Consider the following 56893-nt stretch of genomic DNA (forward strand, 5'->3'; position numbering starts at 1 on the left):
AGAGTTTCTCGGCGAGCTGTTCTTGGGAGAGCCCCATCGCCTCGCGCCTCGTCTTGATCTGGTTGCTGATGTCCATCGTCACCTCCCGGTCGTGAAGGAGCGTCCCGCGAACACGCCGGGTGCGCTATCGAATCTGTTGTACATCATATGCGGCAAGGCTTGCCGGGCGCTGCAAAAACTGTTTTGCACGGGGTTTACCTGCATGATTGTTGCTGCGATGGCTTAGCGATGTTATCGAGCAGTCATCCAAGTGTACAGGCCCATGGCGGCGTAGCCGATTGCGGTATAGGCAACCCCATGGAACGCAAGGTCCTGGCTGCCCTCGACCTTGAGGGGAAACAGGACCGCGGGTCCGATTCCGAGCGCCGCGGGTACCCAGAAGAGCGTCCTCGCGGAGTTTGCGGCGAGCAGGCCGAGGGCGATCGCAGTTACGGGGAGCACGAGGTAGATCAGCGCCATCATGGCGATCATACCGGCATCGGATGGGACGAAGCTCACCAGGAGGGCGGGGATTGCCCAGCAGGCGCCAACGATTGCGATCAATGCGATGAGGGACGCGCGTACGGTGACGTTCATGGGGCACCTCCTAACGGGAATCGCCCCCATTCTGGCATACATCTTCAGAATGGGGGCTAAGGGGGATACCATTTCGGGGAACGGGCGCGTACCGCGCTTTTAACTCAGCATCTTGGCGAGCATGCCGATGCCGGCGCCCACCAGTCCGCCGGCGATGGCGCCGATGATGATCTGCGCCGCGTTGCGCGTGCCCTTGACCCAAGGGTCCATCTCGCGCTCACGGCGCCCCTCGAGCGTGTCGCGATCGACCTGCTCGCCGCGGCTAAACGCCAACACCTCGCGGTACGTGACGAGGTCGTGCTGCTTCTTCATGCGTTCCATATACACGAACGCCACGAGCATCACGACGAGCGCCACGGCGGCAAACGCCGCGGTGGGCGCGATGTGCATGCCCCAGCCCCATTCGAACTGGAACGCCGCCCACGCGCTCAGCACCAAAAACACGACCGCGCTCACGACCGTGATTGTGGAGAGGGCGTTGTACTTCTTGACCGCTTCGTTCATTACCTGTGCCATGGTTTCCACATCTCCTTTGATGAGGGAGTCCACGGTCACCCCGAACACGTTGGAAAGCAGCAGCAGGCTCTGGACATCCGGATACGTACGGCCGCACTCCCAGTTGCTGATGGTCTGGCGCGACACGTAGATGCGCTCCGCCAGATCGTCTTGGGACAGTCCGAGCTCCGTGCGATGCTCCTTGATGTGCGAGCCCAGCTCCATGCGTTTGCTCCCTAGAGGGTCGGGGTGACCCCTGTCGAGAGCCACCATGTCATTGACGCGAGCATCGTACCATCAAAGGTCTTTATATTTGACCCCCACGGGGCAAAATCGAGCTGTCAAAAGGCTTTATATACGACATCTAGCTGGGAAAAGAACGGTCCCCAAAGGCGGATGCCTCCGGGGACCGGTTGGTGCGTATAGAGGGGGCGAGCTTGCTTTGGGTTGGTGTTGGCCCCGCCGCTCGTCTCGACTTTGGAGCGGCGGGGCTCAGCTCTGCCTCGACCGCGGCGCGGGGCGCGGCTTTGTCCCGACGTCGGCAGCGGCCGAGCCCTGTCTTCCCAGCTTAGCCCTCCTCGCCTTTGGGCGCGTCCTTGGACGAGGGCTCTTTCTTCGGCAGCCTTCCCGCGCGTTTGAGGGCGTCTCGCAAGATCCATTCCACCTGACCGTTGGCGCTGCGCATCTCATCGTCCGCCCAGCGTTGGACGGCCTCCCAGATAGCGGGGTCTATACGGAGTGGATACTGCTTGCGTGCCATGACGTGCCTTCTTGTCGAATGTGCAATTCTGCACCCGTCCCCAAATTACTCATTGGTGTTGGGGTTAGTACAGCGAGCCTGCGTTGAGCACCGGGTGCGCCTCGGATTCACCGCAGAGCACCACCATGAGGTTGCTGGCCATCTGCGCCTTGCGCTCGTCGTCGAGCTCGATGGTGCCGCCGGCAGCCATCTCCTTCACGGCCATGTCGACCATGGAGACCGCGCCCTCGACGATCTTCTTGCGTGCGGCGATGACGGCCTCCGCCTGCTGGCGGCGCAGCATCGCCTGGGCGATCTCGGGGGAGTAGGCAAGATGGGTGAGGCGGGCGTCGTCGACCTCCACGCCGGCGGGCGCCAGGCGCATCGCGAGCTCGCGGCGCAGGGCTTCGGAGACCTCTTCCACATTGGCGCGCAGCGTGATGGCGCCGGCGGCATCGGACTCGTCCTCCAGGTGGTCGTAGGCGTACACGCTCGCCACGTGGCGCAGCGCCGTCTCGGCCTGCATGGCGACATAGCTCTGGTAGTCGTCGACGTCGAAGAGCGCCTTGGCGGTATCGGCGACGTGCCACACCACGACGGTTGCGATCTCGATGGGGTTGCCCATTTTGTCGTTGACCTTCAGGCGCTCGCCATTCAGGGTGCGCACGCGGGTGGAGATAGTGGTGGGGTTGCCCTTGGCGGCCTTCTGCGCCGCGGCCTTGGCGGCCTTGGAATCGCTCATCTCGAGCTCGATCATCTCGCCGATCCCGGCCGATCCGCCCATGCTCTTGCTAAAGAACGGGTTGGCCCAGAAGAGGCCCTCGTCGCGGACGGTGCCCACGTACTTGCCGAACAGGATGCACACGCGCGCCTGGCCGGGCTGCAGCGAGAAGAATCCGTTGAGTGGGATGAACCACAGGCAAAACGCGAGGATGCTGAGGCCGAGCCCCCATCCGTATACTGCGGGCGCGTCGACGCCGTCGGGCGTGCTCGCGAGCCCGATGGTGCTCCAGATAAAGAGGCCGATGATGGCGATGAGCGCCACCGCCACGGCGACGAGCATGCCGTAGCCCGACTTGGCCTTGAGTTGCTTTTCCACGCTCATTGTGAGTTCCTTTCACGACTGCGCCGGCGTTTGCGTGACGTCCCCGGCGCCGCGCTCCAGATTGCGATGGGGAGGAGGCGAGTCCCCGAGCAGTCCGTGCGACTGCTGATTGCATTGTGATATCACATTGAAACCATGTCATGAACGACAATCGCCGTTTGCCGATTGACTCCCATCGCCTCGGGGAACTCCCCACCACTCTGGTAGTTTCTTCCATTCAGTTCACGCGACCTGACGGGAGCCCCCATGAGCGAGCCGCTCGAATCGTTTCTGCGCGTCGGAATGATTGTGTTCGTCTTCGGCCCGCTGGTTGCGTGGGCCGCTCGCCGCGGCGCGCGCGAGCGCCGCGAGGCGACAGACGTCCTCGAGCGCTTCACGGTGCGCATGCCCGCGGGTGGTATGGGCACTGCCGGGGAACGGGCCTGCCTGTCGCTCCTCGCGCCCCTACATCACGCCCGCAGGCCAGCGGTACCGGGTGAGGTCGACTCGGCCGTCGTCGAGAAATTCGACACCCTCGGCTTCGAGCAGCTCACGTTGCGCCTCAGGTCCGCCAAAGGCGAAGCCCGCAGCGAGGCGGCCGTCGGCAAACACGATGCGATGGCAGGGGATGACGCCCGGTTGAGGGTTGACGTGCAGGGCATATCCCACGTAACGGGCTCGCCTGGGCTCGCCGACGAGCTTGGCGATCTGCCCGTAGGTGGCGACCATGCCCGCGGGAACCTGTGCGACCATCTCGTAGACGCTCCCGAAGAAGCCCTCGCGGTTCCTATCAGCCATCACAAACCTTTCAGTGCGCGGGTATCGGCGCGCCCGCGAGCAGCGGACGCGCTACGCCTCCAAGAACCTCTCGACAAGCTCCTCAAACGCGCCGTCCATGCCCGTGGTCTCGAGCACGGCGTCGCAGTGGGGGCGCACGTCGTCGGTGACGTACTTCTTGAGCGCGCCTGCGCCGCCCATGCCGATCTCCTCGGCGATCTCGACCTCGGAGCGGCCGGTGCAGATGGCGGCGGTGGAGAGCAGGCCGGACACACCGGGACGGGCTTCGGGGTCGAACGTGATCATGCGCTCGCCGTCGGTCTGGCTCTTCTTGATGCGCTTGGCCGTCTCCTCGGCGGTCATGGAGATGTTGATGGCGTTGCCGTAGGACTTGCTCATCTTGCGCCCGTCAAGGCCGGGCAGCAGCGGCGTATCGGACAGCAGCGCGTCGACCTCGGGGAACACCTTGCCGTAGCGGTTGTTGAACTTGCGTGCGATGGTGCGGGTGAGCTCGATGTGCAGCAGCTGGTCGCGCCCGACCGGCACGACGTTGCCCTTGCAGAACAAGATGTCGCACGCCTGGTGCACGGGGTAGGTGAGCAAAAGGCCGGTGACCTCATGGCCGCTGGCCTCCATCTCGGCCTTGACGATGGGGTTGCGCTGCAGCAAGGCCTCGGAGACGAGCGACAAGAACGGCAGCATGAGCTGGTTTGCCGCGGGCACGGCGGAGTGCGTGTAGATCATCGTCTTGTCGGGGTCCAGGCCGCAGGCCAGGTAGTCGATGACCATGTTGTAGACGTTGTCCTAGATGTTGTCGGTGCTGTCGCGGTCGGTGATGACCTGGTAGTCGGCGATGAGCACGTTGGTGTGGACGCCCATGTCCTGCAGCTCGACACGGCTCTTGAGCGTGCCGAAGTAGTGGCCGAGGTGCAGGCGGCCGGTGGGGCGGTCGCCGGTGAGCATGGTGTACTTCTCGGGGTGCTGCGGCAGGTCGGCGCGGATCTGGTTGCTGCGCTCGAGGCTGACCTCATAGCTGAGCTCGTTGGGCATGCTGTCTCCTTTTGGGTTGAGTGCCTGGCCGGCATTGTCGGTCTTGGTTGAAGATGAAGCTACCAGAGAAACGGCGTCTCTTGCCGGAATCAACGATGGTTTTCGCCGTGTCGTCCCGCAGGGTCGTTTCCCTTCTTGGGAAGGAGCCCCTCGATATGCTCGAGCCGCTCCTCATGGGCCACGTGCGCCGCGCGTTCCTCGGCGGCGAAAGCGGGGTCTTCGGGCGTGACGGTCTCATCTCGCTGTCGACTCCGGTACCACCGCGACGGCGCTCCTGAGCCTGCTCGTCGACAAGCCGGTGACTATCTACACCGCCAACGGCTATGCATGTCGGTTTACGGGCGAGCTTGCTGCTAAGGTGGTGGTAATTGGCGGCGACTTCAACCCCGTTACCTGCTCGCTCACCGGTCCTATGGTTGAGAGCGCGCTGCGCGAGCTGTACGTTGACCGGGCGTTTATAGGTGTCAACGCGGTGGACGAGGACCGCGGCATCATGACGCCAGGTTATCCCGAGGCTATCAAAAAACGTATCGTGATGCAGAATTCCCAAGCGAGTTACGTACTCGCCGATAGCTCCAAGTTCCACGTGTTTTCAAATGTAAAGGTGTGCGACCTGGAGGGCTTTACTGTTATTTCCGACAAGCGCGACGCCAAAATCGGCGAACGCGTCAAAATGATCACGGCCTAGGACACTGGGGCATCGCATCTTGCCCTCAAGCCGTTGCCCACGTAATGAAGCGTGGGGCAAATGTGCGCCCCATTCCTGATTTGGGGACTAGCTTAGTTCGTCGGCTATTTGGTGCTCGTAGAAGGCTTCTACTACGGCGTTGAAGTTGCGGGCGAAGTCTTCCATGGATCCGCGCCAGGTGGCTCGGCTCGGTTTTCCCTGGCCCACGTAGGCGGTCTGGATGCCGCAGTCGGGGCTGGGGAAGTCACGCTTGGGATCGTTGCCCACCATGAGGACCTCGTGCGGCTCGAGTCCCATCACCTGCAACTGCTCCAGGTAATACGTGGCATCGGGCTTGCAGCGGGTGGCGTTTCCCATGTGCGTCACGAGTTCAAAGGGGACGTCGCTCAGCTCGCCCCAGCCCATGCGACACTCGATGGCACCCTGGGGAAAGCTAGGATTGGTGAAGAGTGCACAGCGCAGCCCTGCGTCCTGTACTGCCTGGAGCGCGGCGTGCGCGCCGGGCATTGCCTTCGCGTTGATCATGTCGTCGTTTTTGAACGGCAAAATCTCGCGCTCGTAGTAGGTAAACGCCTCGTTGATGAGGGGGTCCGAGAGGCAAATGCCGCATCTGCGCTCGACCTCGGTCTGATAAAACCCAAGATTGGTTCGGTTGTCCGTGCCGCTTCGGCGGTTGGCGTTGAGGTCGACCAGGATGGTGCCGAGGCGCGCCATCGTGCCACCGCGGCTGCGGCGCCCGATATCCGCGAGCATCGACGAGACATCCTTAAAATAGCGAAGGATGAACGCGTTGAGGTTGATGCTAAGAAGCGTCTCGTCCATATCGAAAACGACTGCTTTGAGCACGCGGGCACCTTTCTCGAAAAATCGTTCCAGAATCGTTGGCTCCGGATACTTTACCCCAAAGCCGTATGCCTAACTGCCTATCGTCAACTTATGGAGACGGTCGTCCATAAGATTGCGAAAAAGTCTCCACACGAGTAAAAAATCGCAGTTCACGCTTGAAATCGAAATGATTTCCCCGTAACCTATACGAACGTGATTGCATAAGCGTCACATTAGTATCTGTCGGCTCCCGAGTGTTCCTAAACGTTGTGTGCTTGTCGCACCCTTCTGTAGGTCCTAGCAATCGGGGCCCCGTAGTTCGAAAGGGGTCCACCTTTGAGTGAGATTCAGAACTCGTCCATTTTCTCTCTTGACGATGTCAATGAGGAGGAGATGAACAACCTCATCGACGGTACGATTACCGACTTTGATGAGGGCGATCTCGTTAACGGCACTGTCGTTAAGATCGAGCATGACGAGGTGCTCGTTGACATCGGATTCAAGTCCGAGGGCGTTATCCCGGTCCGCGAGCTGTCCATCCGCAAGGACGCTAACCCTGCAGACATCGTTGCACTCGGTGATCCCATCGAGGCTCTGGTTCTCCAGAAGGAGGACAAGGACGGTCGTCTGGTCCTGTCCAAGAAGCGTGCCGAGTACGAGCGTGCTTGGAACCGCATCGAGGAGAAGTTCAACTCCGGCGAGAACGTCGAGGGCGAGGTTATCGAGGTTGTCAAGGGCGGCCTGATCCTCGACATCGGCCTGCGTGGCTTCCTGCCCGCCTCCCTCGTCGACCTCCGTCGTGTCAAGGACCTCACCTCCTACATGGGCACCCGCATCGAGGCCCGCGTCATCGAGATGGACCGCAACCGCAACAACGTCGTCCTCTCCCGTCGCGTCGTGCTCGAGGAGTCCCGTAAGGCCGAGCGCTCCGAGATCCTGTCCAAGCTCAAGTCTGGCATGCGTCTCCAGGGCACTGTTTCCTCCATCGTCGACTTCGGCGCCTTCGTCGACCTCGGCGGTATCGACGGCCTCATCCACATCTCCGAGCTTTCCTGGAACCACGTCAACCATCCTTCCGAGGTTGTCAAGGTCGGCCAGGAGGTCGAGGTCGAGGTTCTCGACGTCGATCTCAACCGCGAGCGCATTTCCCTGGGTCTCAAGCAGACCACCGAGGATCCGTGGCGCGCACTGGTCAAGAAGTACCCCGTCGGCGCTATCGTCGAGGGCACTGTGACCAAGCTTGTCCCGTTCGGCGCTTTCGTCGACCTGGGCGAGGGCATCGAGGGCCTGGTGCACATCTCCGAGATGGCCAACAAGCACGTCGATCAGCCTTCTCAGGTCACCCACGTGGGCGACAAGGTTCAGGTCAAGGTCATGGAGATCGACCTCGACCGTCGTCGTATCTCCCTGTCCATGAAGTCCGCTGCTGAGACTCTGGGCGTCGAGATCGAGGTCACCCCGCTGCCTTCCGAGAAGAAGGACGAGGAGACCGACGCCGAGTAAATCGGTTTGACGATCACTTGTTTTAAGGGATCCGTCCGCAATGGACGGGTCCCTTTTTGCATTTGCTGCTGAGGTACGCGATGCTGCCCGTGCGCAATGCTGTCCGGTCTGTCTGCTTGCTATTGGGTTGTCGGTGCATGAAAAAATGCCGACATCCCGCCTCGGGGAGGAGGCGGGAACGCACCGAGTAGACGGAGGGGTGCGGAGCGCGGTCGTGTCTCGACTGACGACGTTGCCCATCGACAGGACCATTGTAGCGCATGGCGGTTCTTGGTTTATCGTGTCGAGCGTTTGCGTTGTGCCATTGCCTGCGGCAACGGTGTGTTACACTCTTGCACTGCTGAGTGGGCCAGACGGTCGCGCGATGTGCTGCTTGCAGCACGCGTGAGGAAAGTCCGGGCTCCAGAGGGCGGGATGCCGGCTAACGGCCGGGCGGAGTGATCCGACGGAAAGCGCCGCAGAAAAGAAGACTCCCACCTGCGCCGCAAGGCGTAAAGGGAAAAGCTGAAACGGTGGTGTAAGAGACCACCAGCGTCGTGGTAACACGGCGGCTTGGCAAGCCCCATCCGGAGCAAGCGCGAATAGGAACGCTATGGGCCGGCCCGGTCCGCGTTCGGGTAGCGTGCGTGGAACTGCACGGTAACGTGCAGACAAGATAAATGACCGTTCACGACAGAACCCGGCTTATCGGCCCACTCAGCACTTTGTTGACGCTGCGAACCCGTCAGCGCGGCAATCTGCCTTTCAAGCCTTCGGGCATGACCATAAGGTCAATGCCCTTGTCTTTCAAGGCACCTTGCTCGCGCTGACGGGTTCTCGCTGTTGGTGACGGTATCATTGGCGTTTCCGTTCTTGTTGGCGAGGTCAACGGTGCTGTCTTTGCCGTATTATTGAGGCTGTTTGTTGCTGCGCTTTATTTTGTTGAGGGGCTTTGTTGGACAGCTATTTTACTCTGCAATCGAATATTGAGGTTTCGGGCGAATTTGTGGACCGCAAGAGCCGGTTTATTGCCCAGCTGGTCCATATTGAGTCCGAGGATGAGGCGAATGCCTTTATCGAGACCGTTCGCAAACGTCATTACGACGCTCGACACAATGTTCCCGCGTGGATTTTGGTCGATGGACGCGAGCGTCAAAGCGATGACGGTGAGCCGAGCCGCACGAGCGGTATGCCGACGCTCGAGGTGTTGCGCGGCGCGGGGCTCAAAAATGTTTGCTGCGTAGTGACGCGCTATTTTGGTGGCACGCTGTTGGGGCCTGGTGGCTTGGTACGCGCCTATACCGCGGCGACGCAAGCGGCGGTGGCCGCGGCTCGGGAGGCCGGGCAGATCGTCGAGATGACGAGCGTCGTGCCTGTTGACGTGCATGTGGCCTATCCGCAGTATGAGCAGGTGCTTCGCTTGGCGCAGGATTCGGGTGCCAAGGTTTCGGATACCGATTACGCGGATGCCGTGACACTTCACTTGGTGTTTAAGGCGGGGGAGCAGGAGTCTTTTTGCGCCAGGATGCGCGAGCTTATGGCGGGGCGTGAGGAGATTGAGGTCGGCGCTCCCGAATTTGCCGAGTTCTAACGGCGACGGCCGGCGTGCTTTTGGATTGATTCCAAGCGCGCCGGCCGTCGATTTATGTTGCCGCCGTTTACTCGGCGAGCTGCTTTAGTACATCACAGGCGATTTCGACGGCATCGTCGATGCAACCGGGACAGCTGCGGAGCGGACCCTTGTCCGATCCGATGCCCTTGAGCGTGCCGCAGACGGTCGTCGTGTTCTTCTCGCCAAAGCGCTTGGCAATCTCGCGCGACAGCTTGTAGGTCTGGCCCTTGGTCTTCGGGTTTTCCATGCCATCGCTCATTACAAAGCCCATGATGGCCACGGCGCCCGAGATGGCGCCGCAGGTCTCGGTCATACCGCCCATGCCGGCGCCAAAGCCCTCGGTGAGGGTAAAGGCGACCTGGGGGTCGAGCCCGACAGCGGGCGCGAGCGTGCAGGCGACGGCCTGGGCGCAGTTAAAGCCACGGGCGTGGTATTCGGCAGCCTGAGCCTGACAGGCGGTGATGTCGAGCTGGGCCGTATCGATTTGCTTCATCGTTGTCTCCTTGGTTACGGTGTACCCGCCTATGGTACCCGTGACGGGGCATGTAATCATCGAGAGCTTCATGTATGCCTCGTTTTTATCTATCGAGCAAATGCCCAAGGCTTGAGATAAATACCTCTGATCAATTTGTCCCGTAACCTACCTTGGGGATGGGTTGAGAGGGGTGCAGGGTAGCGGTATCGTGAACCGAATAAAATGTAACCCAGGCAAGGGAGCTAGATATGAGCGAGCAGACCATCGGAACTACATGTGTTCAGGGCGGCTATCACCCGGGAGATGCGGAGCCGCGCCAGGTGCCCATCTACCAGTCCACCACGTGGAAGTACGACACGTCCGAGCACATGGGTAAGCTGTTTGACCTAGAGGAGTCGGGCTACTTCTACAGCCGTTTGCAGAACCCCACGTGCGATCTCGTTGCCGCCAAGATCTGCGAGATGGAGGGCGGCACCGCTGCGATGCTCACGAGCTCGGGCATGGCTGCGAATTTTCTCGCGATCTTTAACGTGGTCGGTGCCGGCGATCATGTGGTCGCGAGCTCTGCCATTTACGGCGGTACGTATAACCTGCTCGCCCACACCATGGGCCGCATGGGCGTGACCTGCACGTTCGTTGCCCCCGACTGCACCGACGAGGAGCTCGAGGCGGCATTTGAGCCCAATACCAAGCTCGTCTTTGGCGAGACGATCGCCAACCCCGCCCTCGCCGTGCTCGATATTGAGCGCTTTGCCAAGGCCGCACATGACCACGGCGTGCCGCTGATGGTCGACAACACCTTCCCGACGCCCGTGATGTGCCGTCCCTTTGAGTGGGGCGCCGACATCGTTACGCACTCTACCAGCAAGTACATGGATGGACATGCTGCCTACCTGGGCGGCGTGATCGTCGACCACGGCCAGTTTGACTGGATGGCCCATGCAGACAAGTTCCCGGGTCTCACCACGCCCGACGAGAGCTACCACGGCGTGACGTATGCCGAGAAGTTCGGTCGCGAGGGTGCCTTCATTACCAAGGCAACCGCTCAGCTCATGCGCGACCTCGGCCCCATGCAGAACCCGCAGGCGGCGTTCTTCCTGAACAGCTCGCTCGAGAGCCTGCACGTGCGTATGCCGCGCCACTGTGAGAACGGCCTGGCGGTCGCCAAGTTCCTGCAGAGCCACCCCAAGGTGCGCTTTGTGAGCTATCCGGGCCTGGAGGGCGACAAGTACTACGACATGGCGCAGAAGTACATGCCCAACGGCACCTGCGGTGTCGTGAGCTTTGGCTTTAACGGTGGTCGTGCGGCGGCCGAGACCTTTATGAAGAGCCTTAAGCTCGCCCAGATTGCCACACACGTGGCCGATGCGCGCACCTGCTGCCTGCACCCGGCAAACGCCACCCATCGCCAGATGAACGACGAGGAGCTCATCGCCTGCGGCATCTCCGCCGACATGGTGCGCCTGTCGTGCGGCCTTGAGGACACGGCCGATCTGATTGCCGACATTGAGCAGGCGCTCGAGCAGTGCTAGGCTAGCGTGTGTGCGAGGCGTGGGACGGCTTTTCGGCTGACGACGTCCTCATAGTTCCGATTCCGTAGGCGGGACCCCGATCGTGACCGTTTGTAGGCGATTGGGGTCCCGTTTTTGAGTTGCACGATAGAAAGGATATACATGGAGAAAACTGCCGAGCAGCTGCGCCGCGAACACATTGCCCTGGAGGGCGACACCCACGGTAAGAATAAATGGGCGATTCTGTTCACCGTGCTCGCCATGACCTTTATGGCGTGTCTGGATGCGAGCATCGTGACGGTGGCGCTCCCAGTGATGCAAAAGGAGCTGGGGGTGGGTCTCGACCGCATTCAGCTCGTGAGCTCGGCGTATCTGCTCGCGACGTGTGTCGCCATGCTGCCGTTTGGTCGCTTGGGCGATGTGCGCGGCAAGGTGAATGTGTTCCAGCTTGGTGTGATCGTCTTTACGGGTGGCTCGCTGCTTTGCGGGCTTTCGGCTTCGCTCGAGGTGCTTATCTTGGCGCGTTTCGTGCAGGGCATTGGCTGTGCCGCCGCGATGGCCAACAATATGGGCATCATCACCGAGTCGTTTCCGGCGCGTGAGCGCGGTCGTGCCATGGGCATTCTGGCGACCTTTGTGGCTCTTGGCATGATGTGCGGCCCCGTGCTCGGCGGCGTGCTGGTGGCGAGCTTTCCCTGGGAGAGCATCTTCCTTATCAATCTGCCCATTGGCGTAATCTCGTTTATCGTGGGACTCTATACGCTGCCGCATGTGAAGCCGGAGGCTGGCGAACGCCCTATGCCGTTGACAGAGGCGGCGCGTCGCTGCTTTGCGAGCTCGGCTTTCACGATTAACCTGGCTTGCATGCTTATCGTGTTCGTGGGTATCGGTGCCTCCGAGTTTGTGCTGCCGTTCTACTTTCAGGATGCCCACGGCTTTAGCTCCGATATCTCCGGCCTGTTGTTTTTGGCGATGCCGGTCGTGAATGCCTTTGTGGGCCCGCTTTCGGGCTCGGTGTCCGACCGTGTTGGTTGTGAAGCGCCCACAGCCGTTGGCCTGGGCGTGTACGTGTGCGGTCTCTTTGCGGTGAGCACGCTTGACGAGCACTCTTCCATCTTGATGATTGTGTGCTGTGTCGCGTTTATGTCGTGCGGCACGTCGATCTTCCAGAGTCCCAATAATTCGCTGTATATGGGTTCGGCTCCGCGTGAGGCGCTTGGCTTTGCGGGCAGCTTGAGCAGCTTGGCGCGCTATGCGGGCATAGCGCTGGGTATTACGGCGGCGTCGCGCATCCTGTATGGACAGACGAGCGCGGCGATGGGCAAGACGGTCACGAGCTATGTGGCGGGTCGTCCGGACGTGTTCCTCTTTGGCTTCCGTTTGGTATTCTACGTGCTGATGGCCGTTGCTACCGTGGGCTTTGCGCTCACATTGGTACGTTTGGTGAGGACGCGCACCCGGCATTAGCGTGTTGGGAGGCTGTCTGCCACGAATCGGGCCTATCTACTGGTCTTGCAGCTTTATGGTGCGATGCGGCTTGTGGGACGGGCGGGGGTCGGTCCGTGGTAGACTATCGAACAACGTTTATTAATCGCGCGGTATCGTTGCCGCGAGAAGGGGTTGCGCCATGCAGGAGCTTGAGGATCGTATTCGCCATGACGGCATCGTAAAGGCCGGTAACGTCCTTAAGGTTGATGCCTTCCTCAACCACCAGTGCGACGTTGAGCTGTTCGACCATATGGGCGCCGAGTGGGCCCGTCTGTTCGAGGGTGTCGAGATCAACAAGATCCTGACGATCGAGGCTTCGGGCATTGGCATGGCTTGCATTGCGGCCCAGCATTTTGGCGGCGTGCCGGTGGTCTTTGCCAAGAAGGCACAGTCCATCAACCTCGACGGCGAGCAGTATGCCACGACCATCTACTCCTTTACCAAGCAGAAGGAGTACCCGGTTATCGTTGGTAAGCGCTTCCTGTCCGAGGGCGACAAGGTCCTGATTATCGACGACTTCCTGGCCAACGGCTGCGCGCTCGAGGGTCTTATCAAGATCTGTGAGGCTGCGGGTGCCGAGGTATCTGGTATTGGCATTGCGGTGGAGAAGGGCTTCCAAGGCGGTGGCGATAAGCTCCGCAAGCGCGGCTTCCGCGTTGAGAGCCTGGCCCGTATCGCCGATATGGACTGCGAGAACGGCGAGATCACCTTCGCCTAAGCGCGCAACACAAGCGATTGGTATGCGATGTGACAAAGGGACTGTCCCTTTGTCACATTTTTTGTATGAGGGGAGGTGTTGATATGGATGAGAACAAGATGGGATGGAGCGAGTATGCACGCTATGCCGAGATGTCGGTCGAGGAGTTGGCACGCGATTGCGAAGTGCAGGTGTTTCGCGCGACGGGTCCGGGCGGACAGGGCGTGAACACGACGGACTCGGCGGTACGCATGAAGCATGGGCCCACGGGGATTGTCGTGACGGCGCGCGAGAGCCGCAGTCAGTTTCAGAATCGTAGCTGCTGTCTGCGTAAGCTGCGCGCTGAGCTTGAGCGTCGTGGCCGTCCGCCGCGTCGACGCGTAAAGACCAAGGTGCCCCAGCGCTCTCGCCAGCGCAGGCTCAATGATAAGCACTTCAACGCCATTAAAAAGGCCAACCGTCGCAAACCGGGCAGCGACGAATGATCTCCTCATAAGTTGCGGTGAAATAGGGACTGTTTTACGGCTTTAGCTGCATAAACAGTCCCTATTTCACCGCAACTTAGGGATGGCTAGTGGGTGGGGCGCCAGACGTGGAGGGCTCCGCCGAGGACGTCGACCTCGATGCGCGAGGCGACGATGGGCTCGCCGTCGGCCTGGATGGGGTAGTCGGGCTCCTCGAACGTGAGCTCGGCATGACGGCAACGACGCATGCGAACCGGCGGCAGCTTGGTATGATGGCCGTCCTTGGCCGAAAGAAACATAGGCAGGGCGACCGCACGGGGGACGGGGCCGCAGGCGTAGCAGACGTCGAGCATGCCGTCGCAGGGGTCGGCTTCGGGGCAGATGCGATAGCCCGAGCCATAGGTGGGCCCCAGCTGGATGGCCATAATAATCGCCTGCACGCGCTCTGCGGGCGCACCGTCAAAGCTGACCGTCATGGGATAGTTGCGGTAGCGCAGGCCAAACTGCTCAAGTCCCGATAGAGTGTAGAGCGGAGCGCCGGCGAGCCCCGTCTTTTTTCGCAGCTCGGTGGTGCCCAGGCCGATGGCGGCATCGATGCCGACCGAAAGCGTCTGGTCGTAGTACTCGACGGTCGCCTCGCCGCTACCGCTTGCGGGGTTCCATGAGCGAATGCGTCCGATATCCTGACGCTGCAGCTCGCAGGTGAGCAGCGCGCCAAAATCTTTGCCGGAGAAATCGTCGATACCGAGCGTTTGGGCAAAATCGTTGCCGGAGCCTACGGGCAGGACGGCAAGGGCGGGACGGACCGCCTCATCCTGCGTCATGAGTCCATTGACGACCTCGTGGATCACGCCGTCGCCGCCGAGTGCGATAACCGTGCGGTAGCCCTGGGCCCGTGCGGCAAGTTCCTTGGCATGTCCCATGCGCTCGGTCAGCACCAGGTCAAACTGGGATGAGCGCGTGGTCATGTCCAAAAAGCGCTGCAGGCGCTTGGCAACTTCGCGCGCCGCACCCGACTGGGCGGCGGGGTTGGCGATGATGAGCGTGCGACCAAAATCAGTTGCGTGCATGGGGCGACTCCCGGCGTGTGGCATGACAGTGCGGTCGCGCTCAGGTCGAATTGCCCCCGATTGTGGCTGCACGGCGAATACTTACGTCTACTCTATCAGGTCGTTGTGGCGCTCGATAGCATCCGCCACCGTACCGCCCTCATCCACAATAAGCGAACGACGCTTGGGTGAGATAATGCGCTGGGCGGGGTACACGCCGCGGTGTCCGCCGGCGAGATAGCTGATAAAGGCCACGATGACAAAGAACCCGGCGGCCGTGCCGTGGAACAGGTCGATGGCCATCATGCAGGTGGTGATGGGCACGTTAAGGCCGGCGCAGAATACACCGAGCATGCCCAGCGCCGCCAGAAAGCTGGGGTCGATTCCGACGAGGCAACCGATCCAGCCGCCGAGTGCCGCACCGATGCCAAACAGGGGCGTGACCTCGCCGCCTTGGAAGCCCGCGCCCAGGGTGAGCGCTGTGACGACCAACTTGATGACTGCGTCCGCCAGGGTGGTGTTGCCGGCAAATCCGGCGCCGGAAAGCCACGTGGAAAGGCCGGCGTAGTCCCAGGCGTCGAGGAGGGCATAGGCGGCCAAAACCACGAGTGCGCCTATGAGTGCGCGAACGAGGTAATTGGTGATAAAGCGACCGTACAGGCTCTTGACGGTTCGAACTGACCAGGCAAAGAGGCGTGCCGTCAGACCGAAGATAATGGCACTGATAACAACGATGACAACCGTCCGTGGTGTCATGTTGGGAACGCTGGCGATAACATTCGCCTCGTACTCGGTTCCCAAGGCAAGCGACGTAAAGTAGCCGGTAAACGAAGCGACCAGGCAGTAGATGCCCGCGGTGTAGTCGATCTTGCCGATGAAGCACATCTCCATGCCAAAGAAAGCCCCGGCAAGGGGCGAGCCGAACACGGCGCCAAAGGCCGACGAGATGCCGGCGAGCATGAGGTCGTGGTGGTCATGCTTTTTGAGGTGGGCGAGGCTCGAGATGTTGCTGGCGATGGTGCCGCCAATCTGCACCGCAGCTCCCTCGCGACCGGCCGAGCCGCCGGTGAGGTGCGTGAGCGTGGAGCAGACGAAGGTGAGGATGGCCATGCGCATATGGATGAGGCGTGTGCCCAGAGCGGAGTCGATGACCAGGTTGTTGCCACGCTTGGCGGCGAGACCGTGGTTTTTGTACACCCATGCGGTGGCAACGCCCATAACGGGAAGCAGCGCGTAAATCCACGCATGGTGCTCGCGATAGTCGGTCGCGATATTTAATGAGGCCAAAAACGCCCAAGCGGCAACGCCCATGGCGAGCGAGACGGTGACGACGAGTACGAGCAACTTAGTGCTCGCTAGTAGGTTGCGGGCGTTGCGGCGCGTGTCGGCAGCCAAGAGATGCTCGGAGCGGGTAAGTTGATGCCTGCCTGCCGTGATGACGTCATTAAGGGAGAAAAAACCGCCGTCGTCGAGCGGCTGGAAATGATCCTGCGCTTTGTTTGCGCTTTCGGGTTTGTCGTTATGAGCCATACGTTCCTCTTTTAGGTTGCAACGCAAGCAATTATAAAACGCGGTAAACGCGACGAGCCGGTGGGTTGGTTTCCATTCTGTTTCTCGGCCTGCAACCGACAGGTGTATTTGCGGGTACAGGCCGAGTCGCGGTCGTGCGTCGGGGGATTATACTGAGACAAGCATAAAGAATTGGCGCCCCTGTTGTGCGCCGTGGCATTAAGAGGTGCATATGGCAGAGAAACTCATACCGTTGGAGGATGCGCAGTCGATTGTTTTGTCGCACGTTGCTCCGACGGATCTCATCGAGATTCCCGTGTGGCAGGCGGCTGGTTTTCCCTTGGCCGAGGACGCGGTGGCCGATATCGACATCTCGCCGTTTGCCAACAGCGCTATGGACGGATATGCCGTGCGCTCGGCGGACTTGGCGCAGGCATCTGGCGAGGCGCCGGTGACGCTCGACGTTATCGGACACGAGGCCGCGGGCCATGTGTTTGAGGGCGCAATCGGCGCGGGCGAGACGGTCCGCATCATGACGGGCGCGCCGGTACCCGAAGGTGCCGATGCCGTGGTGAAGTATGAGATCGTTGATGTGCTCGACGGTGACGGCAACGAGGGCTCGCGTGTGAGGTTCTCGGCGCCGGCCAAGGTGGGGGAGAACGTTCGCTCGGCTGCTGAGGAAGCTCATGCCGGCGACGTCGTGATGCGCGCCGGCGAGGTTGTGGCTCCGGCGGGCGCCGGCCTGCTGGCGAGCGCCGGGTATGCGAACGTGAAGGTGCATGCCGCTCCGCGCGTGGGCATTATCTCGCTGGGCACGGAGCTGGTCGCGCCGGGTGAGCTGCCGGCGCGCGGGCAGATTCGCGATTCCAACTCGTCGGCGTTGATGGCCGAAGCACTCGATGCCGGCGCGGAGCCCGTGTTCTACGGCATTGCGCCCGATGATGAGCAAGCGATCGCCGAGCTGGTGCATCGTGCCGTGCAGGAGTGCGACTTTGTCATTACGAGCGGTGGCGCCTCGGCGGGCGATTACGACTATGTGACGGCGCTCGTCCGGCGTGAGGGCGAGGTGCTGTTTGACCGCATCTCGATGCGTCCGGGCAAGGCCATCACGTTTGGCTTGCTCGGGGGTAAGCCCTACCTGGGGCTTTCGGGCAACCCGGCCGCGGCGTATGTGGGCTTTGAGATGCTTGCCCGTCCGGCGATTCGCAAGATGCGCGGTTTTGCCGAGGTTGCGCGTCCCGTGCAGCAGGCGACGCTCACGCACGGCGTGAAAAAGCGACAGCATCGCCGCTTCTTCGATCGCGCCACGGTTTTGCGCGACCCCGAGACCGGTGAGTTGTTGGTGACCGAGGCTAAGACACAGAATTCGGCGCTGCTTGGAACTATGCAGCGTGCGAACTGCCTGCTGCGTATTGACGAAGGACCGTGCGAGCTCAAGGCGGGAGATGCCGTGGACGTTGTTCGCGTCGACCTGCCCGAGGGCGCCGTGTTGTAGGGGGAATGCTATGGAGCTGAAGATATCGATCGTGACGTGCTCGGACACACGCGATCTTTTGCAGGATGAGGCCGGAGCCGCACTCGAGGAACTTATCGAGGCACAGGGCTGGACGGTCGCCTCACATGTGGTCGTGCGCGACGACGTCAGCGAGATCGGTGATGCCATTATGGAAGCCGCCGATGAGTGCCACGCCAATGTCGTGCTCACCTGCGGCGGCACGGGGCTTTCGATGCGCGATGTAACGCCCGAGGCGACGCGTTCCGTCTGCGACCGCGATGTGCCGGGTATTGCCGAGGCAATTCGTGCCTACTCCATGACCAAGACGCGCCGCGCCATGCTCTCGCGCGCTATTTGCATGCAACGAGGTCATACACTTGTCGTAAACTTTCCCGGTTCTACGAAGGCCGCCCGCGAAAGCTGGGAGGCCATAACAGACCAGCTGGAGCATGCGGCTCAGATGACGGCGGGCGGCGGACATACCAACTAAGCGGTTTACCTGCGGCGGGGCGACCTGAACGGCTGCTCCGCCTTTGTTTTCCGCCGAATCGACGCCGAGGTGCACGGTAACTTGAAACTATATTCTCTGACGAGAATAATATCTCACTATCATTATTCGCGCAGAAGTATAATCTGATTGCAGATTAAAGCTCGAGGCGGGGTGCCCGGGCATAGCGTTCGAAAGGGTTGAACATGTTCGATATGGTTTCTCGCCGCGGATTCGTTTCGCTTTCTGCTGTCGCCGCTGCCGGCCTTGGTCTTGCCGGCTGTTCGGGCAGCAAGACGTCCGAGCCGGCCGGATCCGATGTCGGCTCCGCCAAGGCCTCTTCCAAGAAGGAAACCGTCGAGCTGCAGGTCTTTGCCGCTAACTCCCTCGAGAAGGCCCTGCCCGAGGTTCAGGAGCTCTACACCGACCAAACCGGCACCACCTTTGCCGACACGCAGTTTAAGGCCTCCGGCGACCTCGTCGAGCAGATGAAGGCCGGCGCCACGGTCGACGTGCTCATCACCGCTTCCAAGGGCACCATGGATGACGCTGAGACCGCCGAGCTCGTCGACACCGACACCCGCGAGGACATGTTCGTCAACGATCTCGTGATCATTCGCGCCGAGGGCTCCGATACTAAGGTCGAGGCCATCGCCGACGTCGCGAATCTGGACGGTAAGATTGCCATCGGCGACGCCAAGACCGTCCCCGCCGGCAAGTACGCCAACCAGGCGCTGGCTTCCGTGGGCCTCTATACCGGTACCGAGGGCGACGACGGCGAGTACGCGCCCGAGCTCGCCGACAAGGTAGCCCTGGCCGACAAGGTCGGCACCGCTGCGTCTTACGTCTCTACAGGCGACTGCGTGGCGGGTTTTGTCTACAGCTCCGATATCTTCCGCTACGACGACATCGAGGAGGCCTTCGTGTGCCCCGAGGACTCGCACAAGCCCATCGTGTATCCCGGCGCTGTCGCCGATAGCTCCGAGCATGCCGACGAGGCCAAGGCGTTCATCGACTTCTGCCTGACCAACAAGAAAGCCCAGAAGATTTGGGCCAAGTACGGCTTTGAGCTTTCCGAGTAGTGCGGCTTGGCGCGATAATTCTATCGTTTTGTGTTTTACTCCGTCCTTGTATTCGCTTGGAGCTTTTCGTGCTTAATAGATTCCGCATGCTTGTCGCCTGTGCTTTGACCTTCGCGCTTTGCTGGGTGCCGGGATTTGCGTTTGCTGGGGACGCTGAGGACGGGGCCCAGGTTGCTGCGACCGCTCATGGGCTTTCCTATGGGATCGAGGGTTTTGAGCGATTGGCCAAGGGGACCGCTCGTGCCATGGAGGGCCAGCCTGAGGGCTACCGGTTTCCCGTTGACGAGGACGTGGACCTTGTAGTGGCGCCTGCTGCCGACCGCGTTGTTGTGTGGATATCGCCCAAAGCGGTCGAGAAGTATGGATTGGATCCGCAGGACAACGAGTGCGTATCGGGTCTCAAGACCCTCGTCTGTGAGCTCGACAGCGCAAACTGCATGGGAGGTGCGCGGCTAGGGGACGTGGATCTTCCTTGGTATGTCACGGCGGAAACAACGTTTGACGCCGGCGGGTATACCTATGGCTTTGACGAGCGCGGTGCGGATGGGGACCGCTATGTGGTGATTGCATCAGCCTCGGGTGATGCCAAGGGCGGCGCGCGTTGGCTTGATAGCGCTCAAATGGTAGAAGCGTCGTCTGTCGTGTTGCGGGATGAGCAGGGGCCCTTGACCTCTCTGGCCTCCTTATTGGGCTGCATCGACTACCGACCGTTTTGGGTGTCCATTAAAACGAGCGGCCTTGCCCTGCTGATCTCCTTTGCGCTGGGCCTGTTCGCCGCGTGGAAGACTATGGGTACCTCGAGTCGCATCAAGGGCCTGCTCGATTCGGTCTTTACGATTCCTATGGTGCTGCCGCCCACGGTCTGCGGCTTTCTGCTGCTTATGCTATTTGGTCGATCGACCGGGGTCGGTCGGTGGCTCATCGCGCACGGCATCTCGATCGTCTTTACCTGGCCTGCGGCGGTGATATCTGCCGTCGTTGTGTCGTTTCCCCTGGTCTACCGCACGGCGCTCGGAGCCTTTGAGAGCCTCGACACGCAGATGCTCGATGCGGCGCGCACGCTGGGCTGGTCCGAGCGTCGCATCTTTACCAAGCTTATGATGCCGCTTGGCTGGCCCTCGATTGCCGCCGGCACGGTGCTCGCCTTTGCCCGCGCGATGGGCGAGTTTGGCTGCACCCTGTTCTTTGCGGGCAACTACGCCGGCATTACCCAGACCATCCCCATCGCCATCTACTTTGAGTGGATGGGCGGCAACACGTCGGTGGCCCTCTTTTGGGTCGTGGTCGTAATTGCGTTCAGCTTCCTGGTCATCCTATTCATCAACATGTACACGGCACATTCGCAAAAGTACCGCGAGCGTGGTCTTTCCCGTGCGGAGCGCAAGCAGGCCAAAGAGCTTGCCGGACAGGGCGATTCGCTCGATCCCGCCGGTGGCGATGCGCTGCGTATCGATCGCGAGGCGCTGGCCGAGCTCATGCGCGATGAGCCCGCTATGCAGGGGGGTCGATAGGCCATGTCACTCGTTCTGGACATAAAAAAGCGCTATCCGGGGTTTATGCTCGATATGCAGCTTGAGGCCGGCGAGGAGCGTGTGGCGCTGCTTGGTGCCTCGGGCTGCGGCAAGAGCTGCACGCTGCGCTGCATTGCCGGTGTTGAGACGCCCGACGAGGGCAAGATCGTCGTCAACGGCGTGACCTTTTTTGACTCGGCGGCGGGCATCAACCTGTCGCCCCAGGAGCGAAAATGCGCCCTGCTGTTCCAAAACTATCAGCTTTTCCCCAACATGACGGTGGCCGATAACGTATGCGCCGGTGTAAAGGATGCGGGCGACGCCGCCGCGCGCAAAAAGCTCGCCGAGCGCTACCTGGGTATCTTTGGACTGGCCGATTTTGCCGACCGCTATCCCGTGCGACTCTCGGGCGGTCAGCAGCAACGTGTGGCGCTTGCGCGCATGGTGGCGGCGCATCCGGGTATCTTTATGTTCGACGAGCCCATGAGCGCACTCGATTCCTATCTTAAGAGCGCCCTCGAGCAGAATATGCTCGACCTGTTCGATGTATGCAACCGCACCGTGCTCTACGTGAGCCACGACATCGACGAAGCGTGCCGCCTGTGCCAGCGCATCTGCGTGATGCACGACGGACATGTTGAGGAGATCGGCTCAGTCGAGGACGTGGTCCGCCGTCCGCAGACGCTGGCGGCGCTGCGCCTGACGGGCTGCAAGAACACAAGCCGGGCGCGCAAGATCGGCGACGAAGAAGTTGAGGCCCTCGACTGGGGCATGAGCTTTAACGTGGGTCGCGCGGTTCCCGATAATGTGGCGTACCTGGGCATTCGCGCAAGCTACTTCCATGTTGACAATCGCGCGGGGCGGGGTCGCAACAGCTATGATTTGCACGTGGCCCGAGTGAGCGATTCGCGCTTTGAGCGCCTGGTGCTGTTGGACGTGCCGCGTACTGATGCGCCCACGCGTCTGCAGTGGAAGGTCAACAAAGTGGGCGTGCCTGTCGACGAGCTGCCGCAAGCAGGCGAGAACCTGCGCATGCACTTCGATGCGAGTAGGATTCACCTGGTTTGTCGATAGCGCCGGGTAATGCCGTCGGGGATATAAGCCTCGGCGGCTTTGTCTTGCCGTTCGCCGAATGAAGGATGACAAACTCTTATCAATCAAGATAATTATTTATTAAACGACGGTACACGAGGTTGTCGTACGAATGTCAACGGTGTTCGCATGGTCGACGACCGTTGATATAGTTGACCTCAACTTGTAGAGGAGGGTGCGCACATGCCGCAGACGACATACATTCGCCGCGTTGCCGCGCGTGCCCTATATATGGCTCGGAGCCGCATATGAGCAGGTATGTTCACGGCTCCGGGAGAGACGACGCACAACTAAATAACCGTCCTCAAGGCAGGTTCCCTAAAATTCCGGGTTTGAGCACGGCCGGACAATCGCCGTCCGTCGTGCATCGATACCGCCGTTATCCGTTTTTGGTTCGAGAGGGGAACCGTCATGGCTGAAGAATTTGATTTCCATCCGATGTGGGAGAGCCTCGGCATGAATCTTGCCGACCACGACATGCTGTTGGGCGCCGTGGGCCAGATGTACGGCGATATGTTCCTGACGCAGAACAATCGCCCCAAGTCCACGTCCTACCTGGACTTTGTGGCCACCAACATCCATAGCGGCCGTATTAAGGAGATGCTCGACAAGAAGGAGGCCGGCGAGGCCACCAAGATCGTCGGTTCGTTCTGCGTGTACGTGCCCGAGGAGATCGTACTTGCCTGTGACGGTATTCCCGTGGGCCTGTGCTCGGGTGCCGATTGGGCAACCGATAAGGTCGAGGAGCACCTGCCGCGCAACACCTGTCCGCTTATCAAGAGCTTTGCCGGCTTTAAGCTGGGCGAGGTCTGCCCCTACATTGAGTCGAGCGACCTGGTGGTGGGCGAGAACACCTGCGATGGCAAGAAGAAGGCCTACGAGTTCTTTGCCACGCAAAAGAACATGTACGTCATGGATATTCCCAACGTGCACGACGAGTCGACGCTCGTGACCTGGAAGGCCGAGGTCAAGAAGCTCGCCGCCAAGATTGAGGAAGAATGCGGCGTCACGATTACGCCTGAGCGTCTGAAGGCCGCCATCCACGCCGTCAATGAGAAGCGTCGCGCCCTGCAGCGCCTTGCTGCCACGCGCGCTGCCGACCCTGCACCCATCAGCGGTCTGGACAGCCTGCTGACCGTTCAGGCCGCCTTTATGGACGACACGCCGCGTCTGACCGGAGCCATTAACGATATGGCGGCTGAGTGCGAGCAGCGTGTCGAGGCCGGCGAGGGCGTGGCGCCCAAGGGGACCAAACGTATCCTGTACACCGGCACGCCCATGGCTGTGCCCAACTGGAAGCTGTTCAATCTCATCGAGAAGGCCGGCGGTGTCGTGGTGGGCGAGGAGTCCTGCACGGGCTCGCGCTACTACAAGGACCTGGTCGACGAGTCCGGCGAGACGGTCGACGAGATGCTCGACGCCATCGCCGAGCGCTACTTTAAGATCAACTGCGCCGTCTTTACGCCCAACGGCCAGCGTATGAAGGACATTGTCCAGATGGCCAAGGACCTGCATGCCGACGGCATCGTCGACGTGGCGCTGCAGTTCTGCACGCTCTACGAGATGGAGTCGTTTGCCGTGGAGAAGGCCGCCGAGGAGGCAGGCATTCCGTTTATGCACATCACGACCGACTACGCCGGTGAGGATGCGGGCCAACTGCAGACGCGCATTGAAGCTTTCTTGGAAACCATTTAGGGGTATCCGTCCCGGCGGCTTCCCCAGGCACCCGATCTTGCCGTTCAAACCATCGTTTGCGTACCAAAGTACGCGGCGCTTCTCTTTCACGGCAACCTCGGGCACCTGGGAAAGCCGTTTCCTTGGTTGGTTAAAAGGTTTGTTAAGGAGTTATATGTCGGAATATATTGAGCAGCCGTTGCCGTCTACGTTTGAGGAGTTCAACGAGCAGCGCAAGGCGGCGTTTATTCGCGTTAAGGATTACAAGCAGGCCGGCAATCGCCTGGTCGGCTTCTTGTGCAGCTATACGCCGCTCGAGATTATCGATGCCGCGGGGGCCGCAAGTGTCGCTCTGTGCGGTACGTCCGATGAGGTGATTCCCGAGGCCGAGAAGGTGCTGCCGGCAAACCTCTGCCCGCTCATCAAGTCGACTTACGGCTTTGCCTACTCGCAAAAGTGCCCGTTTACGTACTTTAGCGACATGATCATCGGCGAGACCACCTGCGACGGCAAGAAGAAGATGTACGAGCTGCTCAACGAGCTCAAACGCACGCACGTTCTGCATCTGCCGCAGGGTCGCGATCGCGCCTACGAGCGTGAAGGCTGGTACGAGGAGTGCCGCCTGCTCAAAGAGGAGCTCGAGGGCTTCTACGGCATCACGATTACCGACGATGACTTGCGCGCTGCCGTCCGACGCCGCAACCGTCTGCGTGCGGCGCAACTCGAGATGTTTGCCCTCCAGGCCAACCAGCCTGCGGCCATGAGCGGCGTCGACCTGATGAGCACCATGTTTGCCGGTACGTTCAGCTTTGATATCGAGGCCTATACGCAGCAGCTGGAGCAAAAGGTTGTCAAGCTGCGTGAGACCTACGAGGCTGGAGAGCGCCCGGTCGCGGCAGATGCTAAGCGCATTCTGATCACCGGCTGCCCGGTGGGCGGTGTGATCAACAAGATTGGCCGCACCATCGAGTCCAACGGCGGCGTGGTTGTGTGCATGGACGACTGCTCGGGCGAGCGTACGGCGGCCATGATGATCGACCCGGAGGCTCCCGATATCCTGCGCGCCATCGCCGACCGATACCTGGACATCAACTGCTCGGTCATGACGCCCAACGACGGTCGCATGGAAAATACACTGGCCATGTGCGAGAAGTATCACGTCGATGGCGTGGTCGAAAACGTGCTCCAGGCCTGCCACACCTTTAATGTGGAGAGTGCGCGCATGCAGGAGGCCGTCGAGGGTGCGGGTATTCCGTACATGAAGATCGAGACCGACTACAGCAATGGCGACATGGGCCAGATCGAGACGCGCATCGCCGCCTTTATCGAGACCCTGTAGGGCGAACGCGGCAAGGGGGCAGCCCCTATGCCATATCGATTTGAAAGGAAAAGAAATGATTGAACCCAATGTTGCAATTGGCGTATCTGAGCTAAGTCCTCGTGCTGTACAACGCGCGGCCGAGGCTAACTTCAAAAAGGGTTATTACTGCTGCGAGTCGCTTGTCTACACCATGAAACAAATGCTCGAGCTCGATGTGCCCGATTCGGTCGTGGCCATGGCGTCTGGTATGTCGGTGGGCGCAGGCAAGTCCGGCTGCGCGTGCGGCGCTTTTAATGGTGGCATTCTGGCGATTGGAATGTTGTTTGGACGTACGGAACAGGACGGCCCGACCAATCCAAAATCCGTCAAGTCGATGCAGCTTACGCACGAGCTGCACGATTGGTTTCGCGAGAACAACGGTAAGCATGCCATCTGCTGCCGTATCCTGACAAAGGAATTTGACATGGGCCGCGGCGAGCATAAAGAGCAGTGCATTTACTACACAGGTCTGTGTGCATGGAAGGTCGCCCAGATGGTGTGTCGCGAGTGCGGCATTAAGAATCTGGACGAAGTCGACGAGCCGGCTCCGCGCCGTAAAGTAGCCGATATCGAAATCTAGCAGCAGGTGTCCGGCGAGATGCCGGAACCTGGCATAAGAAGGCCGACGAGGTTAGGAAACCTATCTATATGGATAAGATCAAGAAAATCCCTGTTCCGATTTGCGGCGTCGCGTTAGGTTGTGCGGCCCTGGGTAATCTTTTGCAGAGTTATTCCGAGACGCTGCGCATGGTCTGCGGCGTGGTTTCGGCGCTGTTCCTGCTGCTATTCATTATCAAGGTGGTCGCATTTCCCAAGCTGCTTGCCGAGGATATGACGAACCCGATTATGGCAAGTGTTTCGGGCACTTTCTCGATGGCGCTCATGCTGCTTTCGACCTATATCAAAGGGTATCTTGGTGCCCCGGATGTGGCGTTTGTCGTGTGGGTCGTGGCGAATGCGCTTCATGTCGCGCTGATCGTGTTCTTCACTGCTAAGTTTGTGGCAAAGATTAAGCTCCAAGCCGTCTTTGCCAGTTATTACATTGTGTACGTTGGCATTGCGGTCGCAGCGGTTACCGCGCCTGTGTACGAAGCTACGGCAATTGGCACCGTCGCATTCTGGTTTGGCCTGGTTAGTTTTGTGGCGCTATTTGTTCTGGTGACGATGAGGTATGTCAAGCTGCCCAATGTTCCAGAGCCCGCCAAACCGCTTATCTGCATTTACGCTGCGCCCATGAGCCTGTGTCTCGCTGGTTACGTGCAATCCGTTATGCCCAAGAACCACGCCTTTTTGTTGGCGATGTTTGCCGTTGCGACGGTCATCTATCTGTTCTCCTTGGTTCAGCTGGTCCGCTGCATCTCGCTTCCGTTTTATCCCAGCTATGCGGCGTTTACCTTTCCCTTTGTGATCAGCGCCATCGCATCCAAAATGACGGCTTCCTGTCTTTTGAACATGGGGGCACCGCTGCCGTGGCTTGCTCCCGTTGCGCTTGTAGAGACGGTGATTGCGGCTATTCTGGTGATCTATACCTGCGTGTGCTATCTCGCTTTTTTGAAGGCCTAACGAATGTGGCAAAGGGGCGTCCCCGCGTTGCATAAGAAGGAGGATGCCGTGGTTGGCATTGGTATCGACATAGGCTCGACGGCCGCGAAGGCTGCGGTGGTGGACACGGATGGCGCCATTGCGTGGACTTGCGCGATGCCGACGGGATATTCGTCGGTTGATGCGGCCGAGCGTCTGCGCGGTGAGCTTGCCGCGGCTGGCTATGACGTGGCTGTCGACGACGTGCGCGTGATCGCGACTGGCTACGGCCGTGTCGCCGCGCCCTATGCGCACAAGGTCGTGACCGAGATCACCTGCCACGGCACCGGTGCCGTGCGCCTGTTTGGCGATCACGGCACGGTGATCGACGTGGGCGGTCAGGACACCAAGGTCATCCAACTTAAAGGCGGTCGCGTGGCCAAATTTGCCATGAACGACAAGTGTGCTGCCGGCACAGGCCGCTTTTTGGAAATCATGGCCGACCGCCTGGGCATTACCCAGCAGCAGATGGCAGACCTCGCCCGCACCGGCGAGCCTACCAAGATTTCCAGCATGTGCACGGTCTTTGCCGAAAGTGAGGTCATCAGCCTGATCGGTCGTGGCGAGCCGCGCGAGAACATTGCGCGCGGCGTGATCGACAGCGTGGTCTCGCGCGTGGCGACCATGGCCGGGCAGGCCGCGGGCGCCCCGTACTACCTGACCGGTGGCCTGTGCGAGAACGCCTTCGTGGTGGAGCGGTTGGGCGAGCTGCTGGGGTCGCCGGTGATCACCTCGCCCCAGGCTCGCTTTGCCGGTGCCATCGGCGCGGCGATTCTCGCCGCCGCCTTGGCCTAGGGGTGTACCGCGACATGCGCATCCTCAATATCTCGGCACAAAAACCAGATAGCACCGGCAGCGGCACCTACCTTGCCGCGCTCGTGCGCGAACAGATCGAGACGGGGCATCGCGCCGCCGTGCTTTGCGGCGCGGCACCGGGTGATACCCAAGGCGAGCTGGATCGGCGTGCTGCCGTGTTTGCCGTACCGTTCGAGTCGCCCGAGCTGCCGTTTCCCATCTGCGGTATGTCCGATGTCATGCCCTATTCCTCTACACGCTATCGTGACCTGACGCCTTCGATGCTCAGGGCATTTGAGCGTGCATTTGCTGCTGCTATCGATCGGGCGGTGGCTGAGTTTCGGCCCGATCTGGTGCTCTGTCACCACCTGTATCTGGTGACCGCATTGGCGCGCGAGTGCGTCCGGGGCGTGCCGGTTGTTGCCGTGTGTCATTCGACCGACCTGCGCCAGCTGCGTTCGCATGCGCTCGAGCGCGATCGCATCGTAAGTGCGGTTCGTCGGCTCGATGCCGTCTTTGCGCTCCATGCTGAGCAGGCTGAGCAGATTGGCCTGGTGTGCGGCGTCGATGTCGATCGCATCCACGTGATTGGGACGGGCTACGACCATCGCGTCTTCTGCCGCGACGCGAGCGTGGCGAGGCAGCCGGGATCGCTTGTGTACGTGGGCAAGATTTGCTTTAAAAAGGGCGTCGAGTCGCTGGTTCGAGCCGTGTCATTGCCGATTGACGATGACGTCCGCCCATCTGGCTTGGTACTTGTGGGCGGCCGCGGGGACGATGCCGAGTACGCGCGTATCGAGCGCTTGACCGCGGCCTCGGATGTGCCGGTGACGCTGGCGGGGCGCTTGGATAGCGATGAGCTCGTGCGTGCCTACCGCAGTTCCGACGTCTTTGTGCTGCCTTCGTTTTACGAGGGTCTGCCGCTCGTGACGATCGAGGCCCTCGCGTGCGGTTGCAAAGTTGTGGCGACCGATTTGCCCGGCGTTCGTCCCTGGATGGAGGCGATGCTTCCCGGTGCTCCCGTGACGTGGGTGGCATCGCCGCGTATGACGGATTTCGACACGCCCGTGGCGGCCGACCTTCCGTTGTTTGAGCGCGCGCTGGCAGACGCTATCGCGCAGGCGCTTGCGGCGCCGCGTTCGACGTTCGAGCCGTCGGCGGTCTCTTGGGAAGCGTGCATGGCGCGTATACTTAAAGTCGTTGATTTGTTGGAAGGGGGTTCGTATGGCTAAGGACACCATGAAGCTCACGTCCATGACGGCCGCGAGCGGTTGAGCCGCTAAGTTGGCTCCTGGAGCCCTCGCCCAGGTCCTGGGCGATTTACCCAATGTGCATAACGACAACTTGCTCGTGGGGTTCGATACCTCCGACGATGCGAGCGTCTTCCGCGTAGGGGAGAACCTGGGGCTCGTGCAGTCCATTGACTTCTTCCCACCGATGGTTGACGACCCGTTCCTCTTTGGCCAGATCGCCGCGGCCAACTCGCTGTCGGACATCTACGCCATGGGCGGGCGGCCGAGCCATGCCATGAACCTGCTGTGCATTCCGAGCTGCCTGGGCGTTGAGGTTGCCGGCCAGATTCTGGCGGGCGGCGCCGACAAGTGCGTCGAGGCGGATTGCTCCATCGCGGGCGGCCACACCATCAACGACGACGAGCCCAAGTACGGTCTGTCCGTGAGCGGCTTTGTGCCACTCGACCGTATGCTCGCCAACAGCGGCGCGCACGTGGGCGATGTTCTGCTGCTGACCAAGGCGATCGGCTCGGGCATCATCACCACGGCCATTAAGGGCGAGCTCATCGAGCAGGACGAGGCCGCAGCCATGTTTGACTCGATGCGCACCCTCAACGAGGCTCCGATTCGTCTGGCCGAGGGACTCGAGCTTCACGGCTGCACCGACATTACGGGCTTTGGCCTGATCGGGCATGCGTGCGAGATGGCCGAGGGCTCGGGCGTGCAGATTGAACTTGCGTCGGGGGCGGTGCCGCTCTTTGACCAGGTGCTCGATATGGCGCGTCTGGGCATTATCCCCGCGGGCTCCTACCGCAACCAAGACTTCTTTGGCCCGCGTGTGGCTGCCGACGAAGACTTGGAGCTGGGAATGTTGGATGCACTGTACGATCCGCAGACTTCGGGCGGTTTGCTTATTGCGGCGCCCGCGGCGGATGTGGATGAGCTTGCGCGTCGTCTGCATGCTGAGGGACGCGTTGCCGCTACGATCGGCCGCGTGTGCGAGCCGGTGCCGGGCGGTCCTGCCGTTCGCGTTGTGCATTAAGGAAAACCGTTTATGCGACCGCCTACTGTTCTGGGCGGTCCCTTTTGAAAGGAAAAACTATGTCTACCAAAATTGAAGTCAATGCCATGGGCGATGCCTGCCCGCTGCCCGTCGTCAAGACGCTCAAAGCCCTGAAGCAGCTCGATGGCGAGGGCACAGTCGTGACCTCGGTCGATAACGAGACCGCCGTCAAGAACATCTCCAAGATGGCGCAGGAGAAGGGCTGCACGGCCTTGGTCGAGAAGGTTTCTGACGCCGAGTGGCACGTGACCGTGGCGACCTCTGGCGCCGTTGCCGTGGCCGATCCCGAGCAGGATGGCGCTGCCTTCTGTGATGCCAGCGCCGGCAAGGGCAAGCTCGTCATTTCCGTCTACACCGACTGCATGGGCCGTGGCGACGACGAGCTGGGCCACAAGCTCATGAAGGCGTTTATCTTTGCCGTGACGCAGCAGGAGGAACTGCCCGCGACCATGCTGTTCTACAACGGCGGTGCCAAGCTCACCGTCGAGGGTTCGCCGGTGCTCGACGACCTGAAGGGCCTGGCGGAGCAGGGTGTCGAGATTCTCACCTGCGGCACCTGCCTCGACCACTATGGCATTAAAGACCAGCTTGCGGTGGGCGAGGTCACCAACATGTACGTGATCGTGGAGAAGATGGAGCAGGCCGTGCGCGTCGTGCGCCCGTAGCGTATTGGTTGGAGTTGCCATGAGGGAGAAGCGCCCGGCGCTTGTCATCACGTTTCCTACCACGGCGGCCGCCATGGGTTGTGAATCCCTGTGCATCGAGCGCGGTCTTCCCGGGCGGACGATTCCCGTGCCCGGGGAGGTCGCTGCCGGCTGCGGTTTGGCGTGGAAGGCGTTGCCTGCCGATGAGGAACTGCTGCGCGGCGAACTCGCCGCGGCGGGCGTTCCCACCGAGGGCTTTACGGTGATCGACATGTGGGAGGTCGTGCGATGATCTACCTGGATAACGCGGCGACGACCATGCACAAGCCGCAGGCGGTCATCGATGCCGTGACGCAAGCGATGTGCTCGCTCGGCAATGCCGGGCGCGGCGCCACGTCGGGTGCCCTCGACGCCGCTCGTACCATTCACGGTTGCCGTGCCAAGCTCGCGCGCCTTTTGGGTTGCCCGAGGGCGGACCATGTGTGCTTTACGCCCAACTCTACGGCGGCGCTCAACACCGCCATCTGTGGCGTGGTGCGCCCCGGCGACCGCGTGGTCACCACGGTGCTCGAGCATAACTCCGTGCTGCGTCCGCTCAACCGCCTGGCAGCGGAGCGGGGTGTGACCGTTGAGCATGCGAGCTGTGACGCAAACGGTGTGCTCGACTACGACGAGCTCGAGCGGCTAGTCACGCCCGGTACGAGTGCCGTGGTTGTGACGCACGCCTCCAACGTGACCGGCAACGCTGTCGACATTGTGCGTGTGGCGGCCATCGCCCATGCGGCCGGTGCGCTGGTGATCGTCGATGCCTCGCAGTCTGCCGGTACGGCGCGTGTCGATATGCAGGCCATGGGCCTCGACATAGTGTGCTTTACCGGCCACAAGGGGCTCATGGGTCCGCAGGGGACCGGCGGCCTGGCCGTGGCGGAGGGCATTGACGTGGCTCCGTGGGCCATGGGCGGCACGGGCGTGCACAGCTTCGATGCGCTGCAGCCGCTTGAGTGGCCCACGCGCCTTGAGGCGGGCACGCTCAACGGCCACGGCATCGCGGGCCTTTCTGCCGGCCTCGACTTTATCGAGGCCCAGGGTGGGGTCGAGGCGATTGCTGCCCACGAGCGTGCGCTCGCTGATCGCTTCCTTGCCGGTGTGCGCAAGATTCCGGGGATTAAGCTCTACGGTGCCTTTGACCAGCAGGCGCGCTCTGCGATTGTGTCGCTCAACGTAGCCGATATCGACTCTGCCGAGATTTCGGACGCGCTCATGCAAGGGTGGGGGATTGCGACGCGCCCCGGTGCCCATTGCGCTCCGCTCATGCACCGCGCGCTGGGGACCGAGCGCCAGGGCGTCGTCCGCTTCTCGTTTGGGTATTTCAACACGGACGAGGAAGTCGACACCGCGATTGACGCTTTGCGCGATTTAGCCTGCTAAAGCTGCTAGAGCGTATATACTTGCGGGACGGGTGTTTTTGCCCGTCCCATTTTTTGTTTCAACCCGAAAGGTGTGTCTATGGCCTCATCCGCCTCGCGTGGTCTGCGCTCCGACCATGTCGTTACCGTCGGCATCGCCCTGTTCTCGATGCTCTTTGGCGCCGGCAACCTCATTATTCCGCCGCTGCTGGCGCTGCAGGCTGGTTCTGCCACGCCGGTCGCCATGCTCGGCTTTCTCATCGCCGCCATCGGCCTGCCCGTCATGGGCTTTATTGCCGTGGCGCTTGCCGGAACGGCGCGCGAGCTTGCCGGCCGCGTGCACCCCAAGTTTGGCGAGTTCTTTGTTGCGGCAGTATATCTGGCAATCGGTCCGTGCCTTGCCATTCCGCGTACGAGTTCCACGGCGTTTGAGATGCTGGTGCCGCTACTGCCCGAGGGCGTTTCACTCGGCACGGCTCGCCTGGTGTTTGCCGTTGGCTTCTTTGTCGTCGCGTTTGCGCTCACGCTGCGTCCGGGCGTTATCACGCGCGTACTCGGGCGCATTACGGGTCCCGCGCTCATTGCGCTCATCGTGCTGGTCGTGGGTGCCGCCGTGATCTCGCCGCTGGGACCGGCTGCCGCCCCGCAAGCTCCCTATGATGCCGGTGCTGCCGTGCAGGGCTTCTTGACCGGCTACCAGACCATGGACCTGCTTGCGTCGCTCGCCTTCGGCATCATCATCGCCGAGACCATCCACGAGTTGGGTGTTACCAATGACAAACGCGTGGCCTTCGAGATTTCGCGTTCCGGTGTGATCGCCGGCGTGCTCATGGCCATCATCTACTGCGGCCTAGCGCTTGCCGGTATGCAGCTCGGCACCGTGATGCCCGACGCCACCAACGGCGCTGCAATTCTTGCTCGTTCGGCCTCCATGCACTTTGGCCTTGCCGGCACGGTTGTGGTATTTGCGATTTTCTTCCTCGCCTGCATGAACGTGTGCATCGGCCTCATCAGCTGCTGCTCGCGTTACTTCTGCGAGACGTATGTGATCGAGGGGGGAGCGGAGGCCTCCGAGGAGGCCATGCGCCGCCCCTTCGCGATTCTCGCCTTTGTGTTCGCGGCGTTTTCGTGCGTACTCTCCAACGTGGGCCTCGACGTGATCCTTATGTTCTCGGTGCCCATGCTCAACGCCTTGTATCCCGTTGCCATCGTGCTGGTGCTTATGGGCCTGGTGCACGGTTTTTGCGACGCGCATCCGCAGGTGTGGGTTTGGGTCGGCGGCGTTGTCGCGGTGCAGAGCGTGATTACCTCGGTTCGAGACGCGTTCTTTGCGGGTGCGTGGCTGCCGTTCGATGCGCTGCCGCTGGCGGACATTGGAGCCGCGTGGGCGCCGGTTGCCGTGGTGGCGTTTGTGATCGGTCTGCTCCACAGCAAGTTTGTCGCACATTCGAGGAGCTAGGGTTTCTGCGCTTGCACAGGCGGGGAGTCTCCCCTATAATTTCCTTCGCTTTGGGACACGCAAGGTTTAGACCTTAGCTGCTCAACACCTTCGGGACGTGGCGCAGTTTGGTAGCGCGCCTGCTTTGGGAGCAGGATGTCGCAGGTTCAAATCCTGTCGTCCCGACCATATCTTGCGGGCGTAGTTCAATGGTAGAACCCCAGCCTTCCAAGCTGATGACGCGGGTTCGATTCCCGTCGCCCGCTCCATAAGATAGCTTAACGGCTCTGATTCCCTTTGGGATCAGAGCCGTTTTCGTAAACGTGCCGGGGACCCCACATCCCCACCTAAGTTGCGGTGAAATACGGACTGTTTTTCGGCTTTTATGGCCCATGTAGTCCGTATTTCACCGCAACTATTTGTAAGGTTGGATTTTGATGCCGTTGGGAGGGTCGTAGCGACCGTCTACCGAGAGTGGAAATATTTTTTGAAGCTCTGACCTGCGGCGTCAAGCTTTTGGTCAGCTTTTGGCAAGGCCTGCGAACGGAAGCATGCGATAGCGTAATGGTATTCTCTCCGCCGTGATGGTTATGGGGTTGGCCATGCTCGATAAAGGCAAACATTTTCCGCAGTCATATGCAAGGATGCTATTCTCGGCCGTTGGAATTCATCAAGATGGACAGCTGCTTATAACAATTGATCCTTGGGATGAACGCCGCGCGCGTGAGCTTATGCAGGAAGAGCTCATGCTTCGTCTTTACAACCACGTGTATGCGGATCCGGTCTATTGGAATAATCTTGGGGTTGAAGATCGTATCTTTCAGCTGGCATCCGCTATTGCGGTCGTTGAACCGGATGCTGTGTTCTGCGGAGCGACAGCAGCGCTGCTCTACGGCATCGGCTCGGCGTATACGCTTCTGGATAAAGTGCAAGTGCTGCTGCCACGGTCTACAAGGCGTGATACGTATGAGTTCGTTGAATACAAGCGCTGGCGCCCGGGCGAAGTGTGGCGGCTTGGTCTGTTTACACTGACGGATCCGTGTCGAACGGTTGTTGATATCGCGCGATCGAGCGCCTTTCGCTATGCGCTGGGTTATGTCGATGGCTTGGCCCGTGAGTACGATGTCGAGCGCGAAGAGCTGCGAGCATATGCGCAGGCAAATTGTCGAGGGCTGCATGGCATCGCGCGTGCTTTTGACGTTTTTGATTATATGGATGGCAGGTCAGGCAATGGCGGTGAGTCTGAGGCGAGAGCAGCGATGATTCTCGCTGGGGTTGCCGCGCCCGAGCTTCAAGTTGAGATAACGCGGCCGGGAAACGCTGGCTATTATCTAGCAGATTATGGCTGGCAGATGCCAGACGGCTCATGGACGCTGGCAGAGCTGCATGGGCTGGGCAAGTTTGAAGACGAGGCTCAAAATAATGCAGAGCGGGCGGCGGCAAAAACGTATCGAGCGGCCCTCATGCGCGACGCGAACCTTCGCGCCATGGGCCACAACATCATTCATTTCAAACTCTCGGACACCTACGACGTAGAATCGTTCGGTGCCATGATGCGCGGTTACGGCATTCCGACAACAAAACCCTACGCCGAATCCCGATAGAGAAATCGTTCGCGGTCCACCTTCAATAAGTTGCGGTGAAATACGGACTGTTGAGGCCTTTAAAGGCATGAAACAGTCCGTATTTCACCGCAACTTAGGAGGGGATGGGGTTAGTGGCGGGGGCGGTGGCGGAGTTTGTCGATGGTGGAGTCGGTGCTTCGGCTGCGGGCTTCGGAGGCGCGGTCGCGGGCGTCGGCCGCGGTTTGGCGTTGGCGGCGGTAGTCGATCATGCCTTGGATGATGGGCTTGCCAAAGCTCACGACATCATCGTTGTAGATGGCGGTTCGGGCTGCGAGGAGGCAGTCGGTAAAGTCCATATGGGTCTTGCCAAAGAGTTTGATGGCAAGAGCGATAACGGTGGGCTCGTCGACCATGACGTCATCGAGCAGCTTGGTCATGGCCGTCGCAATCTCCACGCGCGGGACCTTGTAGACGTCGCGCAGCGTAACGGCGACGCGTGTGATGATCTCGGGGTAGACGCGAGCGGTGCGCGTGGCGATGACCTTGGCGGCGCGCGGTGACAGGACCTCGTCGTCGTTAAGCAGGTAGCGCAGGATGACGGCCTCGTCGATGATGGTGCTACTCATGGATATCTACTTCCTCGGGACCCAAAACCGACTCATCGCTTTCTGTGGCTAGGTATTCAATCCAGGCATTGCGCTCCTCGGCGCGGCGATTGGGGTCACCATATGCTTTGAGCGATCCATAGGCGGCGGTGCCGTCCTTTGAGCGCACGGCGACCGGCTGAAAGGGGAGCTTGCGCATCAAAATGCTTTGCGCGACAAATAAGCGGACAGCCTCGGCGAGCGATGTGCCCATCGCGTCGTAGAGATGCTCGGCATGCTGCTTGTCTTCCTCGCGAATGCGCACCTGCAGGATGGCTCTTTTTTGAGTCGATGACATCACTGGCCCCCTTAATGAGCGTGCAATATAGTCGGTCAAATGCGGCATGTGCCGATACTTGAGCATCTTATAACGATTACTTTATTTCACTCAAGTTGATAACCATAAACACGAATACAGGCGTAGTACATCCAAAACGAGAGCGCGTAAAAATCTCTGAGGCGTACGCATGTAATACACTCACCTTTATAGCTATCCGAGAATAGTTCCAACCTGCTAAAACCCCTGCAATACACCCGTATTGCAGGGCGTATGCTCAAGTTTGCCACCTGCAACTGCGTATATTTAACCTGTATATCGTTGGAGGAATTCTATCGAAGTGCCTGTTTCGCCGCATGCACTCGATACGCCGATGCCGGACCACGGGCGGTCCGGGGCAACGTCGGCAGGGTCTCTCCGGCATGGGATTCAGGAGGGAGTGAACAACATGGGCAATAAACGAGTCGTAGCCGATTCCTCGCGCTGCATTGGGTGTCAAACCTGCATGGCGGCGTGTATCGAGGCGCACGACATCCCCGGCAACATCGCCGCGCCGCGCCTGCGCGTGACGCGTACGTACGAGATCTCCGCACCGGTGGCTTGCCATCACTGCGAGGATGCCCCGTGCGCCAAGGCCTGCCCCACGGGTGCCTTGTTCTTTGATCCAAAGAACCATCGTATCGGCGTCAACGAGGACAACTGCATCGGCTGCAAGAGCTGCGTCATGGCATGCCCCTTTGGCGCCGTGAGCGTTGCAACCACGCAGGTCCCCGTCTTGATGGGTGATGTGCGCGTGGGTTCGCAGACCAAGAGCTTCGTGCTCAAGTGCGACCTGTGCGTGGACCGTCCCGGCGGTCCGGCGTGTGCCGAGGCGTGCCCGACCAAGGGCCTCACCCTGGTAGACGAGGAGCGCCTGGCGGAGCTGACCGCCGAGCGTGCCCGCGCCACCATCGAAAACGAGGCGTAGGCGGGCGGCCATACAGGCCCAACGATTGTCAAATACGTACCGATTAATCGGTAGCAGAGAAAGGAAGGAGGGTGTCATGGAGAAGCATAAAGTGATCTGCCCGTATTGTGGCGCCGGTTGCCAGTTTAACCTCCTGGTCCAAAACGGCCAGGTCGTGGGTACCGAACCGCTCAACGGCATCACCAATCAGGGCGAGCTGTGCCTTAAGGGCATGAGCGGCTACGACTTCATCAACGACACCAAGATCTTGACTCCTCGCGTACTGCACCCGATGATCCGCCGCACTAAGGGCGCGGATCTTGAGCGCGTAAGCTGGGACGAGGCACTGGATTTCACCGCATCTAAGATGCAGGCCATAATTGACGAATATGGTCCTAACGCTGTCATGACCACCGGCTCCTCGCGAGGCGGCGGCAATGAGGCGAACTACGTCATGCAGAAGTTTACGCGTGCGTGCATCGGCACCCACAGCGTGGACAACTGCGCCCGTACTTGACACGGCCCTACTGTCCTCGGTCTGATGGACACGGTTGGTTCAGGTTGCATGTCATGCTCCATCCCCGGTATGGAGGATGCGGGCTGCATTTTCCTCTTCGGCTATAACCCTGCCGATTCGCACCCCATCGTCGCAAGGCGTATCGTGCGAGCCAAAGAAAAGGGTTGCAAGATCATCGTCGCCGACCCGCGCCATATCGAAACCGCGCGTATCGCCGATCTCTACCTTCCGATCAAGAACGGTTGCAACGTTGCGTTCCTCAACGCCTTTGCCAACTGCTTGGTCAACGATGGCCTCTACGACAAGGAATTCGTCGCCGAGCACACGAACGGCTTTGACGAGTGGTGGGAGACCATCAAGAACTACACTCCCGAATCCGTACAGGACATCACGGGTGTCGAGCCCGCGTTGATCCACCAAGCTGCCGAGATGTACGCCACGGCGAAGCCTTCTGCCATCATTGGCTGGGGCATGGGCGTATGCCAGCAGAAGCAGAACCTGAAGACGGTGCACACCATCGCCTCCATCGCCTGCGTTGCCGGCCAGATCGGCAAACCCAATTCCGGCCTCGCGCCCGTGCGCGGTCAGAATAACGTCCAGGGCTCCTGCGATATGGGCATGCTGCCCAACCTGTACCCTGGCTACCAGAAAGTCACCGACCCCGCCGCTCGCGCCAAGTTTGCCAAGGCTTGGGGCGTGCCCGAGGAAAAGCTCCCCTTGGAGGAGGGCTACAAGCTCACCGACCTGGGCCACCTGGTCGACGAGGGCAAGGTGCACTGCTTCTACAACTACGGCGAGGACCCGGTGCAGACCGAGCCCGATTCGGCCGGTATGCGCAAGACACTCTCCGAGCTGGATCTGTTCATTTGCCAGGACATCTTTATGACGCAGACGACCATGCTCGCCGACGTCATCCTGCCTGCCACCTCTTGGGGTGAGCACGAGGGTGTCTTTACCGCATCCGACCGTAGCTTCCAGCACTTTGACGCGGCCGTTCCGCCCAAGGGCGAGTGCCGTCACGACTGGGAGATCTTCGCGGACCTGTCCACGCGTATGGGTTACCCCATGCACTACGGCAACACCGAGCAGATCTGGAACGAGTGCATTAGCCTGTGCCCCAACTTTGTGGGCGCAACCTACGAGAAGATGGCTCCCGAGGGCGGCTACGCCCAGTGGCCCGTCAAGAGCACCGATGTGAACGACCACGGTACGCCCGATATGTTCGCTGGTGGCAAGTTCACCACCAAGGACGGCCGCGCCAACCTGATGGCGCACGACTGGGAGGCGCCCTCCGAGCTTCCCGACGATGAGTACCCGCTCATTCTGTGCACCGTCCGCGAGGTCGGCCACTACAGCTGCCGCTCTATGACCGGCAACTGCAAGACGCTGGCGCTGCTTGCCGACGAGCCCGGCTTTGTCCGCATGAATCCCGCGGACGCCCAAGCGCGCGGCATCAAGAACGGCGACATCGTCTCGATTCACAGCCGCCGCGGCCAGGTATACAGCCGTGCCGACGTGAGCGATCGCATCAACAAGGGCACGGTCTACATGACCTACCAGTGGTGGATCGGCAAATGCAACGAGCTGACCATTCACAAGGTCGACCCGGTCTCGCATACGCCCGAGGACAAGTTCTCCGCCTGCCAGGTCGACGCTATCGCCGACCAGGTCTGGGCCGAGGGCGAGGTCGAGCGTCAGTACACCGAGCTCAAGCAGGCTCTGGTGGACGCCGCCGCTCCCCAGGACGTTGAGCCCGGCGCCGCCAAGTTCGACGACGAGACGCACGTGAACCAAATCGTGTAGTCCCGTTCTCGTTGGCTATTTGGGCCGGGCGTCCCGTACGTTCGGGAGCCCGGCCCGTTATTTTGAAAGGAAGTGGGGATGAACCGCTTCATCGACATCAACCCGGAGAGGTGCATCGGCTGCGGAACATGCCAGTCCGCCTGTGCCGACGCCCACCGGATGCAGGGTCTTCAGGATACGCCGCGCTTGGCGCTCGTGAAGACCGGCGGTATTTCGGCCGCCCTTGCCTGTCACCATTGCGAGGGTGCCCCCTGCGCCGAGGTCTGCCCGGTGAATGCCATCGAGCACGATGGTGATCGCATCCACGTCAAGGAGCAGGAGTGCATCGGGTGCAGGCTGTGCGCCATCGCGTGCCCCTTCGGAGCCATCCATCCCGATGGCACGTCTATCGCCGGTGTCGCAGGCATGTGCGACCCGACGCCTTCGTATCCTAAGTCCCTGAGCAGCCTGCTTACGTGGGCTCCTGGCCAGTACACCTGCGCTGTCAAGTGCGACCTGTGCGCATTCGATCCGGACGGCCCGCATTGTGTGGCGGCGTGCCCTACCAAGGCGCTGACCGTCATGGGTGGCGCGGCCGATCGCGAGCTCGACGAGGCCAAGCGCCTGCGCTCGATCGAAAACGGTCCGGTCGTCGACGTTACCGCTGTGGCCCAGGGTCTGTCCGAGAAAGCAGAAGGGAGCGTAAACAATGGATAGCATGACGCTGTTTATCGCATCGCTTGCCGTCTCGTGCATCGGTGCGCTCGCCTCGGTTCTGCTGATCAAGGCCGATAACGCCGCCAAGACCGCCGGCTGCCTTATCGGCGCCGTCGCCGCGGTGCTTTCGTTTGTGGCTGGTATCCAGGCCGTGCTGGGCGATGTCACGTCGGTCGACACCATCGTGTTCTTCCCGTTTGCCCATTTCCAGCTGCTGCTCAATCAGCTGTCCGGTCTGTTCGTGGCGCTCATCTCGGTGCTCGCGTTTGCCGGTTCGATCTACGGTCTCAACTACTTTGATGAGTACCCGGGCAAAAAGGGCCGCGCCGGCTTCTTCTTTAACACCTTCGTGGCGTCCATGATGCTCGTCATCACCGCCGACAACGTGTTTTGGTTCTTGGTCGCCTTTGAGCTCATGTCGCTGACCTCGTACTTCCTGGTCGTGATCGAGGAGAACGAGAACTCCATCCACGGCGGTTGGCTCTACTTTGTGATCGCGCATGTGGGCTTTGTGCTCATCATGGCGAGCTTCCTCACCATGACCAACTTCGCCGGTGGCTCGTTTGCCTTTGCGGATTTCCGCGCCACGCAGTTTAGCCCCGCGGTCGCATCCGTGTGCTTCGTGCTCGCCTTCTTTGGCTTTGGCGCCAAGGCCGGTATCATCCCGCTGCACGGCTGGCTGCCCAAGGCACATCCCGAGGCGCCGTCCAACGTGTCTGCCCTCATGTCCGGCGGCATGATCAAGATCGGTATCTTCGGCATCCTCAAGGTTGGTCTCGACCTGCTCTCCGCCTCGGGCGTTCAGGTCTGGTGGGGCCTTATGGTCATGGTCTTCGGTGCGATCTCGTCGGTCCTCGGCGTGGCCTTCGCCCTGCAGGAGCATGACATCAAGCGCCTGCTGGCCTATCACTCCGTCGAGAACATCGGCATCATTCTGCTCGGCGTCGGCGCTTCCATGGCCGCCATGGCGCTCAACTCTGTCGGCATCGCCGTCCTGGCTCTGATGGCCGCCCTCTACCACACGTTTAACCACGCGATGTTTAAGGGCGAGCTGTTCTTGGGCGCCGGTGCGCTGCTGTACTCCACGGGTACGCGCAATATGGAGAAGATGGGCGGCCTGTTCCGTCGTATGCCGGCAACGGCCATCTGCTTCCTTATTGGCGCGCTTGCCATCTCGGCCATCCCGCCCTTCAACGGATTTGTGTCCGAGTGGTTTACCTACCAGTCGCTGTTTAACGCTGCCATGCAGGGCGACAAGGCCGTCATGATCGTGGCCGTGTTCGCTGCCGTCGCGCTCGCAATTACCGGCGCACTGGCCGTCACGTGCTTCGTCAAGGCCTATGGCGTCTCCTTTGCCTCCGCGCCCCGCTCCGAGGCCGCGGCTAATGCCAAGGAGGTTCCCGCCCCCATGGTGTTTGCGCAGGGCCTGCTCGCGGCCATCTGCGTCGTGCTGGGCATTGGCGCTCCCGTGATCGCGCCCGTGCTGGTCGATGTCGCCGCGTCCGTGCTGCATCCGTACGGTGGCGTGTTTGCCGCCGAGGGCATGGAGCTCATGAACCAGTACTCCGGCGCTGCCACCTCCACGCCCGCGATCGCCATTGCGCTCGTGGTGCTCGTCGGCCTTGCCTGCGGTTATCGCAAGCTCAAGACCGTCGGCAAGGTGCAGAAGTCCCAGCCGTGGGCATGCGGCTATGCTCCCAACGAGCATATGCCCGTCGTGGCCACGACCTTTGCCTCCGAGGTGTCCTGGTTTATGCAGCCGCTCTACACGCTGCGCGACCGTTGCACGGCCGTCTGCTGGTCCATCGCGCACTTCTTCCAGAAGCTTACCGGTGTGGCCGGGGCTGTGGAGCCCGTACCCGACAAGGTTCTCGTCGATGCCCCGCATAAGGGTGTCGAGAAGCTCGCCGACCTCGCGACTAAGCTCGAGGGCGGCAACTACAGCATCTATATCTGCTACATCGTCGCGGCGCTCGTGGTGTTCCTCGTGCTCGCCGTGCAAATGGGTTAAGGAGGGGAGAGCATGAACAACATCGTACTTGCCGTTCTGCAGGGCGTGGTCGTCATGGCCGTCGCACCGTTCTTCTCCGGTCTCGGCCGCGTGATCCGCGCCAAGATGCACAACCGTCGCGGCCCCAGCATCATGCAGGACTACCGCGACCTGGCCAAGCTCTTTGCGCGCCCCGAGTCCCAGAGCGAGGATGCGAGCTTTGCGCTGCGCATTATGCCGCCGCTGTTCTTCGCCGTCGCCTTTATGCTCGCGATGGGCCTGCCGCTCTTTACGGCACAAAGCCCTATCCCGGTCTTTGGTGACGCCATCACCATCATGTACAGCCTGGCGCTCGCCCGCTTCTTCTTCGCCCTCTGCGGTGTGGATTCGTCCAACGCCTACGCCGGTATCGGCGGCGTCCGCGAGCTGCTCATGAGCGTGCTCATCGAGCCGTCCATGCTGCTGGCGCTGTTTGCCGCCGCCCTGGTGTGCGGCTCCACTGACATCGCCACTATGGGTCAGCACATCATGACGGGCGCCATCGACGCGCCGGTCGCCGTGATCCTCGCCGGCATCGCCTTTGCGATCGCCTGCTACATGGAACTCGGCAAGCTGCCGTTTGATCAGGCCGAGGCCGAGCAAGAGCTTCAGGAAGGTCCGCTCGCCGAGCTTTCCGGCCCGTCGCTCGCCATGGCCAAGCTTGCCATGTCCATGAAACAGGTCCTGGTCGTCGCTTGGTTCTGCGCGATCTTCATCCCTTGGGGCGAGCCCGCGACCGTGGGCGCTGCCGCCGTTCTGGGTGCAGTCATCTTCCTGGTGAAGTGCCTTATTGACTTTGTCGTATGCGGCGTGATCGAGAACTCCTGCTCGCGTTCGCGTTTTAAGGTGCTTGGCAATCAGACCTGGGCTGTCGTGGGCATCGCCGTTCTGGCGTTTGTCTTCGTGGTCGTCGGCGTGTAGGAGAAGGGAGAAACAATGTCATTTGCAGTCAGTCTGTCCCTTCTCGGCTTGGTCGCTATCGCGGCCCCGATGGTGGCCTCGGTGCTCGTCGCCCTGTTCCCCCGTCCGTACGCCAAGTGGTTCAGCGTTTTGGGTGCCGCCGTCTCGACGGTCTGCACCATCGCCCTCGCCGCGAATTTCGCTGGCGCCGGCATGCCCGACACGCAGGTCCCCCTGATCTCGTTTGGGCAGACCCTCGTCATGGGATTCACCTTCGATCGCATGAGCACGCTGCTCGCGCCCGCCTTTGTGGGTATCGGCCTGCTTGTCGTGATCTATTCGATCCCCTATATGAGCGAGAATAACCGTGAGCATCCCGATGCGCCGCGTCGTCGCTTCTACGCGTACCTCGCGACCTTCATCGGCGCCATGGCCGGCCTTGTGTACAGCTCGACCCTTTTGGGCCAGCTCGTGTTCTTTGAGATCACGGGTGCGTGCTCTTGGGGCCTCATTAGCTACTACATGACGCCTACGGCCAAGAAGGCCGGCATGAAGGCCCTGATCATCACGCATATCGGTGCGCTCGGCCTGTATCTGGGCGCCGCCATCGTGTTTGCCCACACCGGTACCTTCGCCATTACCGCGATTGCAGGCCTCGACGCCAAGCTCAAGGCCATCGTCCTTTTGCTCGTGCTGTTTGCGGCCTGGGCCAAGTCCGCACAGGTCCCCATGTACATGTGGCTGCCTTCGGCCATGGAGGCGCCGACGCCTGTTTCGGCCTACCTGCATGGCGCCTCGATGGTCAAGGTCGGCGTGTGCGTGTTCGCGCGCGCACTCGTCTCTGCCGGCGAGATTCCCGAGATCGTGGGCTGGGTCGCCATTATCGACGCCATGGTCACCATGCTCTTTGGTTTCCTTATGTACCTGCCGCAAAAGGACATGAAGCGCCTGCTGGCCTTCTCCACGATCGCCCAGCTCTCCTATGTGTTCTTTGGTCTGGGCCTTTCGGTCTTTGGCAGCCAGCTGGCCTTTGACGGTGCCGTGTGCCACATCTTTAACCACGCTTTCGCCAAGACCCTGTTCTTCCTGATCGCCGGTTCGTTCTCCTTTACGCTCGGCACGCGTATGCTGCCCAAGCTTCGCGGCATCGTAAAGAAGTACCCGATCTCGGGCGTGGGCTTTGGTGTCGCCGCGCTCGCCATTGCCGGCGTGCCGCCCATGAACACGTTTTTCTCGAAGTTCCAGATTATCGCCGGCGGCTTCTCTGTTGGTGCCGGCAACGTCGCGATCCTGGTGCTCGTGTGCATCATGGTCGCCGAGACCGTCGCCACCTTTGCCTGGTTCCTCAAGTGGATGGGCTATTGCCTGCCCGGCGAGCCGAGCGACGAAGTCGCTGCGGGAGCCCCGCTTCCCCGCGCGATGGCGTTCGTGTTCATCGTGCTCATCATCATGGTTATCGTCAGCGGCCCGCTTTCGGCCAGCTGGATCGGTTAGGAGGTAGAACGACATGGGTTATTCGATCGTCAACATCCTTGGCGGCCTTCTGATCGTCACGTCCACCATGGTGGTTGTCTCCAAGAACATCAAGCATTCCATCAGCTGGTATGCGGTGCAGTCGCTGGTGCTCGTGGGGCTTCTCGCCACGCTCGGTGTCACCACCGGTGCGCAGGAGCTGCTTATGTGGGCCGGATCTGCCTTTATCACTAAGGTCGTCCTGGTCCCTTATATCCTCAACCGCGCATACAAGAAGATGGGCGAGCCGAGCGACGCATCGCTCAAGGCCGGCCTTAAGCCCGCGTGGGCCATTTGCATCATTGCCGTGGAGGTCGCGATTTGCTTTGCCGTCGTTACGCAGATCAGCCTGCCCACGGCCGAGGTCGCAACGCCTGCGCTCGCCATTAGCTTCGCTCACTTCTTTGTGGGCCTCACCTGCATCATCTCGCAGCGCAACATCATGAAGCAGATCTTTGGATACTGCCTTATGGAAAACGGCAGCCATGTAACGCTCGCGCTTTTGGCCCCCACCGCTCCCGAGATCATCGAGATCGGTATCGCCACCGACGCCATCTTTGCCGTCATCATCATGTCCATCGTCGTGCGTCGCATTTGGGACGACTCCCACTCGCTCGATGCGCGCGACCTGTCCGAGCTGAGGGGGTAGTCCATGGAAACGTTGATTCTCGCCCTGCTCGCGACTCCTTTGGTGTTCTCGCTGGTCATGGCGTTTTTGCCCAAGAACACGTCCTATAACGTGTTTGCCGGTCTCAACCTGGTCTCCGTCGCAGCCGTCCTGGTGCTGTCGATTGTGACGGCCGGTGACGTCCTTATGAGCGGCGACACCGCGAGCGCTTTTGGCCTGTGGTTCCACCTCGATTCGCTGGGCGCCATCTTTGTGCTGCTCATCGGCTTTATCGGTTTTCTTACCGGGCTGTTCTCGCTGCCCTATGTAAAGGCCGATATCGAGGAGGGCTCCATGCCCGCCGAGCGCGCCAAGCAGTATTTTGCGCTGTTTAGCCTGTTTGTGTTCACCATGCTGCTCGCGTGCCTGTCCAACAACATGATCCTCACGTGGGCCGCCGTGGAGGCAACCACGCTTTCCACCGTGTTCCTCGTGGGTATCTACAAGAACAAGACGGCCCTCGAGGCTTCTTGGAAGTATGCGATGGTCTGCACCGCCGGCGTGGCCTTTGGCCTGTTCGGTACGCTGCTGATCTACGCCAACGCCGCCGACGTGATTCCCAACGCCCACGAGGCCGCATTCCTGTCGTGCGTGCTGCCGTATGCCGACCAGTTCGACCCTACGCTCATGCGCCTCGCCTTTGCGTTTGTCGTGATCGGCTTTGGCACCAAGGCCGGCCTGTTCCCCATGCACACTTGGCTGCCCGATGCCCACTCCCAGGCCCCGAGCCCTGTCTCGGCCCTGCTCTCGGGCGTGCTGCTTAAGTGCGCCATGCTTGTGATCATGCGCTTCTACGGCTTTACTATCCAGGCCGTGGGCGCCGAGTATCCGCAGCTTTTGCTGCTGATCGTCGGCACGCTGTCCATTTTGGTGGCGGCACTCTCGATGTTTCGCCAGGACGACCTCAAGCGCCGCTTTGCGTACTCGTCTGTGGAGAACGTGGGCGTTATCGCCCTGTGCCTGGGTATCGGTGGCCCGCTGGGTATCGCCGCGGCCCTGCTGCACTGCGTGTTCCACGGCTTTACCAAGACGCTTGCCTTCTGCGTGTCCGGCAACATCCAGCACGCCTTTGGCACGCGTAGCCTGGCCAAGATCCAAGGCGTCGTCGAGGTTGCCCCCGCAACCGCCGCGCTCGCCATCCTGGCGCTGCTCGGTCTTGGTGCCTTCCCGCCCTTTGGCATGTTTATCTCCGAGTTCCTGACTTTTGTCGCCGGTGTTACCGCCGGTCCCATGTGGCTGGTCGTCGTGGTCGCCCTCGGTCTTACCGTGGCCATCTCTGCGCTCACCCGCATCGCACTCAAGTCGGTGTTCGGCCATGCGCCCCAGGGCATGGGCAAGCATGAGGCCCCGGCGCTCATGCTGATCCCCGAAATCATCCTGGCCGTCATGATCTTGTGGTTTGGCATCGCCACCCCGCTGCCTCTCGTGCACGGTGTGGAGACCGCGACCGGCATCGTACTCGAGCAGAGCACCGAGGAGCTTCACGCGACGCCGATGTACCGCGCTGTGTTCGGTACCGAAACCGCTCAGAGCGAGGTGGAGTAACGAATGATTGAAACTGAGAACAAGGTCTACGCCCGTCGCTGCGAGAGCCATGTCGAGGCCCTGCGCCGCGCCGTTCCGGGCTGCATCGAGAAGGTCGAGTGGCAGTGTGAGGACCAGCTGACGATTACCGTTAAGCAGGACAAGCTGCCCGAGGCCGTCCACTACCTGTATTACGAGCGCTACGGCTGGATTCCCGTGATCATCGGCAACGACGAGCGCAGTCTGTGCGGCCGTTACGCCGTGTACTACGTCATCTCCATGGAGGGGGAGGACCCCGGCTGGGTGACCGTGCGCACCGAGGTCGATCCCGCCAAGATGACGTTCCCGTCCGTGACGCCGTTCGTCCCCGCCTGCGTGTGGGGCGAGCGCGAGCTGCGCGATATGTTCGGCCTGATTCCCGAGGGCCTTCCCGATCGTCGTCGCCTGGTGCTGCCCGACGATTGGCCCAGCGGCCTGTACCCGCTGCGCAAGGACTCCATGGACTACCGCTTCCGTCCCGCTCCCGCGAGTGACATGGAAAACTACGAGTTCTTGGCCGATACCAAGGGCAAGGAGACGACGCTCGTCCCCATGGGCCCGTTGCACATTACTTCCGACGAGCCCGGCCACTTCCGCCTGTTCGTTGAGGGCGAGACGATCGTCGACGCCGACTATCGTCTGTTCTACGTGCACCGCGGTATGGAGAAGGTCGCCGAGACGCGCCTGAACTATGACGCCGTGACGTTCCTCGCCGACCGCATCTGCGGCATCTGCGGCTGCGCCCACTCGGTGGCCTATGCCGAGGCCGTCGAGCGCGCCCAGGGCATTCATGTCCCGCCGCGCGCCCAGTACATCCGCGCCATCATGCTCGAGGTCGAGCGCCTGCACTCGCACCTGCTCAACATTGGCCTGGCATCGCACTACACGGGCTTCGACTCCGGCTTCCAGCAGTTCTTCCGCGTCCGCGAGAAGTCCATGGACCTGGCCGAGAAGCTCTCCGGTCACCGCAAGACCTACGGCCTCAACGTGATCGGCGGCGTGCGCCGCGACATTTTGGCCGAGCAGAAGCTCTCCACGCTCACGACCATCCACCAGCTGCGCTCCGAGGTTCAGGAACTCGTCGACGTCTTGCTCTCCACGCCCAACTTTATCGAGCGTACGAGTGGCATCGGCATCTTGGACCGCAAGATCGCACGCGACTTCTCGCCGGTCGGCCCGCTCATGCGTGGCTCGGGCTATGCCCGCGACGTGCGCTTTGACCATCCCTTCGACGGCTACGCCGATCCGGACGTCCAAAAGATGCACGCCGCTACGGCCGACACCTGCGATGCCTTCGGCCGTACCGCCGTTCGCATCCAGGAGGTCTACGATTCGATCGACATGATCGAGACCATGCTCGAGAACTGCCCGTCGGGCCCCATCCTCACCACGGATTGGGAGTACACCCCGCACAAGTACGCCATCGGTGCCACCGAGGCGCCGCGCGGCGAGGACGTGCACTGGGCCATGCTCGGCAACAACCAGAAGTGCTACCGCTGGCGCGCCAAGGCCGCCACGTACAGCAACTGGCCGGTCCTGCGCTACATGTTCCGCGGCAACACCGTGGGCGACGCGGCGCTGATCGTCGGCTCGCTCGACCCGTGCTACTCCTGCACCGACCGCGTGACGGTGACCGATGTCGCCGCCAAGCGCGACCACGTGCTCGATAAGGAGCAGTTCGAGAACGTCTGGCGCGACAAGTCGCCGCTTGCGGGCGAGGGCACCATGGCCGCTCCGCTCGATGAGGAGGCGCTCTAATATGCTGAAGCTTTGGAAGGTAAACGCCAAGGCCGGCGACGCGACGGTCAAGTACCCGTTTGCGCCGTTCCCCACCAACAAGGACATGCGCGGCAAGCCCGAGCACAATGCCGAGCTCTGCATCGCCTGCGGTGCCTGCGGTGTGGCGTGCCCGGCCGATGCCATTCGTATGGACACCGACCTTGCGGCCGATACCATCACCTGGTCGATCGACTACGGCCGCTGCATCTTTTGCGGCCGCTGCGAGGAAGCCTGCCCCATGGAGGCCATCAAGCTCACCGAGGAGTTTGAGCTGGCCGTCATGAGCAAGGACGACCTCACCAGCAAGAGCGTCTATACGCTCGAGCACTGCTCGCGTTGCGGCAAGCCGTTTGCCCCGCACAAGGAGATCGACTACGCCAAGCGCCTGCTGCAAAAGGCCGGCGGCATGGAGGCCGAGCAGGCCGCCCGTACCGTCGGTATGTGCCAGGAGTGCAAGCGCGAGCTCGACGCCCTGCGCGCCGCCTCGGCCGTAAAGACCGGCAACGCTGCCGGCATGGCTGCCAACGAGACGCTTGCGTCCGGCGAGCCCCAGGGCCCCGGCATGGAGTATCTGGGCGGCCACGGCGTGAACCCGGAGTATATCGACCGCGAGCTCAACCCCGATGCGCCCGAGATTCCCGCCGGTCCGGCGCCGGTCGAGGGCATCATCATGGATTTTGAAACGAAGGAGGAGTAACCATGGCCGAACCCACGCTTTTGCCCGAGCGGCTTCAGTACCGCCCGACCAAGATCGAGCTCGACGAGAGCATCGAGAAGGCCAAGGCGACCCTTCTTAAGAAGATCAAGCGCTCGGTGTATGTCTACCGTGTTGACTGCGGCGGCTGCAACGGCTGCGAGATCGAGATCTTCGGTTCCATCACGCCCGTCTTCGACGTCGAGCGCTTTGGCATCAAGGTCGTGCCCTCGCCTCGTCACGCCGACGTGCTGCTGTACACCGGTGCCGTGACGCGTGCCATGCGCATGCCGGCCCTGCGCGCCTTTGAGGCCGCACCCGATCCCAAGATCGTGGTGTCCTATGGCGCGTGCGGCTGCACCGGCGGCATCTTCTACGACAACTACTGCGTCTGGGGAGGCACGGACAAGATTCTGCCGGTCGATGTCTACATCCCCGGCTGCCCGCCCAGCCCCGCGCAGACCGTCTACGGCTTTGCCATGGCACTTGGCCTGCTGGACCAAAAGCTCCATGCCGAGACCACGGTGGAGGCCGCCGACGAGCAGGCCGATATCCTGCACCCCGGCGTGCCGTACAAGCTGCGTGTTGCCATCGAGCGCGAAGCTCGCGCCATGAGCGGCTACCGTTACGGCCGCGACCTGGCCAACGAGTTTATGGACACGCTCGAGGGCGCGCCCAAGGGCGATATCCGCGGTGCCATGGCGCTGCTCATCGACAAGCAGGACGATCCGCGCCGCGTCGAGGTGTACTCGGCGCTGCAGGATCTGGTGCTGGCCGGAGGTCGCTAGATGGAGCTCACGGACCGCTCTGGTTACTTTGCGGGCCCCGGCATGCTCGGCGGCTCCTTTGGCGATGCCTCGCGCGCAAGCGACGAGGCTGCCGAGGGCGTCGCCGACCCCTGCCTGGGCCATGCGCCCGACCAGGTGGTCTTCTATGAGCTGACGCGTAAGTTTGTGGAGACCGAGGAAGACGTTCCCCAGGAGGCCTGCGACGTGCTGTACTACACGCTCGCCGTGGGCCACCACACCGGCGTGCTCGACTGCTTTGAGCCGCGCCTGTCGGTGCCGGTGGATGTGTTCTATTCGCTCGTCGATGCGTTGCCGGAGGGGGAGGCCAAGACCAAGTTCGAGGCCATCCGCTCCTTTGGCGAGTGCCAGCTCGACAAGGCGGCGGTGCCGTCGCTGCTCGAGGCCTGCGATATGCTGCTCGACGAGCGCGGTTTTCGCGGTTCGGCCAAGGCCGGCATCTCGGTGTTCGACGACGACTTTGGCCTGCATGCCCAGCAGGTCGCGTTCTTAATGAAGTTTCGCGATCTGGTTGAGCGCGTGCGCGATGTTTCGGGTGTGTATCTGACGGGAAGGTTGCAGTAATGGGTCGCGTTGTGGATGGTCGTGTGAACGGCGCTCCGTTTGCGGGTATCGTGCTCACGGCGGGAAGCGTGCTGCGCGCCGACGATGCCGCCGGCCCCGTGCTCTCCAAAAAGATGGAGGACGCGCCCATCGCCGGTTGGTACACCATCGATGGCGGTCAGACGCCCGAGGATGACATCATCGAGGTCAAGCGCGAGCGTCCGCCTCGCCTGGTCTTGGTCGATGCCGCTGACATGGCGCTGCCCGTCGGGTCCATCCGCTTGCTCGACAAGCGCGATGTGGCCCGCAAGTCGATGTTCACCACGCATTCGCTTCCTTTGTCGATTCTGATCGAGGAAATCGAACAATCGTGTGATGATATCGTCTTCGTTGGGATTCAGCCGGGCGATACGGAGTTCTATAACCCCATGTCCCCGGAGGTCTTTGAGGCCGTCGACGCCGTGTACGACGCCGTGGCCGCCAACGACTTTTCCCACTTTGTCCGCTTGGGGCAGAGCAATAGGAGCGCTTGTCCCTGCTGATTAGGAAAGAAGTGATTGACATGGCAGATTCCAAGGTGGAGTACCCCACTCCCGATTGCCTGGCGCCCGCCGCGATCGAGGCCAAGACCGAGGCCGCCGGCGTGACCAAGGCTAACCTGCCGGTCGCTAAGGCCTTTCTGTTGGCAATGTTCGCCGGTGCGTTTATCGCCTTCGGCGGTCTGTTTTTTACGGTGTTTTTGAGCGACAGCACGCTGGGCTGGGGTGCCCAGCGCGTCGTGGGCGGCCTGTGTTTTTGCCTGGGCCTGGTGCTGGTGCTGGTGTGCGGCGCCGAGCTGTTTACCGGCAATTCGCTTATGGTCTGCGCGCTCAAGAGCAAAAAGATCACCCTGGCTCAGATGCTCAAGGCATGGGTCGTCGTATGGGTCGGTAACTTTGTCGGTGCCTTGTTCATCGTCTTTTTGGTGTACATGGCCGGCATTTACAAGCTCAACGGCGAGGCGGTCGCCAATTCCATGGTAAGCGTCGCCGCCGGCAAGGTGACGATCGACTGGGTGACGATCTTCTTCCGCGGCGTCCTGTGCAACATCTTTGTGTGCCTGGCCGTGTGGATCGGTACCGCCGGCAAGACCGTGGTCGATAAGGTTGTGGGCATTCTGCTGCCCATCGCCGCCTTTGTGGCCTGCGGTTTTGAGCACTGCGTCGCCAACATGTACTTTTTGCCCATGGGTGCCGTGATGCACGCGTGCGGCTATGGTATCGACGTCGCCGGCGCCGATGCACTCAACGTTGCGGGCATTGCGTTTAACCTGTCCGCCGCCACGCTGGGCAACATCGTGGGCGGCGCGGTTCTGATCGCGCTCGGCTACTGGTTTGTCTACGCCAAGAAGTCCGAGGCGTAAAGTACCGCCTGTTTGACGTTGGCCTCCCGCGGGGCGTTGCCGTGCGGGAGGCTTTTTGGGTCTGGGGCTCGTTGCCGGGCTTTTGGCCTGTTGTGTTTGGCTGATGAAAGGGGTAATCGAGATGGCATCTGCTGTGAAGCGTGACGGTCGCGCCGTGGTGACCACATGCGGGGGATGCTATGCCGATTGCGCCTTTGCGGCACGCGTTGAGGACGGTCGCGTGGTGGCCGAGCTGCCGGTGCCGGGGCATCCGTGCGCGACGCGTGCGCTGTGTGCCCGCGGGCGGCATCGCCTGGCAATGCCGTTTGACGAGCGCGACCGGATTTTGCACCCCATGCGCCGACGAGCTGATGGCTCGGGGTTCGATGTGATTTCGTGGGACGAGGCGTTTGCCCAGATTGCCGAGCGCCTTTTGGGGATTGTTGACGAGCGCGGGCCCCGTGCACTGGGTATGACGCTCGGCGTGCCCTCGTTCGACCGCTACTGGGCGCATCGTTTTATGCATGCGCTGGGCTCGCCCAACGTATACGGTGCCGACGGTGCCTGCGAGGTAAGCCGACTTACCGGTTGGGAGCACAGCCTGGGCTATAGTCCCGCCTCCGACCTGGCGCATACCGATTGCATCATGTACCTGGGGCGTTCCATCGTCGATTCGTCGACGATGGGGGCCGTTGATGCGCTCAACGATGCGCGCCGGCGCGGGGCGAAGATCATCGTGGTTGACCCCCGGCGCAGCGGTTCGGCCGCGCTTGCCGACCGCTGGCTGCGCGTGCGTCCCGGATGCGATCTGGCGTTGCTGCTGGGTATCGCACATGTGCTGGTAGCCGAGGACCTGTACGATCACGAGTTCGTTGCCCGCTATACCACGGGTTTTGATGAGCTGGCGCAGGCGGCCAGTGCTTGGACGCCCGAGTGGGCCGAGTCGATGTGCGACGTGCCGGCCGCAGAGATTGTCGCTACGGCGCGCGAGCTAGCTGCCGCCGCGCCCGCCGCTGTGGTGGACGCGGGCTTTCATGGCGGCATCGGTATCGCGTATGCCAATAGCACCCAGACCGCGCGCGCTATTTGCTTGGTCGATGTGCTGCTGGGCTGCATCGGACACGCGGGCGGCGCGCTCAACCCGCCCACGCCGCTTGTGTTGGGCGACCTCGATCCCGCACGCTTTGCGACGCCGCCGGTGCCATGCGGGCCCAAGCTGGGGTCCGAGCGCTATCCACTGGTCGATCCGGTGCGCGGCCTGTGCACGACCATCGGTCAGTCGATTCTTGCCGGCGATTTGCGTGGGCTCATCGTCTATGCCAGTAACCCCGGTGCGGGCTATGGCAATGCGCAGGCTTGGTTGGGTATTTTGCAGCAGCTCGACTTGCTCGTGACGATTGATATTCGCTGGTCCGAGACGGCGCGTGCTTCGGACTTCGTGCTGCCCGACGTGACGTATCTGGAGGCCGACCGCGGTGTGGGCACGGTCGTGGGCGCCAACGATGCGCGCGTGTTCTACCGCAATGCCGTGCTGCCCGTGCAGCATGACGACACGCGTCCCGGCCGGGAGATTTTTGCCGGTCTGGCGCAGGCGTGTGGCGTGGGCGAGTACTTCCAGTTTACGTCTGACGATCTGGCGGCTGCCCAGGTGGCGCCTTTTGGGATCAATCTGGACGAGCTCAAGGAGCGCGGCTGGGCCGACACGGGTGTTGCGTTGCCGTCGCGTACGGGCGATCCGGCGATTCCCTTGGATGGCGGCAAAATTGCGCTGGCAAGCGACGTATGGGAACGAGCCGGCCTGGGTCGTGTACCCAACTGGATCGCTCCCATGGTGGAGCCTAGCCTGGGGATGTTTCGCCTCATTAGCGGCAACCGTCCCTTTGAGTCGCATACCTCGCGTAGACTCGCGGCGGCCGGTGCCGCCGAGGCTGGATCGGATCTGGATGCCGTGCAGATGAATGCCGATGCCGCTGCGCGCATGGGCATTGCCGATGGCGAGGTCGTCGAGCTCGTGAGCGATATGGGCCGCGACCGCGTGCGCGTGGAGACGACGCCGTATCTGCATCCGGCGTGCATCTTCACCTCGGCCGCCCCCGGCGGGCGTTCGTTTGGCGCCGATGCCGGTGGCGCTCAAGCCTTGGGCGTGGGCCCGCTCGACCATACACCTTTGCGTTGGGACCCGTTGACGGGCGCCGCGCTCACCCAGGAAAACGCCGTTCGCGTGGAAAAGATCGCGGCGCGCGAGGATAATAACGAGTAATTGACTCAGCTGATGTATTCGACTGATCCACGTTTCTTTTGAAAGGCCGCACATGAGCGATAGCCAGAACATGTCCGATGAGGTGCGCGCCCGCCTGCGCGCCATTCCTTCCGTCAACGAGCTGCTTGCCGAGTGGCCTGTTGTGAAGGCGGCGGGGGAGACCTGCGACGCGGTGGCGCATGCCGCCGTCACGGCCGAGCTCGACGAGGAGCGCGCCGCCATTCGCGCCGGTGCTGCCCCGCGCTCTAAGCGCGAACTAGCCTCGGCCATCGAGTGGCGTGCGCACCGCTCTGCGTTGCCGAGCCTGCGCCCTGCCGTCAACGCTACGGGCGTGGTCATCCACACCAACTTGGGCCGCGCCCCGCTCGCGGAGTCGGCCGCCAAGGCCGTGGCCGAGGTTGCGCGCGGGTATAGCACGCTCGAGTACAGCGTCGACACCTGTTCGCGTGGGTCGCGTAAGGAGCACGCTGCGCAGCTGATCCGCTCACTCACCGGTGCTGAGGACGCGCTCGTGGTCAACAACAACGCCGCCGCGGTGCTGCTGGTGCTGGCGTCCCATGCCGCAGGCAAGGAGGTCATCGTGAGCCGCGGCGAGCTCGTCGAGATTGGCGGCAGCTTCCGTATTCCCGATGTCATGGCGGCTTCGGGCGCCAAGCTCGTCGAAGTCGGAGCCACCAACCGCACGCACCTTGCCGATTACGAGCGCGCTATCACGCCCGATACGGCCATGATCCTCAAGGTCCATCCTTCCAACTACCGCATTGAGGGCTTTCACGAGGAAGTGAGCTCCAAAGAGCTTGCCGCGCTGGCGCATAAGCATGGCCTGCTGTTCTACGAGGACCAGGGCTCGGGCGCGCTGATGCCCGACGATATCCTGGTTCGCGGCGGCGAGGAGACCACGCCGACCTCGGTTGCCGCTGGGCTCGACATCGTGTCGTGCTCGGGCGACAAGCTGCTCGGTGCCGCTCAGGCTGGCATCATCATGGGTCGTCGCGACCTGATTCAGGCCTGCGGCGAGCACCCACTCATGCGCGCCCTGCGCCCCGGCAAACTGGCGCTGACCGCGCTCGAGGCCACGCTGCGTATCTACATGGATGGCGCCGATGTTGCCCATCGCGACATTCCGGTGCTCAACATGCTCACGCTCCCGCAGGCTCATCTGGAGCGTCGTGCCCGCAAGCTGCGCGATCGTATGGTCGCCGGGCTCGATAAGGCCGGCTGCCCGTGCGCCGTTCAGGTGGAGATCGTCGAGGAATCCTCGACCCCCGGTGGCGGCTCGCTGCCTACCGTGGAGCTGCCCACGATGTGCGTGGCCGTGCGTCTTGTTGACGCGCGCCTGACGGTCGATGCGCTCAAGTGCTCGCTTGTCCAGGACTTCGACACGCCGGTCGTCACGCGCGCCTCGCACGATCGCATTTTGTTTGACGTCCGTACGCTTGTGGGCGACCGCGATATCGAGACTGCGGCGTCGACGCTTGCCGCGTGCGTTGAGAAGGCGATTGCTCGATGAGTGAGGTCAAAGCGCTGGTGGAGTGTCCCGTTATCGTAGGTACGGCGGGACATGTCGACCACGGTAAGTCGGCACTGATCGAGGTGCTGACCGGCAAGAATCCCGACCGCCTGGAAGTTGAGCGCCGTCGCGGCATGACCGTTGAGCTTGGCTTTGGCGAGCTGGCGTTGCCGAGTGGCAAGATCGTTGGTCTGGTCGACGTGCCGGGCCACGCGCATTACTTGCGCGCCATGGTGCAGGGCGCCACGGGCATTGATGTTGCCGTGTTGGTGGTATCGGCCGTCGAGGGCGTGATGCCCCAGACCCGCGAGCACGTGCATGTGCTGGAGCTGCTGGGCGTCACGCATATGGTGGTGGCGCTGACGATGTGCGACTTGGCCGATAGCGAGATGACCGAGCTTGCCGAGCTCGACGTCGATGATTTTTTGTCGGACACCGTGTTTGCGGGCGCGTCGATTGTCCCCGTGTCGTCCAAGACAGGCGAGGGGATTGGCGCGCTGCTGGCCGCGCTTGACGATCGGGTTGGTACCTGCTGGGATTCCTGCCGCGACCGTGCCGAGCGCACCGATGCCGCGCCGCGCTTGCCGATTGACCGCTGCTTTACGATCAAGGGCGCCGGCACCGTCGTGACGGGAACGCTGCACGATGCGCCGGTTGCGGTGGGCGATGAGCTCGTCGCGCTGCCGTCGCGCACGGCCTGCCGCGTACGCGGGATCCAAGTGCATGGCGACACGCAGCGGGCGCTGCCCGGTCAGCGCGTGGCGCTCAACCTGGTGGGCGATGGCGTCGCTGCGCTCGATCGCGGTGAGATGCTCGGCGTGGAGGGTCGCTTAGGCCAGACGCTGCGCTTTATGATGGCGTTTACGTATTTGGGTCGCGAGGGAGCCAAGCCGCGTGTGCTCGAGTCGGGTGCGCGCGTGCACGTGATGGCCGGTACGGCCGAGGTCGTCGGCCGCATCATGTTCATGGAGGGCGAGGCCCCCATGGCGGTGGGCGAGACCCGTACCGTGCAGGTGCGCTTGGAGGAACCGCTGCCGCTGCGTGCCGGCGACCATGCCGTGGTGCTGTCCTATTCGCCGGTCATGCTCATCGGCGGCGGGCGCGTGCTGCTTTCGCGCTGCCGTCGCTCGCGCGAACTTACTGAGGGGGAGCGCGCGCTGCTTGCAGCGCTTGAGGCCGGCGATGCCGTCGCTGGTGTGGACGCGTGGCTGGCGCTGCAGATGTTGCCAGTCGTGGTAGCCGACGTTGCCGCGGCGCTAGATCTGCTTTCCGGTGAGGCCGATGCCGCGCTGAAAGAGTTGGTGGCGCGAGGTGCTGTTTGCGAGCTTGCCGGCTCGGGCGATGCGCTGTATGTGAATGCTGCCGCGCTCGATGCCGCCATGGACGTGCTGGCGGCGACTCTGACCGCTATGCACGCGGC

52 protein-coding genes, 2 tRNA genes, 1 other RNA gene and 3 pseudogenes (1 of these 58 cut by a window edge) are annotated in these 56893 nt (G+C 61.6%); 46 read left to right on the forward strand and 12 right to left on the reverse strand.

Features of this window, described 5'->3' with window-relative positions; all coding sequences use genetic code 11:
• Positions 1–226, forward strand: a 226-nt coding sequence (locus KSY82_RS05005; RefSeq protein WP_217752369.1) for a hypothetical protein, incomplete at its 5' end; no start/stop codon positions are given.
• A 5-nt stretch (positions 227–231) separates the two neighbouring features.
• Here KSY82_RS05005 and KSY82_RS05010 read toward each other — a convergent pair.
• The 6 genes and pseudogenes from KSY82_RS05010 to trpS form a co-directional block, all read right to left on the reverse strand.
• Positions 232–576 carry a hypothetical protein gene (locus KSY82_RS05010; protein WP_217750463.1) on the reverse strand — a complete coding sequence of 115 codons (345 nt, stop codon included), beginning with the start codon at positions 574–576 and terminating at the stop codon, positions 232–234.
• Positions 577–675: 99 nt separating this feature from the next.
• On the reverse strand, positions 676–1296 hold the full coding sequence (locus KSY82_RS05015; protein WP_117734979.1) for a helix-turn-helix domain-containing protein: 621 nt from the start codon (positions 1294–1296) through the stop codon (positions 676–678).
• Positions 1297–1639: 343 nt separating this feature from the next.
• Positions 1640–1831, reverse strand: a complete 192-nt coding sequence (locus KSY82_RS05020; protein ID WP_117743601.1) for a type II toxin-antitoxin system antitoxin — start codon at positions 1829–1831, stop codon at positions 1640–1642.
• A 64-nt stretch (positions 1832–1895) separates the two neighbouring features.
• Positions 1896–2915: an SPFH domain-containing protein gene (locus KSY82_RS05025; RefSeq protein WP_217750462.1), complete on the reverse strand. Its 1020-nt coding sequence runs from the start codon at positions 2913–2915 to the stop codon at positions 1896–1898.
• 444 nt (positions 2916–3359) lie between these two features.
• Positions 3360–3692, reverse strand: a complete 333-nt coding sequence (locus KSY82_RS05030; RefSeq protein WP_217750461.1) for an MGMT family protein — start codon at positions 3690–3692, stop codon at positions 3360–3362.
• A gap of 51 nt (positions 3693–3743) precedes the next feature.
• Positions 3744–4721 (reverse strand): annotated as a pseudogene (gene trpS, locus KSY82_RS05035) (tryptophan--tRNA ligase).
• Between the two features lie 298 nt (positions 4722–5019).
• Here trpS and KSY82_RS05040 point away from each other — a divergent pair.
• Positions 5020–5409 (forward strand): hypothetical protein, encoded by a 390-nt coding sequence (locus KSY82_RS05040; RefSeq protein WP_368042032.1) that lies wholly within the window; start codon positions 5020–5022, stop codon positions 5407–5409.
• A gap of 87 nt (positions 5410–5496) precedes the next feature.
• Here KSY82_RS05040 and KSY82_RS05045 read toward each other — a convergent pair whose 3' ends face one another.
• Complete coding sequence (locus tag KSY82_RS05045; protein WP_217750460.1) at positions 5497–6255, reverse strand: HAD family hydrolase; 759 nt, start codon at positions 6253–6255, stop codon at positions 5497–5499.
• 315 nt (positions 6256–6570) lie between these two features.
• Here KSY82_RS05045 and rpsA point away from each other — a divergent pair, with 315 nt between their 5' ends.
• The 3 genes from rpsA (at position 6571) to KSY82_RS05060 (ending at position 9307) form a co-directional block, all read left to right on the forward strand.
• Complete coding sequence (rpsA, locus tag KSY82_RS05050; protein WP_022095232.1) at positions 6571–7737, forward strand: 30S ribosomal protein S1; 1167 nt, start codon at positions 6571–6573, stop codon at positions 7735–7737.
• Positions 7738–8078: 341 nt separating this feature from the next.
• Positions 8079–8440, forward strand: an RNA gene (rnpB, locus tag KSY82_RS05055) — RNase P RNA component class A.
• 228 nt (positions 8441–8668) lie between these two features.
• A complete protein-coding gene (locus tag KSY82_RS05060; RefSeq protein ID WP_217750459.1) occupies positions 8669–9307 on the forward strand; it encodes a YigZ family protein in 639 nt (212 codons plus the stop codon).
• A 67-nt stretch (positions 9308–9374) separates the two neighbouring features.
• Here KSY82_RS05060 and KSY82_RS05065 read toward each other — a convergent pair whose 3' ends face one another.
• A complete protein-coding gene (locus KSY82_RS05065; protein WP_055251626.1) occupies positions 9375–9821 on the reverse strand; it encodes a C-GCAxxG-C-C family protein in 447 nt (148 codons plus the stop codon).
• Positions 9822–10051: 230 nt separating this feature from the next.
• On the opposite strand from KSY82_RS05065, the gene KSY82_RS05070 reads away from it, so the two are divergent.
• From KSY82_RS05070 to KSY82_RS05085, 4 genes and pseudogenes are all read left to right on the forward strand, one after another.
• On the forward strand, positions 10052–11335 hold the full coding sequence (locus KSY82_RS05070; protein WP_217750458.1) for an O-acetylhomoserine aminocarboxypropyltransferase/cysteine synthase family protein: 1284 nt from the start codon (positions 10052–10054) through the stop codon (positions 11333–11335).
• A gap of 141 nt (positions 11336–11476) precedes the next feature.
• Positions 11477–12781, forward strand: a complete 1305-nt coding sequence (locus KSY82_RS05075) for an MFS transporter (RefSeq protein WP_217750457.1) — start codon at positions 11477–11479, stop codon at positions 12779–12781.
• 160 nt (positions 12782–12941) lie between these two features.
• The gene (locus tag KSY82_RS05080) at positions 12942–13520 is read left to right on the forward strand and encodes a xanthine phosphoribosyltransferase (RefSeq protein WP_035138016.1); all 579 of its coding nucleotides are present in this window, start codon (positions 12942–12944) and stop codon (positions 13518–13520) included.
• 152 nt (positions 13521–13672) lie between these two features.
• Positions 13673–13984: pseudogene (locus KSY82_RS05085) on the forward strand (peptide chain release factor-like protein); the annotation flags it as partial.
• Positions 13985–14070: 86 nt separating this feature from the next.
• Here the strand turns inward: KSY82_RS05085 and KSY82_RS05090 are convergent.
• Entirely contained in the window at positions 14071–15033 is a 963-nt protein-coding gene (locus KSY82_RS05090; protein WP_217750455.1) for a diacylglycerol/lipid kinase family protein, read from the reverse strand.
• 87 nt (positions 15034–15120) lie between these two features.
• Positions 15121–16542, reverse strand: coding sequence for a chloride channel protein (locus KSY82_RS05095; protein WP_217750454.1), 1422 nt, complete (start codon positions 16540–16542; stop codon positions 15121–15123).
• A 211-nt stretch (positions 16543–16753) separates the two neighbouring features.
• Between KSY82_RS05095 and KSY82_RS05100 the strand changes: the two genes are divergently transcribed.
• The 19 genes from KSY82_RS05100 (at position 16754) to KSY82_RS05190 (ending at position 34985) form a co-directional block, all read left to right on the forward strand.
• Entirely contained in the window at positions 16754–18016 is a 1263-nt protein-coding gene (locus tag KSY82_RS05100; protein WP_217750453.1) for a molybdopterin molybdotransferase MoeA, read from the forward strand.
• Positions 18017–18026: 10 nt separating this feature from the next.
• Entirely contained in the window at positions 18027–18506 is a 480-nt protein-coding gene (locus KSY82_RS05105; protein ID WP_217750452.1) for a MogA/MoaB family molybdenum cofactor biosynthesis protein, read from the forward strand.
• Between the two features lie 203 nt (positions 18507–18709).
• The gene (modA, locus tag KSY82_RS05110; protein ID WP_217750451.1) at positions 18710–19585 is read left to right on the forward strand and encodes a molybdate ABC transporter substrate-binding protein; all 876 of its coding nucleotides are present in this window, start codon (positions 18710–18712) and stop codon (positions 19583–19585) included.
• A gap of 68 nt (positions 19586–19653) precedes the next feature.
• Entirely contained in the window at positions 19654–21096 is a 1443-nt protein-coding gene (modB, locus tag KSY82_RS05115) for a molybdate ABC transporter permease subunit (RefSeq protein ID WP_271737877.1), read from the forward strand.
• A gap of 3 nt (positions 21097–21099) precedes the next feature.
• Positions 21100–22170 carry a sulfate/molybdate ABC transporter ATP-binding protein gene (locus tag KSY82_RS05120; protein ID WP_217750450.1) on the forward strand — a complete coding sequence of 357 codons (1071 nt, stop codon included), beginning with the start codon at positions 21100–21102 and terminating at the stop codon, positions 22168–22170.
• A gap of 429 nt (positions 22171–22599) precedes the next feature.
• Positions 22600–23883 carry a double-cubane-cluster-containing anaerobic reductase gene (locus KSY82_RS05125; protein WP_217750449.1) on the forward strand — a complete coding sequence of 428 codons (1284 nt, stop codon included), beginning with the start codon at positions 22600–22602 and terminating at the stop codon, positions 23881–23883.
• A 154-nt stretch (positions 23884–24037) separates the two neighbouring features.
• Entirely contained in the window at positions 24038–25201 is a 1164-nt protein-coding gene (locus KSY82_RS05130) for a double-cubane-cluster-containing anaerobic reductase (RefSeq protein WP_217750448.1), read from the forward strand.
• Positions 25202–25256: 55 nt separating this feature from the next.
• Positions 25257–25802 (forward strand): C-GCAxxG-C-C family protein, encoded by a 546-nt coding sequence (locus tag KSY82_RS05135; protein ID WP_254881727.1) that lies wholly within the window; start codon positions 25257–25259, stop codon positions 25800–25802.
• A 68-nt stretch (positions 25803–25870) separates the two neighbouring features.
• Complete coding sequence (locus KSY82_RS05140) at positions 25871–26785, forward strand: TDT family transporter (RefSeq protein ID WP_217750447.1); 915 nt, start codon at positions 25871–25873, stop codon at positions 26783–26785.
• A gap of 27 nt (positions 26786–26812) precedes the next feature.
• Positions 26813–27598, forward strand: coding sequence for an acyl-CoA dehydratase activase (locus KSY82_RS05145; protein ID WP_254881728.1), 786 nt, complete (start codon positions 26813–26815; stop codon positions 27596–27598).
• Between the two features lie 14 nt (positions 27599–27612).
• The gene (locus KSY82_RS05150; RefSeq protein WP_217750446.1) at positions 27613–28830 is read left to right on the forward strand and encodes a glycosyltransferase family 4 protein; all 1218 of its coding nucleotides are present in this window, start codon (positions 27613–27615) and stop codon (positions 28828–28830) included.
• Complete coding sequence (selD, locus tag KSY82_RS05155; RefSeq protein WP_254881729.1) at positions 28823–29872, forward strand: selenide, water dikinase SelD; 1050 nt, start codon at positions 28823–28825, stop codon at positions 29870–29872. The genes KSY82_RS05150 and selD overlap by 8 nt, the downstream gene beginning before the upstream one ends.
• Before the next feature lie 59 nt (positions 29873–29931).
• Entirely contained in the window at positions 29932–30558 is a 627-nt protein-coding gene (gene yedF / locus KSY82_RS05160) for a sulfurtransferase-like selenium metabolism protein YedF (RefSeq protein ID WP_217750444.1), read from the forward strand.
• 19 nt (positions 30559–30577) lie between these two features.
• Entirely contained in the window at positions 30578–30829 is a 252-nt protein-coding gene (locus tag KSY82_RS05165; protein ID WP_117847551.1) for a putative Se/S carrier protein, read from the forward strand.
• Complete coding sequence (locus KSY82_RS05170; protein ID WP_138374449.1) at positions 30826–31965, forward strand: aminotransferase class V-fold PLP-dependent enzyme; 1140 nt, start codon at positions 30826–30828, stop codon at positions 31963–31965. The genes KSY82_RS05165 and KSY82_RS05170 overlap by 4 nt, the downstream gene beginning before the upstream one ends.
• A gap of 78 nt (positions 31966–32043) precedes the next feature.
• Positions 32044–33402 (forward strand): branched-chain amino acid transport system II carrier protein, encoded by a 1359-nt coding sequence (brnQ, locus tag KSY82_RS05175; protein WP_217750443.1) that lies wholly within the window; start codon positions 32044–32046, stop codon positions 33400–33402.
• 91 nt (positions 33403–33493) lie between these two features.
• Positions 33494–33570: transfer RNA gene (locus tag KSY82_RS05180), tRNA-Pro, on the forward strand.
• A 6-nt stretch (positions 33571–33576) separates the two neighbouring features.
• A tRNA-Gly gene (locus KSY82_RS05185) sits at positions 33577–33650 on the forward strand.
• Positions 33651–33983: 333 nt separating this feature from the next.
• Complete coding sequence (locus KSY82_RS05190; protein WP_217750442.1) at positions 33984–34985, forward strand: hypothetical protein; 1002 nt, start codon at positions 33984–33986, stop codon at positions 34983–34985.
• A gap of 110 nt (positions 34986–35095) precedes the next feature.
• On the opposite strand, the gene KSY82_RS05195 is transcribed toward KSY82_RS05190, so the two are convergent.
• Positions 35096–35572, reverse strand: coding sequence for a type II toxin-antitoxin system VapC family toxin (locus KSY82_RS05195; protein WP_217750441.1), 477 nt, complete (start codon positions 35570–35572; stop codon positions 35096–35098).
• Positions 35565–35888 carry a type II toxin-antitoxin system RelB/DinJ family antitoxin gene (locus tag KSY82_RS05200; protein ID WP_055286157.1) on the reverse strand — a complete coding sequence of 108 codons (324 nt, stop codon included), beginning with the start codon at positions 35886–35888 and terminating at the stop codon, positions 35565–35567. The genes KSY82_RS05195 and KSY82_RS05200 overlap by 8 nt, the downstream gene beginning before the upstream one ends.
• 427 nt (positions 35889–36315) lie before the next feature.
• Between KSY82_RS05200 and KSY82_RS05205 the strand changes: the two genes are divergently transcribed.
• From KSY82_RS05205 to selB, 18 genes and pseudogenes are all read left to right on the forward strand, one after another.
• The gene (locus KSY82_RS05205; RefSeq protein ID WP_022095206.1) at positions 36316–36834 is read left to right on the forward strand and encodes a 4Fe-4S dicluster domain-containing protein; all 519 of its coding nucleotides are present in this window, start codon (positions 36316–36318) and stop codon (positions 36832–36834) included.
• A 76-nt stretch (positions 36835–36910) separates the two neighbouring features.
• Positions 36911–37060, forward strand: a pseudogene (locus tag KSY82_RS10635) (hypothetical protein); the annotation flags it as partial.
• Positions 37046–39133: a formate dehydrogenase subunit alpha gene (gene fdhF, locus KSY82_RS05215; protein WP_497463194.1), complete on the forward strand. Its 2088-nt coding sequence runs from the start codon at positions 37046–37048 to the stop codon at positions 39131–39133. The pseudogene KSY82_RS10635 and the gene fdhF, both read left to right, overlap by 15 nt.
• A gap of 78 nt (positions 39134–39211) precedes the next feature.
• Complete coding sequence (locus tag KSY82_RS05220; protein ID WP_022095203.1) at positions 39212–39829, forward strand: 4Fe-4S dicluster domain-containing protein; 618 nt, start codon at positions 39212–39214, stop codon at positions 39827–39829.
• The gene (hyfB, locus tag KSY82_RS05225; RefSeq protein ID WP_217750439.1) at positions 39822–41840 is read left to right on the forward strand and encodes a hydrogenase 4 subunit B; all 2019 of its coding nucleotides are present in this window, start codon (positions 39822–39824) and stop codon (positions 41838–41840) included. The genes KSY82_RS05220 and hyfB overlap by 8 nt, the downstream gene beginning before the upstream one ends.
• A 12-nt stretch (positions 41841–41852) precedes the next feature.
• On the forward strand, positions 41853–42779 hold the full coding sequence (locus KSY82_RS05230; RefSeq protein WP_217750438.1) for a respiratory chain complex I subunit 1 family protein: 927 nt from the start codon (positions 41853–41855) through the stop codon (positions 42777–42779).
• A 15-nt stretch (positions 42780–42794) separates the two neighbouring features.
• Positions 42795–44252: a hydrogenase 4 subunit D gene (locus KSY82_RS05235; RefSeq protein ID WP_217750437.1), complete on the forward strand. Its 1458-nt coding sequence runs from the start codon at positions 42795–42797 to the stop codon at positions 44250–44252.
• Between the two features lie 13 nt (positions 44253–44265).
• Complete coding sequence (gene hyfE / locus KSY82_RS05240) at positions 44266–44919, forward strand: hydrogenase 4 membrane subunit (RefSeq protein WP_217750436.1); 654 nt, start codon at positions 44266–44268, stop codon at positions 44917–44919.
• 3 nt (positions 44920–44922) lie between these two features.
• Positions 44923–46482, forward strand: coding sequence for a hydrogenase 4 subunit F (locus KSY82_RS05245; RefSeq protein WP_217750435.1), 1560 nt, complete (start codon positions 44923–44925; stop codon positions 46480–46482).
• Positions 46483–46485: 3 nt separating this feature from the next.
• Positions 46486–48258 (forward strand): hydrogenase large subunit, encoded by a 1773-nt coding sequence (locus tag KSY82_RS05250; RefSeq protein WP_022095197.1) that lies wholly within the window; start codon positions 46486–46488, stop codon positions 48256–48258.
• 1 nt (position 48259) lies between these two features.
• Complete coding sequence (locus KSY82_RS05255) at positions 48260–48976, forward strand: formate hydrogenlyase complex iron-sulfur subunit (RefSeq protein WP_070097519.1); 717 nt, start codon at positions 48260–48262, stop codon at positions 48974–48976.
• Between the two features lie 2 nt (positions 48977–48978).
• Positions 48979–49761 carry an NADH-quinone oxidoreductase subunit B family protein gene (locus KSY82_RS05260; protein ID WP_217750434.1) on the forward strand — a complete coding sequence of 261 codons (783 nt, stop codon included), beginning with the start codon at positions 48979–48981 and terminating at the stop codon, positions 49759–49761.
• A complete protein-coding gene (locus KSY82_RS05265; protein ID WP_195568235.1) occupies positions 49762–50343 on the forward strand; it encodes a formate hydrogenlyase maturation HycH family protein in 582 nt (193 codons plus the stop codon). It abuts the gene before it with no gap.
• Positions 50343–50864: a hydrogenase maturation peptidase HycI gene (gene hycI / locus KSY82_RS05270; RefSeq protein ID WP_217750433.1), complete on the forward strand. Its 522-nt coding sequence runs from the start codon at positions 50343–50345 to the stop codon at positions 50862–50864. Before KSY82_RS05265 ends, hycI begins: the two co-directional genes overlap by 1 nt.
• 20 nt (positions 50865–50884) lie before the next feature.
• Positions 50885–51724, forward strand: coding sequence for a formate/nitrite transporter family protein (locus tag KSY82_RS05275; RefSeq protein ID WP_217750432.1), 840 nt, complete (start codon positions 50885–50887; stop codon positions 51722–51724).
• 121 nt (positions 51725–51845) lie between these two features.
• A complete protein-coding gene (locus KSY82_RS05280; RefSeq protein ID WP_217750431.1) occupies positions 51846–53963 on the forward strand; it encodes a molybdopterin-containing oxidoreductase family protein in 2118 nt (705 codons plus the stop codon).
• A 52-nt stretch (positions 53964–54015) separates the two neighbouring features.
• A complete protein-coding gene (gene selA / locus KSY82_RS05285) occupies positions 54016–55473 on the forward strand; it encodes an L-seryl-tRNA(Sec) selenium transferase (protein ID WP_217750430.1) in 1458 nt (485 codons plus the stop codon).
• Positions 55470–56893 carry the 5' portion of a selenocysteine-specific translation elongation factor gene (gene selB / locus KSY82_RS05290; RefSeq protein WP_217750429.1) on the forward strand. The gene runs 544 nt beyond the window's last position, so only the first 1424 of its 1968 coding nucleotides appear in the window; the start codon lies at positions 55470–55472; its stop codon lies beyond the right edge, outside the window. Before selA ends, selB begins: the two co-directional genes overlap by 4 nt.

Origin of the sequence: Collinsella aerofaciens, from assembly GCF_019131995.1 — a bacterium.
GTDB classification, from domain to species: Bacteria; Actinomycetota; Coriobacteriia; order Coriobacteriales; family Coriobacteriaceae; genus Collinsella; species Collinsella aerofaciens_S.

What these genes read in the sequence shown, in the direction of transcription:
- KSY82_RS05010 (WP_217750463.1), bottom strand. Translation starts at nt 576, where the DNA reads ATGAACGTCACCGTACGCGCGTCCCTCATCGCATTGATCGCAATCGTT.
- KSY82_RS05015 (WP_117734979.1), bottom strand. Translation starts at nt 1,296, where the DNA reads ATGGAGCTGGGCTCGCACATCAAGGAGCATCGCACGGAGCTCGGACTG.
- KSY82_RS05020 (WP_117743601.1), bottom strand. Translation starts at nt 1,831, where the DNA reads ATGGCACGCAAGCAGTATCCACTCCGTATAGACCCCGCTATCTGGGAG.
- KSY82_RS05025 (WP_217750462.1), bottom strand. Translation starts at nt 2,915, where the DNA reads ATGAGCGTGGAAAAGCAACTCAAGGCCAAGTCGGGCTACGGCATGCTC.
- KSY82_RS05030 (WP_217750461.1), bottom strand. Translation starts at nt 3,692, where the DNA reads ATGGCTGATAGGAACCGCGAGGGCTTCTTCGGGAGCGTCTACGAGATG.
- KSY82_RS05065 (WP_055251626.1), bottom strand. Translation starts at nt 9,821, where the DNA reads ATGAAGCAAATCGATACGGCCCAGCTCGACATCACCGCCTGTCAGGCT.
- KSY82_RS05070 (WP_217750458.1), top strand. Translation starts at nt 10,052, where the DNA reads ATGAGCGAGCAGACCATCGGAACTACATGTGTTCAGGGCGGCTATCAC.
- KSY82_RS05075 (WP_217750457.1), top strand. Translation starts at nt 11,477, where the DNA reads ATGGAGAAAACTGCCGAGCAGCTGCGCCGCGAACACATTGCCCTGGAG.
- KSY82_RS05080 (WP_035138016.1), top strand. Translation starts at nt 12,942, where the DNA reads ATGCAGGAGCTTGAGGATCGTATTCGCCATGACGGCATCGTAAAGGCC.
- KSY82_RS05090 (WP_217750455.1), bottom strand. Translation starts at nt 15,033, where the DNA reads ATGCACGCAACTGATTTTGGTCGCACGCTCATCATCGCCAACCCCGCC.
- KSY82_RS05095 (WP_217750454.1), bottom strand. Translation starts at nt 16,542, where the DNA reads ATGGCTCATAACGACAAACCCGAAAGCGCAAACAAAGCGCAGGATCAT.
- KSY82_RS05100 (WP_217750453.1), top strand. Translation starts at nt 16,754, where the DNA reads ATGGCAGAGAAACTCATACCGTTGGAGGATGCGCAGTCGATTGTTTTG.
- KSY82_RS05105 (WP_217750452.1), top strand. Translation starts at nt 18,027, where the DNA reads ATGGAGCTGAAGATATCGATCGTGACGTGCTCGGACACACGCGATCTT.
- modA (WP_217750451.1), top strand. Translation starts at nt 18,710, where the DNA reads ATGTTCGATATGGTTTCTCGCCGCGGATTCGTTTCGCTTTCTGCTGTC.
- KSY82_RS05120 (WP_217750450.1), top strand. Translation starts at nt 21,100, where the DNA reads ATGTCACTCGTTCTGGACATAAAAAAGCGCTATCCGGGGTTTATGCTC.
- KSY82_RS05125 (WP_217750449.1), top strand. Translation starts at nt 22,600, where the DNA reads ATGGCTGAAGAATTTGATTTCCATCCGATGTGGGAGAGCCTCGGCATG.
- KSY82_RS05130 (WP_217750448.1), top strand. Translation starts at nt 24,038, where the DNA reads ATGTCGGAATATATTGAGCAGCCGTTGCCGTCTACGTTTGAGGAGTTC.
- KSY82_RS05135 (WP_254881727.1), top strand. Translation starts at nt 25,257, where the DNA reads ATGATTGAACCCAATGTTGCAATTGGCGTATCTGAGCTAAGTCCTCGT.
- KSY82_RS05140 (WP_217750447.1), top strand. Translation starts at nt 25,871, where the DNA reads ATGGATAAGATCAAGAAAATCCCTGTTCCGATTTGCGGCGTCGCGTTA.
- KSY82_RS05150 (WP_217750446.1), top strand. Translation starts at nt 27,613, where the DNA reads ATGCGCATCCTCAATATCTCGGCACAAAAACCAGATAGCACCGGCAGC.
- yedF (WP_217750444.1), top strand. Translation starts at nt 29,932, where the DNA reads ATGTCTACCAAAATTGAAGTCAATGCCATGGGCGATGCCTGCCCGCTG.
- KSY82_RS05165 (WP_117847551.1), top strand. Translation starts at nt 30,578, where the DNA reads ATGAGGGAGAAGCGCCCGGCGCTTGTCATCACGTTTCCTACCACGGCG.
- KSY82_RS05170 (WP_138374449.1), top strand. Translation starts at nt 30,826, where the DNA reads ATGATCTACCTGGATAACGCGGCGACGACCATGCACAAGCCGCAGGCG.
- brnQ (WP_217750443.1), top strand. Translation starts at nt 32,044, where the DNA reads ATGGCCTCATCCGCCTCGCGTGGTCTGCGCTCCGACCATGTCGTTACC.
- KSY82_RS05190 (WP_217750442.1), top strand. Translation starts at nt 33,984, where the DNA reads ATGCTCGATAAAGGCAAACATTTTCCGCAGTCATATGCAAGGATGCTA.
- KSY82_RS05195 (WP_217750441.1), bottom strand. Translation starts at nt 35,572, where the DNA reads ATGAGTAGCACCATCATCGACGAGGCCGTCATCCTGCGCTACCTGCTT.
- KSY82_RS05200 (WP_055286157.1), bottom strand. Translation starts at nt 35,888, where the DNA reads ATGTCATCGACTCAAAAAAGAGCCATCCTGCAGGTGCGCATTCGCGAG.
- KSY82_RS05205 (WP_022095206.1), top strand. Translation starts at nt 36,316, where the DNA reads ATGGGCAATAAACGAGTCGTAGCCGATTCCTCGCGCTGCATTGGGTGT.
- KSY82_RS05220 (WP_022095203.1), top strand. Translation starts at nt 39,212, where the DNA reads ATGAACCGCTTCATCGACATCAACCCGGAGAGGTGCATCGGCTGCGGA.
- hyfB (WP_217750439.1), top strand. Translation starts at nt 39,822, where the DNA reads ATGGATAGCATGACGCTGTTTATCGCATCGCTTGCCGTCTCGTGCATC.
- KSY82_RS05230 (WP_217750438.1), top strand. Translation starts at nt 41,853, where the DNA reads ATGAACAACATCGTACTTGCCGTTCTGCAGGGCGTGGTCGTCATGGCC.
- KSY82_RS05235 (WP_217750437.1), top strand. Translation starts at nt 42,795, where the DNA reads ATGTCATTTGCAGTCAGTCTGTCCCTTCTCGGCTTGGTCGCTATCGCG.
- hyfE (WP_217750436.1), top strand. Translation starts at nt 44,266, where the DNA reads ATGGGTTATTCGATCGTCAACATCCTTGGCGGCCTTCTGATCGTCACG.
- KSY82_RS05245 (WP_217750435.1), top strand. Translation starts at nt 44,923, where the DNA reads ATGGAAACGTTGATTCTCGCCCTGCTCGCGACTCCTTTGGTGTTCTCG.
- KSY82_RS05250 (WP_022095197.1), top strand. Translation starts at nt 46,486, where the DNA reads ATGATTGAAACTGAGAACAAGGTCTACGCCCGTCGCTGCGAGAGCCAT.
- KSY82_RS05255 (WP_070097519.1), top strand. Translation starts at nt 48,260, where the DNA reads ATGCTGAAGCTTTGGAAGGTAAACGCCAAGGCCGGCGACGCGACGGTC.
- KSY82_RS05260 (WP_217750434.1), top strand. Translation starts at nt 48,979, where the DNA reads ATGGCCGAACCCACGCTTTTGCCCGAGCGGCTTCAGTACCGCCCGACC.
- KSY82_RS05265 (WP_195568235.1), top strand. Translation starts at nt 49,762, where the DNA reads ATGGAGCTCACGGACCGCTCTGGTTACTTTGCGGGCCCCGGCATGCTC.
- hycI (WP_217750433.1), top strand. Translation starts at nt 50,343, where the DNA reads ATGGGTCGCGTTGTGGATGGTCGTGTGAACGGCGCTCCGTTTGCGGGT.
- KSY82_RS05275 (WP_217750432.1), top strand. Translation starts at nt 50,885, where the DNA reads ATGGCAGATTCCAAGGTGGAGTACCCCACTCCCGATTGCCTGGCGCCC.
- KSY82_RS05280 (WP_217750431.1), top strand. Translation starts at nt 51,846, where the DNA reads ATGGCATCTGCTGTGAAGCGTGACGGTCGCGCCGTGGTGACCACATGC.
- selA (WP_217750430.1), top strand. Translation starts at nt 54,016, where the DNA reads ATGAGCGATAGCCAGAACATGTCCGATGAGGTGCGCGCCCGCCTGCGC.